The organism is Streptomyces sp. NPDC020747 (assembly GCF_044334695.1).
GTDB lineage: Bacteria > Actinomycetota > Actinomycetes > Streptomycetales > Streptomycetaceae > Streptomyces.
In genome coordinates, this window is sequence record NZ_JBIRTJ010000006.1 from 225817 (window position 1) to 283487 (window position 57671).

The window sequence follows — 57671 nt, forward strand, 5'->3', positions numbered from 1 at the left end:
TCAGCACCGCGATCGAGTAGGCAGCACCGGCGCAGGACAGCTGGGATCTGGTCTACGGGGCGATCGGTGTACCTGCAGAGGCGGTCAGGCGTACGCGCAGGCCGTAGCCGGTTGCCATGCAGAGGGCGAGGGCGAGTAGAGCTGGTCCCAAAGCGGTCGCGCCGACGTGCTGAACAAGCAGGCCCATTCCGGCAGGAAGAACAGCGGCACCGATCTGGGATGCGGCGATCTGAAAGCCGATGGTCCTGTCCGCTCTGTCCTGCCCGACACGTTCGGCCGTGGTGAGGGTCAGCAGAGGGAAGACCGGTGCTGCCGCGAGTCCAAGGACCAGCAGTCCGGCGAGGGCAAGGACCGCCGGGCCGGGCACAGCCGTCATGGCGGCGCCGCCGACGACTCCCGCGACGGAACAGGAGAGAACGCGTGCGGCACCGGCGCGTTCGGCAACTGGACCGAGGACGAGGCGGCCCAGGAACATGGCGGCCCAGAAGCCCGACACCACCATCCCAGCGGTCGCGGGCGAGAGTCCGCGCCCCGTGGTGAGGAAGACGTACGCCCACAGTCCGATGCTCGCTTCGAGACCGATGTGGAAGGCGAACACTGCCGCGCTCATCGCGACGACATACCGACGCGATCCGGCCGGTCGGCCGCAGCCGCGCGTCGGGGCTGTCGCGCGCGTACGGGCCTCTGCCGCTCCAGGTTCGTTCGGACGGTCGGCCCAGAGGCGCCCGGTTCGCAGGAACGCGCAGGCGAGCAGCAGTTGCACCGCGGCGATCACGACGTAGGCCCATCGCCACTGCGGGCTGAAACTCAGAGCGCCGGCGACTGCTACTGGCCCCAGGCCGGCGCCCAGCCCGTAGCAGGCGTGCATCCAGGTGATGTGACGGGCTCCGAACCGGCGTGCCGCGTAGGCGTTGAGACCGGAGTCGACCGCGCCCGATGCCAGTCCCAGGACGACGGTCGCCGCCACCACCCACCAAAAGGAGGGCGCGAGGCTGTAGCCGAGCAGAGCGACCACGGACAGGACCGTGCTTGCTGACAGCATCTGGCCGATGTGCATGCGGGTGAGAATGCGCCCGGTCATGGTGCTCGACAGCACCGTGGCGGCGATACCGAACGGCAGGAGCAGCCCCAGAGTTCCCAGGGGCTGATGGAAGTCGGCACTCATGGAGGGCCAGGCGATGCCGAGCACGCTGTCGGGCAGCGCCATGCTCACATAGGCCAGGCAGGCAAGAACAACAAGAGGCATGGAGAGGTAGCCCTTCGGGCCGCAGGCACGACTCACCCCACGCCCGGTTCGGGCCGATGAGCCGAGGGAAACGGGAATCAGGCGACATCCCCAGGGACGTCGCCGCGTCGTGCCGCAGAACCGAGCAGCACGCGACAACAGGTCACAGTCGAAACCACGTCAACGCGTGCGGTGTTGCCCGGGTACCCCATCTCCACCCATGCCCGAACCTCCAGCCACTGACCGTACTCCCGAGGTGCGAGCGGCGCTTCTGCATTTCCACCCGCCGAATCGTGCAGGGATGGAACACCGCCTCTTCACCGGTAGGCCCGTCACGGCAGCCGCCCCTCCCAGTTGAGCCGCCGGACCCGCAGCCGCACCGAGCCCGCCCTGCGGCGGCCTTCCTATTGCCTTCCTATTGCCTGCTATTGCCTTCTATTGCCTTGCAACGAGACGAGACGTATCGTTGCACATCATGGAACAGCTACTCACCGTCGCCCCCGACGTGCACCTCTGGACCGAGCAGCGCGGCGCCCCCGATGCCCCGCCCCTCCTCCTGATCATGGGCGCGGGCGCCTCCGGTCTCGGCTGGCCCGAGCCGCTGGTCGACGCCCTCGCCGCCCGCCACCGCGTGATCCGGTACGACCACCGCGACACAGGCCGCTCCACCTGGTCGTACGAGCAACGGCCGTACCGCATCACCGACTTGGCCGAGGACGCCGTCGCGGTGCTGGACGGCCTCGGCGTGGAGCGGGCCCATCTCGTGGGGCTGTCGCTCGGCGGCATGCTGACCCAACTGCTCATCGCGGACCACCCCGACCGCGTACTGAGCGCCACCCTGATCGGAACGGCTGCGCTCAGCACCACCCCCTACACCCGCCCCGACGGAACCGTCCTCCCGGCCGAGGAACTCCCCGGCATCTCCCCCGAGGTGCTGGAACTGTGGTCGCAACCCGTCGAGGACCACGGCCCGGAAGCCGAACTGGACCGGCGCGTGACGCACTGGCAAGCGCTCTCCGGGGATCAACTCCCCTTCGACGCGCCGCACTTCCGCGATCTCGAACGACGCATCATCGAGCACGCCGGCCGCCACACCACGTCACCCGCACACGCCCTCGCCGACGACTCCGGCATGCTGCGCACGGAGGCACTCGCGACGACCGAGGTGCCCGTACAGGTCATCCTCGCCCCGGCCGAACCCGTGTTCCCGCCGCCGCACGCACAGCACCTCACCCAGGCGATCCGAGGCGCCCACCTCACCGAGATCCCCGGCATGGGCCACGCCCTCCCGCCCCGGCTCCTCCCCATACTCACCAGGGCGATCCTCTCCCACACCCAGGGCGTCACGGCGCCTAATGTCTCGTGAGTTCCGGCCCGTTCCTCACAACCGCACCGAATCCGCTGGTCAGCGGCCTGCCCGGGGCCCACTTGGAGTCACGGCATGAGACTCGCAAGACAATAGCCACGCGTACGAGGCCCGGCCGACCGTTCGTCACGGCAGCCGGCCCTCCCAGTTGAGCCGCCGGACCCGTGCCCGCAGCACCTCCCCGACCGGAGCCTCGCCCACCGCCTCCGGCGGACAGTCCCACTCCCGGCCACCACCCACGGGCCGCAGCTGTACGTAGCCGCCCTCGCGCCCCATGACCTGCCCGACCCGACCGTCGCGCAGGTCGACCGCGTACTCCCGGCTCACGCGTCCCCACCCGCCGCCGCCCCGCGCAGCGCGTCGGCCAGCCGGACCGCCGTCCGTACGTTGCAACGCCCCAGCTCCACCAGGGCGTACGGTTCGCCGGTGGCCGCTGTCACCGGGTCGACGCCCAGCGACGGCAGCGCGACGCCCGCCGCCTCCAGGGCCGCCCGAAGGCACGCCACGGCCTCCGCCGTCGACCGCACCCGCTCACTCGACGTCATCTCCATCGCGCCCTGCCTCCACTCTGAGTGTTCACGTTCACCACACAGCGTGTCCGGTAGGGCTCTAACCTGGCCAGAGACGGCGCCCCAACAACCCAACCTGTGGGACAGGGAGTTGCGCATGGCCGGCCCGAAGGATCTTGACCCGTCCTCATCACCTCGCGCCCTGATCGGCGCCGAGTTGCGTCACGCCCGCGAGAGGAAGGGGCTCAGCCAGAGCGAGTTGGGCGAGCCCTTGTTCGTCAGCGGCTCGTTCATCGGCCAGTTGGAAGCGGGGACACGACGCCTCCACCTCGAATACGCCGCCCAGATAGACGAGATCCTCGACACGAACGGCTTCTTCGAGCGGAATTGCAAGGCACTCGCGAAGTCCAAGTACCCGGATCACTTCGCGGAAGCTGCGGAGGCAGAGGCGATCGCTACTGCGATCAGGGAGTACGCGACCCTGCTGATCCCCGGGTTGTTGCAGACCAGGGCCTACGCGGAAGCCGTATTCCGCGCCTACAAGCCGACGGCGCCGAAGGCCGAGATCGACCCCCTGGTGGCGGCACGCCTCGAACGCGCCCATCTCCTCGACGATCCAACAACCCCGTTGTTGTGGGCGATTCTCGACGAAGCCGTTCTACGACGAGAGGTCGGCGGCGCGGAGATGGCGGGGGCCCTCCGGCACGTGGCGGACCTGGCTCGCAGGCACCGGATCATCGTGCAGGTGCTGCCGTTTGGCGCAGGGGCACACGCGTCGATGACCGGCGCCCTGAAGCTCATGGAGTTCGAGGACGCCCCATCGCTCTCCTTCGTCGAGGGTCCGGACATGGGAAAGCTGCTGGACGACCCAGCCACGGTCGCCCGCCACACCCTGACGTTCGGCCTCCTTCAGGCAGCAGCTCATTCGCCTCAAGATTCGCTAGCCCTGCTGGAGTCAGTGGCGCAGGATTACGAACATGGAGCACAGCACCCTTGAGTACGACCTGAGTGCAGCCACGTGGCACAAGTCGAGCTACAGCGGCGGCGAGGGCGGCAACTGCCTGGAGGTCGGCCGCTGGCGCAAGTCGACGTACAGCGGTGGGAGCGGCGCCGACTGCCTGGAAGTGGCCCCCGGCCACCCCACCCACGTCCCCGTGCGCGACTCCAAGAACCCCCTCGGCCCGAAGCTCAAGTTCCGGGCCGAGGCATGGTCGGCGTTCGTCGAAGACCTCAAGCAGGACTAGGCAGCCCTCGCCCCGAAGCTCAAGCGCCGAGCTTCGAGCCCTGCTTCTGAGGATTGGGTGGTGGGTCTCAACCCACCCACCCTCCCTGCGAGTTGACTCGACGCGACCGACTTGCCACGGACAGTTACACGGGTCTAGCGTGCCCGGATAACGAACAGCCCCCGCTCGGCGCTTGCAGGCACCCGCGGGGGCTTGACCAACAAGATCGAATGCGAGTCGATCCCATGGCTGACGCCAAGCCTAGTCCTGCCTTCCTGCCCGCGCACGCGACCCCGCCGCACCCGATGGCCAACCCGGGTTACGGAAAACGCGAGGCCCCGGACCAACTCCCCCGTACGGCCCACGACTTCGCGCACCTTCCACCCCGCGAAGCCGCCGTCGCCGCGTACATCGACCGGCTCCCCGGCGGCGCCGACATCTCCGTAAAGACGCTGGCCAAGACACTCCCGTACGGCCAGTGCGCACTCCGCACGGTGCTCAACAACCTCCAGCGGGCAGGCCACTTGCGCCGGGGACGCGAACACCTGGCCGACTCGGGAAGCCCCCGCTGGATCACCCGAACGTGGTTCTCGCGAACGGCACGGGACGACGACTGGTGGGCGGCGTTCACGAGGGGCGACGTACCGAAGGAACCGCAGGAACCCCCTGCCGGGCAGGGCGGCCCCACCCGCTCCCGCGCGTACATCCTGCTCGCGGCCCTCGGCCGCACCGCGCCATCGCTGTCGCTCTCCAAGGCGGCCTGCGCGGAACTCGCCCCGCTGCTCACGGAGTGGTTCGCGAGGGGTGCGAGCGACGAACACGTACTCCAGGCCCTGACGGCGGGCCTCCCGGTCCCGGTCCACAGCCCGGCGGCCATCGTCCGAACCCGCCTCACCGCAAAGCTCCCACCGGAACCGGGGCCGACTCCGCCGCGACGCCCACCTCTCCGCGTACTGGAGTGCGCGAAGTGCGGCACACCGGGCCGCCCGGAGGCCCTGCCGGGAGGCGTCTGCGGGCCGTGCCGGGGCGAGGCCGGGCCACCTGGGCCATCCGTCCCGCTGACTTCCACCGCAGTCCACGCCCACGCCGCCGCAGCCCGCGCGGCGATGGCCTCCCGAGGTGAAAGGCCACGCGTATGACCGCTCCAACAGTCCGAAGGCACACAGCCGGGGCACGATGGAAGGGAGGAGGAAAACCATGACCCCTGGCACCACCGAACACCCGCAGATGTCCGTCGAGGACTTCGAAGAGCTTGCTCGCAAGGCGCCGAAGCGCGTGAAGCTCGAATTCCTCGGAGGGCGGCTGTCCAGCAAGTACCCACTCGACGTCGAGGACTTCGAGGAGCTGGAAAGCCGGGCACCCGAAACCGTGCGGCTTGAGTACATCGACGGAAAACTAAGGGTCAAGGCAATGCCGGACGGCAAGCACACGTCGATCTTTATGTGGCTGCTCCGCCAGTGCATGCAGCAACGCCCCGACCTGGACCTCGCGCCCGAGCGGGGCGTCAAGGCGGAGGCCTACCGCAAGGGTCGCGCACGCACGGACGGTTTCCTGGCGCCAGTGGACCACTTCAGGGACGACGGCGAGTGGTCCGAGACCGACGGCGCTCTCATGGCCGTCGAAATCACCTCCCACGACCGCGACACCGACCAGCGGGACCGCATCGACAAGCCCGTCGGCTACGCGGAGGCCGACATCCCCGTCTACCTCCTCATCGACCGCGACAACAACACCGTCACCGTGTTCAGCGAGCCGAAGGACGGCCGCTACCAGCAGGCCCCCTCCTACCCGTGGGGAGCCACCGTGGAGATCCCCGAGCCCGTCGGCATCACCCTGAAAACCGAGAAGCTGAAGGACTACGCGGACTGACGGCCCTGCAACGCCGAGGGCGGCGCCCCGCAAGAAGGGGTGCCGCCCTCGCCGTACGACAACGGTCGGTGGTGGGTCAGCTCAGCGAGCCCAGTGACGCCGCGTCGTACGCGCCCAGTTCGTCGGACCTGCCGTCGAGGACCTTGGCCGCCCACTGCGGGTCCTGGAGGAGGGCGCGGCCCACGGCGACCATGTCGAACTCGTCGCTCTCCAGTCGGTCCAGCAGGTCGTCGAGGCCCCTGGCCGGGGCGCCCTCGCCCTGGAGGCCCTTGAGGAAGTCGCCGTCGAGGCCGACCGAGCCGACGGTGATGACCGGCTTGCCCGTCAGCTTCTTCGTCCAGCCGGCCAGGTTCAGGTCCGAGCCGTCGAACTCCGGGAGCCAGTAGCGGCGGGTGGAGGCGTGGAAGGCGTCCACACCGGCCGCTGCGAGCGGGGTCAGCAGCGCCTCCAGCTCCTCCGGCGTCTCGGCGAGGCGTGCCTCGTACGCCTGCTGCTTCCACTGCGAGAAGCGGAAGAGGATCGGGAAGGTCGGCGAGACGGCGGCGCGCACGGCGGCCACGATCTCCGCGGCGAACTTCGTCCGCGCGACGAGGTCACCGCCGTACGCGTCCGTGCGACGGTTCGTGCCCGCCCACAGGAACTGGTCGATCAGGTAGCCGTGCGCGCCGTGCAGTTCGACCCCGTCGAAGCCGATGCGCTCGGCGGCGGCAGCGGCCTCCGCGAAGGCCTGGATGACGTCGTCCAGGTCCAGCTGGGTCATGGCCCTGCCGGTGACCTCGGCGCCCTCCGTGTGGATGCCGGACGGGCTGACGGACGGGGCGTCCGCGAACGGCGGCTCGCCGGCCCTGCGCACGCTCCCGATGTGCCACAGCTGCGGCACGATCTTCCCGCCCGCCGCGTGCACGGCCTCGGCGACCCTCGCCCACCCGGCCAGCTGCTCCTCACCGTGGAAACGCGGGATGTCGTCGCGCTGCCCGGCCGAGTCATGGCCCACGTACGTGCCCTCGGTGACGATCAGGCCGACCCCGGCGGCGGCACGGCGCGCGTAGTACGACGCCACGTCCTCCCCCGGAACACCGCCCGGCGAGAACTGCCGGGTCATCGGCGCCATCGCGATCCGGTTCGGAACGGTCAGGCCGTTGAGGGAGACGGGCCGGGAAAGGATCTCGGCCGCACGGGAGGCGGAGGGGGCGACAGTCACGTAGGGGCTCCTCGTGGGGTGGAGTGGTCGAGCGGTCGGTCGGGCGGACGATCTGCGGATCCATGTGCGTGTGCGCGCATCCCCATTGGTATGTGCACACGCATGAACCACTCCACACGACAACCGCCCCGGCCCTCAGCGCATTCCGTCACCACGCCGCACGCCCCTGTGACCCCGGACACGCCCGAGGGCGGCACCCCTGGAATGGGATGCCGCCCTCGTTCGCGTAATGCGAAGTACCGCGCGATGCGGAGTACTGCGTACTGCGAAGTACTGCCTGCTGCGATGAACCGCCGAGCCTTTCTGCTTACGCAGGGGCTCAGAAGTCCATGTCACCGCCCGGCATGCCGCCACCGGCGCCGGCGCCGGCGCCGGCCTTCTCCGGCTTGTCGGCGATGACGGCCTCGGTGGTGAGGAACAGCGCGGCGATGGACGCGGCGTTCTGCAGGGCAGAGCGCGTGACCTTCGCCGGGTCGATGATGCCTTCGGCGATCATGTCGACGTACTCACCGGTCGCGGCGTTGAGGCCGTGGCCGACGGGAAGGTTGCGCACCTTCTCGACGATGACGCCACCCTCCAGGCCGCCGTTGACGGCGATCTGCTTGAGCGGGGCCTCCAGGGCGAGCTTCACGGCGTTGGCGCCGGTCGCCTCGTCACCATCGAGGTCCAGCTTCTCGAAGACCGAGGAGGCCTGGAGCAGGGCCACGCCACCACCGGCGACGATGCCCTCCTCGACGGCCGCCTTCGCGTTGCGAACGGCGTCCTCGATGCGGTGCTTGCGCTCCTTGAGCTCGACCTCGGTGGCGGCACCGGCCTTGATGACGGCCACGCCGCCGGCCAGCTTCGCCAGGCGCTCCTGGAGCTTCTCGCGGTCGTAGTCCGAGTCCGAGTTCTCGATCTCGGCACGGATCTGGTTGACGCGACCGGCAACCTGGTCCGCCGAACCCGAGCCGTCCACGATCGTCGTCTCGTCCTTGGTGATGACGATCTTGCGAGCGCGGCCGAGCAGCTCCAGGCCGGTGTTCTCCAGCTTGAGGCCGACCTCCTCGGAGATGACCTCGCCGCCCGTGAGGATGGCGATGTCGTTCAGCATCGCCTTGCGGCGGTCACCGAAGCCCGGAGCCTTGACGGCGACGGACTTGAAGGTGCCACGGATCTTGTTGACGACCAGGGTCGACAGGGCCTCGCCCTCGACGTCCTCGGCGATGATCAGCAGCGGCTTGCCCGACTGCATGACCTTCTCCAGGAGCGGGAGCAGGTCCTTGACGTTGGCGATCTTCGAGTTGGCGATCAGGATGTAGGGGTCGTCGAGGACGGCCTCCATACGCTCCATGTCGGTCGCGAAGTACGCCGAGATGTAGCCCTTGTCGAAGCGCATGCCCTCGGTGAGCTCGAGCTCCAGACCGAAGGTCTGGGACTCCTCGACCGTGATGACGCCTTCCTTGCCGACCTTGTCCATCGCCTCGGCGATGAGCTCGCCGATCTGGGTGTCGGCGGCGGAGATGGAGGCCGTCGAAGCGATCTGCTCCTTGGTCTCGACATCCTTGGCCTGCTCAAGGAGGGCACCGGAGACGGCCTCGACGGCCTTCTCGATACCGCGCTTGAGAGCCATCGGGTTGGCGCCGGCGGCGACGTTGCGAAGGCCCTCGCGGACCAGCGCCTGCGCCAGAACGGTCGCGGTGGTCGTACCGTCACCGGCGACGTCGTCCGTCTTCTTGGCGACTTCCTTGACCAGCTCAGCGCCGATCTTCTCGTACGGGTCCTCGAGCTCGATCTCCTTGGCGATGGAAACACCATCGTTGGTGATCGTGGGGGCGCCCCACTTCTTCTCGAGGACGACGTTGCGACCCTTGGGACCAAGGGTGACCTTGACGGCGTCGGCGAGCTGGTTCATCCCGCGCTCGAGACCGCGCCGTGCCTCCTCGTCGAACGCGATGATCTTGGCCATGTGAAGTGGTCCTCCCGGACTGGGGTGGAATCTCCAGGACCGCGCCCGCGCCCGCGACGGACGGCCTGCCGACCTCGTGGTTCCTTGCCCCACCCGGCCTGCGGGCCTCACCGACCCGGTCCTCGTTATCACTCTCACCTTCAGAGTGCTAACGCCAATGATTAGCACTCGACCCATGCGAGTGCAAGCGGCTCAGGATGATCCGCAGGTGGGAGCAGGTGGGAAGAGAGCGCGCGTACGGCGCGCACGGGGTGCGGGCGTGCCGAAGGGCCCGCACCCCGGGGGGTACGAGCCCTTCGGAAGAAGAACGTCGCTGCAGTAAGTCGGCGCGTGCTTCAGCCGGTCGCCAGTCGGACCATGTCCGCCTGCGGCCCCTTCTGGCCTTGCGAGATCTCAAAATCGACCCGCTGACCCTCTTCCAGGGTGCGGTAGCCGTCCATCTGAATCGCGCTGTAGTGGACGAAAACATCCGCACCACCGTCGACCGCGATGAAGCCGTACCCCTTCTCCGCGTTGAACCATTTGACGGTGCCCTGAGCCATGCCTAACTCCCCTATTACTGGCCCTTGCACAGACCCGCACTTCGCGGATCCGGGTCAGACCTCACCCCCCAACGGTTGGGGGTGTGCGCCGGAACGCGTCGACCGCGGCTGAATGTATCCGTCCAACTGCCGTCTGCAACAGGTCAATCCGACGAGAATTCCGGGCACGACTGATCGGGAATATGTGAAGAATTCACGAAGATTCAGGGCAAGTCGGGCCCCGTGAATGCCATAAAAGGCTCAAAAAGGCGGGGCACTTTGGCTACTTCTTGTCGGGCTTCGGGCGGGATCTCAATGCGCCCGGCGTGCGGATCGAAGCAGGTTCCCCAACTGTACCGCGCTCAACCATACAGAATTGCCCCTTCCGCTTCTCTCACGGAGGGGGCAATTCGATGAACTCTCGGTGACGGCAGTTACCGAAGGTAATGATCAGCCTCCGGCACGGCCCCCGACGGTCAGCCGCCGGCGACGGCGGGAATGATCGACACCCCGGCCCCGTCCGGCGTCGCCGTCTCCAGCCCCTGCTCGAAACGCACGTCGTCGTCGTTCACGTACACGTTGACGAACCGCCGCAGCTGCCCCTGGTCGTCCAGGACCCGGGCGGCGATACCGGTGTGGTTCTTCTCCAGATCGGAGATGACCTCACCAAGAGTCGCCCCCTCGGCAGCGACCTCGGCCTTGCCGCCCGTGTAGGTGCGCAGGATGGTGGGGATACGTACGTTGACGCTCATGGGGTTGGACCTCCGGTCGGGTGCGAAGCGCCCCGTCAGGGGCGCGGGGAAGTGCGCGGTCTTTTAGGAGCGCGGCGAACTAACCGAGACCGGCCTCACGGAAGGAATCCAGGTTCGGACGAATGGTCGCGGTCAGCCCCGTGTCGGAAGCAACCGCGTCCAAGGTCTTCAGACCATCACCGGTGTTGAGCACGACAGTGGTCAGACTCGGATCCAGCAGACCGTTCTCGATCAGCTTCTTCGCCACTCCCACCGTCACACCACCGGCGGTCTCCGCAAAGATTCCCTCGGTACGCGCCAGCAACTTGATCGCGTCGACCACCTGCTCGTCGTTCACGTCCTCCACGGCCCCGCCCGTCCGCCGGGCGATATCGAGAACGTAAGGACCGTCCGCCGGATTTCCGATCGCGAGCGACTTCGCGATCGTGTTCGGCTTCTGCGGCCGTACGACGTCGTGCCCGGCCTTGTACGCCACGGACACCGGCGAGCAGCCCTCGGCCTGCGCACCGAAGATCTTGTACGGCTTGTCCTCGACGAGCCCGAGCTTGATCAGCTCCTGCAGCCCCTTGTCGATCTTCGTGAGCTGCGACCCGGAGGCGATGGGCACGACGAGCTGGTCCGGCAGCTGCCAGCCGAGCTGCTCGCAGATCTCGTACGCGAGGGTCTTGGAGCCCTCCGCGTAGTACGGCCGCAGGTTGACGTTGACGAAGCCCCAGCCCTCGCCGGCCGGGTCGCCGATCAGCTCGGAGCAGAAGCGGTTCACGTCGTCGTAGTTGCCCTCGATGCCGACGAGCTCGCCGCCGTAGACCGCGGCCATGACGACCTTGCCCTGCTCCAGGTCGTGCGGGATGAACACGCAGGACCGGAAGCCGGCGCGCGCGGCGGCGGCGCCCACCGCGCCGGCGAGGTTGCCGGTGGAGGAGCAGGAGAGAGTGGTGAAGTTGAACGCGCGGGCCGCTTCGATGGCCTGGGCGACGACCCGGTCCTTGAAGGAGTGCGTCGGGTTCCCGGAGTCGTCCTTCACGAAGAGCTTGCCGGCGTCGACACCCAGCTCGCGCGCGAGGTTGTCGGCCTGGACGAGCTTGGTCCAGCCGGGGTTGATGTTGGGCTTGTCCGCCACGTCCGCGGGGACGGGCAGCAGCGGCGCGTACCGCCAGATGTTCGCGGGGCCCGCTTCGATCCGCTTGCGGAGCTCCTCGGCGTCGTACGCCGAGAAGTCGTACGCGATCTCCAGCGGGCCGAAACACTCCTCGCAGGCGAAGACCGGACCGAGCGGGACGCGGTGGCCGCATTCGCGGCAGGAAAGCGCGGTGGCCGGACCCAGGTCGACGGTGTTCGCGGAGTTCGCGGTGGTGGAGTTCGTGGTGCTTGCAACTGTCTGCGCAGCCATGGAGGCGAGGCCCTTTCCTCATCTTCCTCACGACGCACTTCGCCGTGAGACGGATTTGGCACCTTCCCGAGCCGGGAGCCTCGCCGCGCTGATCGACGATGATCAGGACGAGACCGGCCGGAGGGTTGCCGGGGCTTCAACGGGCCGTATCCCTCTGCCCCTCTGGATGAGCGCTATTCGGTTGTGGTTTTGGTTGTACACGCAACGACCCCCGACATGCGATGGTCATCAGCGTTGTTCAAGACTGTAACCGAAGGCCTGGATGGTGGAGAGAGCCGTCCGAACCGCGAGATGACAGTGAGGCACTCCACTCCCCCACTCTCGACTCCGCTCGAGCGGGGGGACCCCCATCGCGCGTCGGACACACGCATCCCGAAGAACGCAAGGGAGAGCCGCACGTGCTGGAAGACGTCGAGCGCTGGCTGAGCACGCGCTCCTGGTCCGTCGAGGACCGCCCGCTCAAGCAACTCATCGCCGCGAAGCGTGCCACGGGCTCCACGGTGAGTGTCGTACTGCCCGCGCTCAACGAGGAGGAGACCGTCGGCGAGATCGTCGCGATCATCCGCCGTGAGCTGATGACCAGGAAGGTGCCGCTCGTCGACGAGATCGTGGTGATCGACTCGGGTTCGACGGACCGCACCTCCGAGGTCGCCGCCGAGGCGGGGGCCCGTGTCGTGCACCGGGACGAGATCCTGCCCCGTATCCCGGCCGTCCCCGGCAAGGGCGAGGTGCTGTGGCGCTCCCTGCTGGTCACCAGCGGGGACATCGTGGCCTTCGTCGACGCGGACCTGAAGGAGTTCTCGGCGGACTTCGTCTCCGGGATCGTCGGCCCGCTGCTGACCGAACCGGGCGTGGACCTCGTCAAGGCGATGTACGACCGCCCGCTGGGCACCGCCGCAGGTCAGGGGGGCCGGGTCACGGAACTCATGGCCCGCCCGCTCCTGAACATGCACTGGCCGCAGCTGGCCGGGTTCGTCCAGCCGCTGGGCGGGGAGTACGCGGCCCGCCGCTCCCTCCTCGAACAGCTCCCGTTCCCCGTCGGCTACGGCGTCGAGCTGGGCATGCTGGTCGACGCGCTGCACCTGGTGGGCCTGGACGCGCTGGCCCAGGTCGACGTCGGCGTCCGCAAACACCGCCACCAGGACGGGCAGGCCCTGGGCCGCATGTCCGCCGCGATCTACCGCACCGCCCAGCTCCGCCTGGCCCGCGGCCACATGATCCGCCCCTCCCTGACCCAGTTCGAACGCGGCGAGCACGGCTTCGAGCCGCGTACGTATTCGGTGGACATGGAGGAGAGGCCGCCGATGGCGGACATCGAGGAGTACGTGGAACGAAAGGCCGCGTAGCGCTCCACGGCCCGCAAACCCGACCCCGCGGCGGGTGGGAACGTTTGAGCGTTTACGGCGGGGGCTAGATTTCGAGTCATGGTCTCCACCCGTGGCACCCACAACATCCTGGTCGCCTCCAACCGCGGCCCGGTCTCGTACACCCAGGACGAGACCGGGGCGCTCACCGCCAAGCGCGGCGGAGGCGGCCTGGTCTCCGGGCTCTCCGCGATCGGCCCGGACGCGGGCGCCCTGTGGGTGTGCTCGGCCCTCGGCGACGGCGACCGCGAGGCCGTACGACGCGGGGTGGGCGAGGACGGCGTACGGATGCTGGACATCGACGCCGACACCCACGCCGCCGCGTACAACGACATCGCCAACTCCGTGCTGTGGTTCGTCAACCACCTGCTCTACCAGACACCGCTTGAGCCGGTCTTCGACAAGGAGTTCCGGCGCCAGTGGGCGGCGTTCGAGACGTACAACCACGCCTTCGCCGAGGCGCTGGCCGAGGAGGCCGCGGACGGCGCGGCCGTCCTCGTGCAGGACTACCACCTGGTCCTCGTCCCGCGGATGCTCCGCGAGCTCCGCCCGGACCTGCGGATCGGGCACTTCTCGCACACGCCGTGGGCTCCGCCGGAGTACTTCCGGCTGCTGCCGGACGACATCGCGGCGAAGGTGCTCGGCGGGATCCTCGGGGCGGACCGGGCCGCGTTCCTCACCCAGCGGTGGGCGGACGCGTTCACGGACTGCTGTCACGCCGTCCTGGGCCCCGGGATCCCCTCCGGTACGCGGATCGGGGTGCACGGTCTCGGGGCGGACGCGGACTTCCTGCGCGAGCGCTCGCACCGGCCGGACGTGGACGAGCGGCTGGCGGTACTGCGCGAGCAGATCGGCACGGACCCGGACGGCAGTGCCCGTAAGGCGATCGTGCGGGTGGACCGGACCGAGCTGTCCAAGAACATCGTGCGCGGGCTGCTGGCGTTCCGGGAGCTGCTGGAGGAGCGGCCGGAGTGGCGCGAGCGGGTGGTGCACGTGGCGTTCGCGTACCCGTCGCGGCAGGACCTGGCGGTCTACCGCGACTACACGGCAGAGGTGCAGCGGGTCGCGGACGAGATCAACTCCCGGTACGGGACGCCTGGTTGGACCCCGGTCCTGCTGAACCTCAAGGACGACTTCGCGCGTTCCCTGGCCTCCTACCGGCTGGCGGACGTGGCCCTCGTCAACCCCATCCGGGACGGCATGAACCTCGTCGCCAAGGAGGTGCCGGTCGTGTCGGACGACGGGTGCGTGCTGGTGCTCTCGCGGGAGGCCGGAGCGTACGAGGAGTTGGGCGAGGACGCGGTCGTGGTGAACCCGTACGACGTTTCGGGCACGGCCCGGGCGTTGCACGAGGCGTTGACGATGCCGGCGGGTGAACGGGCGGAGAGGACCAAGCGGTTGGCTGCCGCTGCGACGGCTCTGCCTCCGGCACAGTGGTTCCTGGACCAGCTTGAGGCGCTGCGGTCCGCGGACTAAAAGATTGCGCCGTTCCCCGCGCCCCTGACGGGCGCGGTTTCAGCCCAGCTCAGTTGCCAGGGAAGCCAGCAGGCGTACTACCCCCGCCGGGCCGTCCACCACCAGGTCCGCGCGGTCGGACAGTTCCGTCACCTCGTTGCTGCCGCTGCAGACGAGGAGGCCGGGGGTGCCGTCGGAGCGGAGTTTCTCCACGGCGGCGAAGGCGGGGAGGTCGCCCAGGTCGTCGCCGCAGTACATGACCGACTCGGCGCCGATGTCGCGTACGTACTCGCCGAGGGCGACGCCCTTGTCCATGCCGGCCGGGCGCAGTTCCAGCACCATTCTTCCCGGTTCGACGATCAGGCCGTGGCGGGTGGCGAGCTCGGTGAGGGGCTCACGGAGGGCCTCGAAGGCGGCCTGGGGGTCCTTGGCGCGGCGGGTGTGGACCGCGACCGCCCTGCCCTTCTCCTCGATCCACGTGCCCTGCCAGGCGCCGATGGAGTCGAGGAAGCCGGGGAGTTCGGCGCGGGCCTCGGCGACGCCGGGGTGGGGGGCGGGGGCCTGGACGGTGCCGGTGACGGCGTCCCAGCGTTCCGCCCCGTAGTGGCCGAGCACGACGAGGTGCTCCAGGCCCGGGACTCCGGCGAAGCCGCCGTGTCGTACGGCCACTCCGGCCGGCCTTCCGGTGACGACTGCGACGGAGGCGACCTTCGGGGCGAGTGCCGCGAGGGCGGGTACGGCGTCCGGGTGGGCGCGGGCCTGTTCGGGGTCCGGGACGATCGGGGCGAGGGTGCCGTCGAAGTCGAAGGCGAGGACTGCCTTGTCGGGCCTCGCGATGATGGCTTCGAGGCCGTCTCGGCCCGCCGGGGTCACGGGGGTCGGCATCGACGATGACTCGGGGTGACTGGCCATGCTGCGACCTTATCCGCGGGGGTGAAGTCTTTCGCCCCCGCCGCCCCTACCCATTCCCGTCACTTCCTCAGGGGCTCCGCCCCCGAACCCCCGTATCGCGCTGACGCGCTCGTCCTCAAACGCCGGACGGGCTGAAAATCAGCCCCTCCGGCGTTTGAGGAGCGGGGGTTCGGGGGCTGGCCCCCGAAAAGGGACGGGAATGGGTAGGGGCGGCGGGGGCGAGGAGAAAAGCCCTCAACCCTCCCTCTCTGCCCGGCGTACATCCCTCACCCGGCGCAGGCGGTTGATCGTCACCGGGTCGTGGGCCAGGGCTCGGGGCGCGTCCAGGAGGGCGTTCAGGAGTTGGTAGTAGCGGACGGGGGCCAGCCCCAGTTCCTCCCGTATCGCCCGCTCCTTGGCCCCCGGCGTGGACCACCCCCGCCGCTCCAGGGCGAGGACGGCAAGTTCCTGGGGGGTCAGCTCCCTGTCATCCATGCCCGGCACGGTAGCCGCTGCCACCGACAGGGCTATCCCGCGCTCTCCTCCGCGGCAGCGGCCCGCTGCAGCTGCCCCAGGATCGCCGCCGGACTGCCCTTCGGGCCGACCGCCTTGCCTATCTGCTGCTTGATGTCCGCGCTGACGGACGCCCAGGACGTCTTGGCCACGGGATACAGCTCGGCGTTGGGCAACTCGTCGAGGAAGCCGACAAGATCCGCGTCGGACTTGTCCGCGGACATGGCCTCGGACGCCGACGTGGTCACCGGCAGCAGGTTGTACTCGTGCGAGAACCTGAGCACGTTCTTCTCGCTGTAGACGTAGTCGAGGAAGTTCCCGACCTGTTCGGCGTGCCCGGGCTTCCTGAAGGCCATCATCCAGTCGGCGACGCCCATCGTGGCCTTGGACCGCCCGCTGATCCCGGGCATCGGCACCATGCCGAACTTCACGCCCTTCGCCGCGGCGGCCCGCATCAGCGTGGGGTGGCCGTTCAGCATGCCGACCTCGCCGCGGGTGAACGCGGCAAAGGCCTGCGCGCGGTTGAGATTCGCGGGCGCGACGGGTCCGGTGAGCCCCTTCTCGACCAGTTTCTCCTTGAGCCAGGTGACGGTCTCGACGTTCTGCTTGGAGTCGATGCCGTACGACCCGACCGTGTCGGTGTAGCCGTCGCCGCCGCTCAGCAGCCACATCATCGTCTCGGCCTGCGCCTCCTCGGGCCCGAGCGGCAGCGCGTACGGGTACTTCACGCCACGCGACTTGAGGACCTCGGCGTCGGACGCGAGCTGGTTCCAGGTCTGCGGCGGGGTGAGGCCCGCCTCGCTGAAGAGCTTCTTGTTGTAGAAGAGCAGGCGCGTCGAGGAGGCGAACGGCATGCCGTACTGCGTCCGGTCTATCTCGCCCGCCTCGGTGAGCCTGCCCACGAAGTCGGCCTGGGTGTTGATGGAGAGCAGGTCGTCGGCCCTGTAGAGCTGGCCCTTCGCGGCGTAGTCGGCGTACGCGCCGATCTGCGCCATGTCGGGTGCGTCACCGTCGGCGACCATCTTCTTGACCTTGGCGTCCACCTCGTTCCACGAGTAGACGCTCACCTCGACCCGGACCCCGGGGTTCTTCGCCTCGTAGGCCTTGGTCAGCTGGTCCCAGTACTTCTGGGAGCTGTTCGCCTCGGAGTCGCCGTAGTCCGCCGCGACCAGCCGCAGCGTGACGTCCCCGGATCCGGAGGAACCGCCGCAGCCGCCGAGGGCCGCCGTCATGCCCAGCGCGGACACCACCGCGATCAGACCTGTCACTCGCCGCTGCACCGCTGTCGCCCCAACCTTGTCGTCCCGCACGGCTGGTTCACACGTGCGATCTCAAACTTTCGATTCGCAATTTCGCTCTAAGGTCTACACCACGTGAGTGGACTAGACCTCTCACGGGTAAGAGGCGACACTGTACCCGTGAGACATGTCATCGCCCTAGACGTGGGCGGCACCGGGATGAAGGCCGCCCTCGTGGGAGCGGTCGACGCCACGTCCTCCGGGGGGACACCCCCCGTGCTGCACCGAGCCCGCCGCGCAACGGGCCGGGAGCACGGTCCGGACTCCGTCGTCGAGTCGATCCTCGCCTTCGCCGCGGACCTGCGCGCGCACGGCGAACGCCACTTCGGCGAGCCCGCGACGGCGGTCGGCGTCGCCGTGCCCGGCATCGTGGACGCCGACCGCGGCATCGCCGCGTACTCGGCCAACCTCGGCTGGCGTGACGTACCCCTGCGGGACCTGCTCAGCGAGCGGCTGGACGGGATCCCGGTCGCCCTCGGGCACGACGTGCGCACCGGCGGGCTCGCGGAGGGCCGGATCGGCGCGGGCCGGGGCGCGAACCGGTTCCTGTTCGTGCCGCTCGGCACCGGCATCGCGGGCGCGATCGGCATCGACGGCCGCGTGGAGGCGGGCGCGCACGGCTTCGCGGGCGAGATCGGCCACATCGTCGTACGCCCCGGCGGCATCCGCTGCCCGTGCGGTCAGCGCGGCTGTCTGGAGCGGTTCGCGTCCGCCGCGGCGGTCAGCGAGGCCTGGGCCGAGGCGTCCGGCGACCCGGAGGCGGACGCGGCGGACTGCGCGAAGGCCGTCGAGTCCGGGGACCCCGGGGCCCTGGTGGTCTGGCAGGAGGCCGTGGACGCGCTGGCCGACGGACTCGTCACCGCGCTCACCCTGCTGGACCCGCGCACCCTGATCATCGGTGGCGGTCTCGCCGAGGCCGGGGAAACCTTGTTCACACCGCTACGAGCCGCGGTCGAGCAACGCGTCACCTTCCAGAAACTCCCGTCCATCGTCCCCGCCGCACTGGGCGACACGGCCGGCTGCCTGGGCGCGGGCCTCCTGGCCTGGGACCTGCTGAGCACTCTTTCCCCTTCCAACCCCGCTTCGGAGGTAACCACCTGATGACCACTGAGCGCATCGCCCCTTCAGGGGCGCGGGGCAGTGACATTCGCGGCTCCGCCGCGCGGGCGCGACCAGCCCCGACCGACCCGCACGTAGTGGTCATCACCGGTGCCAATGTCGTACTCCCCACCGGAACGGTGCCCGGCGGCCGCGTGATCGTCGAGGGCACGCGTATCGCCGGGAGCGCTCCCGCGGGCGCCCCCACGGTGGACCTGCGCGACCACTGGGTGGTCCCCGGCTTCGTCGACATGCACAACCACGGCGGCGGCGGAGCCTCCTTCACCTCGGGCACGGTCGAGGAGATCCTCAAGGGCATCCACACCCACCGGCTGCACGGCACGACGACCCTCGTCGCCTCCACCGTCACCGACGACATGGACGGCCTGGCCCACCGCGCCGGACTCCTCTCCGAGCTGGCCGAGCAGGGCGACCTCGCGGGCATCCACTTCGAGGGCCCGTTCATCTCCCCGTGCCGCAAGGGCGCCCACTCCGAGGAACTGCTGCGCGACCCGGACCCGGCGGAGGTCCGCAAGCTGATCGACGCGGCCCGCGGCCGGGCCAGCATGGTCACGCTCGCCACCGAACTGCCGGGCGGCATCGACTCCGTACGCCTCCTCGCCGAGCACGGCGTCATCGCGGCGATCGGCCACACGGACGCCACGTACGAGCAGACGGTGGAGGCCATCGACGCGGGCGCGACCGTGGCGACGCACCTCTACAACGCGATGCCCACGCTCGGGCACCGCGCCCCCGGCCCGATCGCCGCCCTCCTTGAGGACGAGCGGGTCACGGTCGAGCTGATCAACGACGGTGTCCATCTGCATCCGGCATCTCTCCAGCTGGCGTTCCATCACGCGGGCGCCGGCCGAGTGGCGTTCATCACGGACGCGATGGACGCGGCGGGCTTCGGCGACGGCCGGTACATGCTCGGCCCGCTGGAGGTCGAGGTCAGCGAGGGTGTGGCGCGGCTCGTGGAGGGCGGTTCGATCGCGGGCTCCACGCTCACGCTGGACCGGGCCTTCAAGCGGGCGGTGACCGTGGACCGGCTGCCGATCGAGGACGTGGTCACCGCCATCGCGGCCAATCCGGCCAGGTCACTGGGCCTGTACGACCGGGTGGGCTCGCTGGAGCCGGGCAAGGACGCGGACCTGGTGGTGCTGGACGCCGACTTCGGGCTCAAGGGCGTGATGCGCCGGGGCGAATGGGTGGTGGATCCCCAACTGGGGTGATTCACACACCTGTTGCCGTACGGCGGTCGGCCCGCAGGACTGGGCCGACCGCCGTTCCCTTTGGCATGATCGGGCCTCCGGAACAACCGGCGAACGCGTTCCACGCGTCCACTTGACGAATCTCTTCGAGGGAGGCGGGCCCGGGTGATCCTCACGGTCACGCTGAACACCGCTCTCGACATCACCTATCGCGTACGGGGGCTGCGACCGCACACCTCGCACCGCGTCACCGAGGTGATCGAACGGCCGGGCGGAAAGGGCCTGAACGTGGCCCGGGTGCTGGCCGCCCTCGGTCACGAGGTGACCGTGACGGGCTTCACGGGCGGTGCGACCGGGCGGGCCGTCCAGGACCGGCTCACGCACACACCGGGGGTCGTGGACGCGCTGGTCCCGGTGGCGGGTGCGACCCGTCGCACGATCGCGGTGGCCGACACGGCGAGCGGTGACACGACTCAACTCAACGAGCCGGGCCCGTCGATCGCCCCGGCCGAGTGGTCCGCCTTCCAGGAGGCGTACGAGGAGCTGCTGCGCTCCGCCTCGGCGGTGGCCCTGTGCGGGAGTCTGCCGCCCGGGGTGCCGGTGGGGGCGTACGCCGGACTCGTGCGCACGGCGAGGTCGCTCGCGGTGCCGGTGCTGCTCGACACGAGCGGGGCACCGCTTCGGCGTGGGGTCGCCGCCCGGCCCGACATCGTCAAGCCGAACGCCGAGGAGCTGGCCGAGCTGACCGGTTCGCACGAGGCTTCGCAGGCGACGCGGGACGCGCGGCGTCGGGGCGCGCATGCGGTCGTCGCCTCGCTGGGTGCGGAGGGGCTGCTCGCGCGGACCCCGGACGGTGACTGGCGGGCCGCCCCGCCTCGCCGGGTCCACGGCAATCCGACGGGGGCCGGGGACTCCGCGGTCGCGGGCCTTCTGTCGGGGCTGGTGGAGCAGCTGCCGTGGCCGGAGCGGCTGGCCCGCGCGGTCGCCTTGTCCGCGGCGACCGTGCTGGCGCCGGTGGCGGGGGAGTTCGACCGGGCGGCGTACGAGGAGTTGCTGGGGCAGGTGTCCGTGAAAGGCGAGACCGCCGCGGCGTGAACGGTCAAAAAGCCAAGGACCGCGCCGTTCCCCGCGCCCCCGAAACCAGTCCCCGTGTCCCCCGGCGGGTCCGGGCTAGTCCTTGACCTGGCCCGCCTTCAGGCGCAGCTGGTCCAGGAGGACGTTGCAGTCGTCGCCCTGCTGGCAGGAGATGGAGATGGTGTTGGTGCCCTTGGTGAGGGTGGGCCAGGAGTAGGTCTCGGTCCAGCCCTTCTCCCACTCGTTGTCCTTGGCGCCCGTGAAGTTGCCGAGGTTCAGCTTGGTGCCGAACTCCTTGCCGTTCACGGTGAGCGTCATCTTGGCGTCCTTGCCGGCGACGCTGTACCGCGTGAAGACGGTGTACGTGCCTGCCTTGGGGATGCCGTCGACGGTCCAGGTGACCTCGGCGCCGACCTGGTTCATGCCCGTCACATAGGTGCCGCCGCTGGAACTGGCGCCCTCGACGTCCGAGGCCGTCGTCACGCCGGAGCCCAGCTTCAGGGCCTTCGCGTCGATCTCGGGCAGCTCGGCCGGGTCCGCGGACGGTTTCGACGCCTCCTTGCTCGGCTCGACGCTGTCGGCGGCGGACGGGGTCGAGCCCGACGCGTCGCCGCCCTTGTCGTCGTCGGGGTCGCCGCCGAGCATCGCGATACCGATGCCGATCACGACGGCCGCCAGGACGGCGACGGCACCGATCAGCAGACCCTTCGTGTTGGGACCGCGGCCCCTGCCGCCGCCACCGTGGCCGTGGTCGGGCTGCGGCTGGTACGTCGTCGGCTCGCCGCTGTCGAAGGCCTCGGGCGCCGAGTAGTTCGCGTTCGGCTGGCCGTACGTCCCCTGCTGCTGGGGCACCTGTCCGTACTGCGCGGTGGGGGCGGTCGGCGCGGCGGGCTGGCCGTACTGGCGCTCACCGACCGGCCGGACCCTGTTGACCGAGCCGGGGTAGCCGTAGCCACCTCCGCCGCTCGGCGGCTGGGCTCCGGCGGCCTGCCCGTCGGCGTACAGGTAGCCGAACGGGTCGTCGTCCTCGGGCGTGCTCGCGCCGTTGTTGCCGGGCGTCATCCCTAGGTCTCCTAGCGGGTGCGGTTCAGATGCGGTATTGGGGATCAAAAGGCGAGCCTACCCTCCCCCAATCTCGAATTCACTCGACCGGGGGGACCCCCATCCACTGCCCCAAACGGGTGACTCCGCTCGCATCACATCGCTGACCTGCGGGTCAGCCCGCACGCCTGTGCGCTTTGGGACGAGACCGTTTCTCTATGTACATCCGCTCGTCGGCCGACTGCAGGACTTCGTCCGCCGTCATGCCGCAGTGCGCCCACCCGATACCGAAGCTGGCACCGACCCGCACGGCCCGTCCGTCGACCCTGATGGGCTGGATGATCTCGCTGCGCAGGCGGACCGCGAGGTCCTGCGCGTCGGCGCGGCCGAGGCCGTCGGCGAGCACCACGAACTCGTCGCCGCCGAGCCGCGCGACCGTGTCCCCGTCACGCACCGCGCCGCCGAGCCGCCGGGCCACCTCGATGAGCACCGCGTCACCGGCGTTGTGCCCGAAGCGGTCGTTGATCGACTTGAAGCCGTCGAGGTCGCAGAAGAGGACGGCGAGCCCCTTCGTCCCGTCGTCCCGCTCGCCCTCGGGGGCGACGGTGTGCACGTGGTGGTCGAAGGCGTCGAACGCCTCGGGGCCCGGCCGGTAGTCGAAGCCGTGCCCGTTCGCGTCGTACACACCGGCCGCCGCGTGGTCGGCCGGCCCGTGCCCGTACGCCGCGTCGATCGTGTCGACCACGCCGGGCTCGATGGCCGCGGGGCGCGCGCACAGCCGGGCGCCGAGCCGGGAGCGCAGCTCGGCGGAGTTGGGCAGGCCGGTGAGCGAGTCGTGCGAGGCCCGGTGGGCGAGCTGCAGCTCGCGGCGCTTGCGGTCCTCGATGTCCTCGACGTGGGTGAGCAGGAACCGCGGCCCGTCGGCTGCGTCCGCGACCACGCTGTTGCGAAGCGACACCCACAGGTACGTACCGTCGCGGCGACAGAGTCTGAGTTCGGCACGCCCGCCCTCGGCGGAGGTCCGCAGCAAGGTGCCGATGTCCTCGGGGTGGACGAGGTCGGAGAAGGAGTAGCGGCGCATCGAGGAGGCGGGGCGGCCCAGGAGGCGGCACAGGGCGTCGTTCGTGCGCAGGATCCGGCCGTGCTGGTCGCCGCCCATCTCGGCGACGGCCATGCCGGACGGGGCGTACTCGAAGGCCTGCCGGAAGCTCTCTTCACTGGCGCGCAGCGCCTGTTGCTCCCGCTCCAGGCGGACGAGCGCGCGCTGCATGTTGGCCCGCAGCCGCGCGTTGCTGATGGCGATGGCGCCCTGGAACGCGTACATCTGCAGGGCCTCGCGGCCCCAGGCGCCGGGGTGCCGGCCGTTGCGCGGCCGGTCCACGGACAGGACGCCGATCAGCTCGCCGCAGGAGCCGCCGGGGACTCCCGGGGTGTACATGGGCGCGAAGAGGCGGTCGGCGGGGTGCCACTCGTCCTCGAAGCGCGGTGCGGGCCCGTCGGTGTACCACTGCGGGACGTCGTCCTCGTCGAGGACCCAGCCTTCCGTGTGCGGTATGAAGCGCAGATCGCCCCACGCCTCGCCCATGGTGAGCCGGCGCTCCCAGGAGTCACGGGAGCCGACGCGTCCGGTGATGAGCGCCTCGGCCGCGGAGTTCCCGGCGAGGGCGGCGACCACGAGGTCACCGTCGGGCTGTACGAGGTTGACGCAGGCGAGTTCGTAGCCGAGGCCGGTCACGACGCCGTCGGCGACGGTCTGCAGCGTGTCGGCCAGGCTGCGGGCCGTGTTCATGTCCGCCATGACGTGATGCAGCTGCCGCAGGGTCGCAAGACGGACGTACGGCTCCGACTCGGTCTCCATGCTCGCTCTCCCCGAGACGCTCGACAGCAACTCCAGAGTTATCCAGGCTTCTCGTCGGTACTCATCGCCTACTGATCGACTACTGGTCACTCACCGGCCTCTCACCGGCCGGTCCCACTGATCAACTACTGATCACCAACTGATCGCCTACTGCTCGCAGCGTCCCCGCCACTGAATCACAGCGCGCTGCCCACTCGGTACACAGGGTCAACAAAATATGGCACCTGTGACTCAAGTCACAGGTGAAGATGAACAATTGAGTAGAGTTTCTGTGTTTTCGCCGTGCGTTTACTGAACGCATTTTGGTGGGAGATGTGCGCGCCCCTGAATTAGGAGGCACAAGTCACACTCCTTCCCCGGTCGCAGGACCTAGGACCCGGCTCGGCCCTTGGCCCGATGCGCCGCACGGAGGCCGGAGAATAGCGTCTTCCCGTGCTGAACACTCCCTCTGCCGCTCCTCCCGTCCCGCCCGTGCATGCTGAGGGGGTGAGCAACGACGAGTTCCGCGCCGCCATGTCCCGGCTGGCCGCGGGTGTGGTCCTGGTGACCGCGCACGAGCCGCAGCCGGACCCGGAGGGCCCGAGCGGCGAGGACGTCGGCATGACGGCGACCTCCTTCATGTCCGTGTCCCTGGACCCGCCCCTCGTCATGGTCGGCCTGCGCGAGGGCTCCCGCATGGACGACCTGCTCGACGAACAGCCCCTGTGGGCCGTCTGCGTCCTCGCCGAGAGCCAGCGCCAGATCGCGGGCCGCTTCGCCATGAAGGGCCGTATCTCCGACCGTCTCCTCTTCGAGGACGTCCCGTGGGTACGCGGCGAGGCGTCCGGGGCCCCGCTGATCGGCGGCGCCCTCGCGACCCTGGAGTGCCGGACCGAACAGCGGGTGACCGCCGGGGACCACACCCTGGTCATCGGCCGGGTCCTGACATCCTCGGCACCGAACGTGGACGGCGGACCGCTTACGTACTTCCGGGGCCGGTACCGGGAGTTGGGGTAGCCCGGCCGTTGGGGTAGCCCGGCGGCCGGCGCAGCGGCGGTTGGTCGGGGCGCCCGGCGGTCGACCGCGGTCGTCAGCCGGCCGCCCAGGTTCTGGACCTCACCGGTGTCCGACCGGCCGAGCCCGAGCCAGGCCTCCTGAACGGCGTCGTCGGCCTCGGCAAGCGAACCGAACATGCGGTGGGCGACGACCCACCGTTCCCGTGGCCGTTCCTTTTGCCTTCCGTCCCTCCGTCCGGCCTTTCCTTCAGCCTTTTCTTCCGGCGTCAGGAATTCGTCCCCGCTCATGCGCCGCATCTCCTCCGCCACAGCTGTTCCGCGCTCTCCGCGGCCCGTCGACGAGTTGACGGAACACGGAGGGCGGATGTGACAGAGAACGCGGGTACGCGGATTTCAGCACGCGGCCCCTCAGGTCCAGTACGCGAGCCGACCCTCAGGTCCAGTCGCGACCGGAGCGCCCGCGCTTCCTGTCTCCGCGCTGCTTCTTCTCACGCAGCCGGCGCTCGTTGATCCCGCGGGGGATCCGGGTGGCGCGGCGGGCCCTCGGCGGCGGGGCGGTGGCCTCGGCGAGCAGCGAGGCGAGCCGGACGGCCGCGGTCTCGCGGTTGCGCCACTGGGAGCGGTGCTCGGAGGAGCGCACGCTGACGACGCCGTCGACGAGCCGCCCGGCCAGCTTGGCCAGGGCCCGCTCCTTCCACACCGGCGGCAGCGCCTCCGTCTTCGCCAGGTCGAAGCGCAGCTCGACCTGGGAGTCGGAGGTGTTGACATGCTGCCCGCCCGGCCCGGAGGACCGCGAGAAACGCCACATGAGCTCGGCCTCGGGCAGCGAGACGGAGCCACGAATGACGTAAGGAGCGGACATGCCCCCATGGTCCCTTGTCTGTCCGGTCCACGTCACCCGTTTTTCGGCGTGCCGCCACGCCCCTCCGGGAGACTAGGTAAAGAAAGTAAAGAGGGGCGGAACCCTGGGGACCCCCTTCGGCGTTCATAGGGGTGCCGGTAGCTTCGTCCCGTACGAAGCCCGACGCGCAGGACCGCAGGACAGCACAACCGCAGGACCGCACGACCCGTACGTACGTCAAACGAGGGAAGGACTCCCAACAATGGCTGTAAGCCTGTCCAAGGGTGGCAACGTCTCGCTCACCAAGGAGGCTCCGGGCCTGACCGCCGTCACCGTGGGCCTCGGCTGGGACGTCCGCAGCACCACGGGTACCGACTTCGACCTGGACGCCTCGGCCATCGCGGTCAACCCCGAGGGCAAGGTCTACTCGGACGCCCACTTCGTCTTCTTCAACAACAAGCAGACCCCGGACCAGACGATCGTCCACACCGGCGACAACCGGACGGGCGAGGGCGCGGGCGACGACGAGGCGATCAACGTCAACCTGGCCGGCCTCCCGGCCGACGTCGACAAGATCGTCTTCCCGGTCTCGATCTACGACGCGGAGACCCGCTCGCAGAACTTCGGCCAGGTCCGCAACGCGTACATCCGCATCGTCAACCAGGCCGGCGGCACCGAGCTCGCCCGCTACGACCTCTCGGAGGACGCGGCCACCGAGACGGCCATGGTCTTCGGCGAGCTGTACCGCAACGGCGCGGAGTGGAAGTTCCGCGCGGTCGGCCAGGGCTACGCGTCCGGCCTGACGGGCATCGCCCAGGACTTCGGCGTCAACGTCTGACACCCAGGCCCCGCCTGAACGGCAACGGAGGAGCCCCCGATCCGGCACACCCGGACCGGGGGCTCCTCGTCACTGCCCCACCACTCCGGCTGGGCACGACAGATCCGGGTACGCGCGACTGGGCGAGCAGGTGACCAGCTATCGGGCTTCTGGGCGATCTCGTCGCGCAAGCTGCGACTCCACGGTCACGAGTCGTGCCGTGAGCTCCCTGCAGAGGCCCTCGAGTTGTGCTACTCGGTGAGCGAGTTCAACGGCTGGTTCCAGCCCACCCCCGTCTGTGCCAGGGTCCAGGATGAATGTCTCCAAGTACCCAGGGCACTCGTTCTCGATCTTCGACGGAATCCAGGTCGAGGTCGAGACGTTCTCAGCCGGTCTCAACATCACGGACAAGGACGAGGTGGCCGTCTACGAGAAGGCGTTCGGTCTGCTTGAACACTCGGCGGTGTACGGGCAGGAAGCTCGGGGCCTGATCGAGGCGGAGTTGAGCGCGATCTCCTGAGGGGCTTCCATCGCTCTGCCTTCAGGGCCCGTCAACCTCCACACCACCGCAGCCGCCATCCATCTCGAAGCGGTGGTCCGCCACGACCGCGTACTCGTCTCCGTGTACGACGACGATCCGGGCGCCGGCCGTCCCCACCCGAAAGTCGTGAACCACCAGTCCGAGAACGGCCGCGGCTTACTGCTCCTCGCCGGGCCGGCCCACGACTGGGGAGTGACCTGGACCGACGGCTACCGCACCACCGGCAAACGCGTCTGGTTCGAGCTGCGGAGCGACACCGGCCGCTAACCTGCCGCGAGTGATCATCGAACCCCTCGTCCTCACGCCGGACCACGACCTCCCCGGCCCCCTCCTGACCGAACTGACCGCGCTCTACGCGTCGAACCACGAGTTCTACGCGCTCAGCGGCGACTTCCCGGACCCGCACGACATCCGACCGGAACAGGTGGCGGCGGCGCTGGCCGACGAACTGACGAACCCGGACGTGGACGTCTTACTGGCCCGCAGCGCGGGACAGCTCATCGCCGTCGCGATCACCCTCGCCCACCATCCCGACCCGGCCGACCCGGACCCCTGGATCGGTCTGCTGCTGGTGGACGCGGAACAGCAGGGCAAGGGGTACGGCCGGCGGCTGGCGGCCCACATCGAGGGACGGTTCCGCGAGGCGGGCCGGGACGCCCTGCGCCTGGCCGCCCTCGACAACAACCCCGGGGCCCTCACCTTCTGGACGACCATCGGCTACGAGGTCATCGGCCACCGCAAGGACCGCCAACTGGGCCGCCCCTGCGCGGTACTGCGCAAGATCCTCCGCTAGAGCCTCGCGCCGCCACCTCCCCGACTCCCTCGAACGATGTAGCCGAAGCTCGTCCACGCGGCCGACGACCCGTTGACCTCGGCGTTCCTACGATGAGACGTGTCCAGTCCGGTCCTGTGTCCTGTGTCCAGGCAACCGGTGCGTCGGAGCGTCTCCGGGAAGCGAGTTCATCAGTGAGTCCTGCCTCCAAGAACCTGGCCGAAGGGGCCGCGACCCTCCTCGCCGGCCTGGCCCTGAAAGTGTTCGCCGACGGCGTGGAGATCTCGTTCGTCTCTCTCGGCAAGGCCGGGGTGGTCATGATGGTCATCGGCGCGGGCCAGACACTCTTCGGCCTGTTCCAGGCGACACGGACGAGCAGCGCAAGGGGCTGACCCGGCCTCAGGGCCTGTCCGGCTTGCCGTCCCCGTAGAGCCAGTCCGCCCAGATCCGGGAGAAGTCCTTGCCCGGCGCCTTCTTCTCCACGTACGCCGTGAAGTCGTCGGTGTCCGCGTTGCCGTGACGACGGGTGGCGGCCCAGCCCTGGACGATGTCGAAGAAGGTGTCGTCGCCGACGGTCTGGCGGATCTTGTGGAGCACCATCCCGCCCCGCTCGTACACGGGACTGTCGGAGATACGAGCCGCACTCGGCGGCTTCGCGGGCGGAAAGGCCCAGACGGCGTCGCTGTCTTCCTTGGTGTCGAAGTAGTCGCCCTCATACAGGGCATCGAAGACGTCCTGGGCCGAGTCACCGCCGTGGTCCTCCGCCCACAACCACTCGGCATAGGTGGCGAAGCCCTCGTTCAGCCACATGTCCCGCCAGGTCTTCGGGGTGACGGAGTTCCCGTACCACTGGTGGGCCAGCTCGTGGACGAGCAGCTCGACACTCGGGGCACCGGGAAACACGGGCCGGTTCTGCGTCTCCAGCGCGTACCCCGCGTCCTCCTCCCGCTCGACGATCGCCCCCACCGACGAGAAGGGATACGCCCCGAAATTCAGCTCGGCCCACTCCACGACCTCGGGAATACGACCGAGCACCTCACGGCTCGCCTTCGCCTCGCTGGGATCCACGGCCACGTACGCCGGCAGCCCGTGCGGCCCCTTCGACCGCCGCACCTCGTACTTCCCCACCGCGACCGTCGCCACGTACGAAGCCATCGGCTCCCCCACGTGCCAGGCGAACGAAGTCCACCCCCGCCTCGTCACCTCACTCCGCAACTCCCCGTTGGACACGGCCTTCAGCCCCTCGGGCACGGTGACCTTGATGTCGTACGTGGCCTTGTCGCTCGGATGGTGGTTGCCGGGAAACCAGGCCATGGACCCGGTCGGCTCCCCCAGCCCGAGGGCCCCGTCCGCCGTCCGCAGCCAGCCCTCCTCCGAACCGTCCGGATCGGTGATCGTCTCCGGCGAACCGGAGTAACGGACAACCGTGGTGAACACGGCCCCCGCATCAAGATCATCACGAGGCCGGACGACCAGCTCCTGCCCCCCACTGCGGTTGAAGCGCGCGGTCTTCCCCGCCACCTCCACCGACTCGACCTTCATCCCCTTGAGATCGAGATCGAACGCACTCAGATCCTGCTCCGCCCGAGCCGTGATCTCCGCCGTCCCCGTCAGCCGACGCGCCCCCGGCTCGTAGTCGAGGGTCAGTCCGTAGTGCGTGACGTCGTACCCCCCGTTCCCGGCCTTCGGAAAGTACGGGTCCCGCACCCCGGGCGCACCCGCACTCCCCTTCACCCCTCCGTCGCAGCCGACGAGGGCGAGCACGAGCAGAACGGCGACGGTCGCTGGACCAACGGGCACAGATCGGGGCACGACGGTGATCCTAAGACGACGTGACACCATCACCCACGTGCTCGACATCGGCTACGCCCTCTCCGCCCGCTTCCCGGACCCCCCGCAGACCGACTACCGCCGCGCGGACGTCCACGCCCTCCGCCACGACCTCTTCTGCGGGGACGTGTATCTCGCCGACACGAAGGCGGACCGCGAGCTGTCCACAGGCTGGGGATGGGTGCCCGTACTCGACTTCGCGTGGGCCCTGTGCGACATCGTCGAGCAACTCGACAAGGACCCCCTCGGCAGCCGCGCCGCCCGCCCCCAGCGCGCCGAACTCGACTTCACCGAGTCCACCGACCGCATGCTCTTCGAGCGCCGCTTCGGCTGGGTCGACATCGAGTCCGACTGGATGCCCGGTGACGAGCCCCCGCTGACCTTCTCCCACGCCGAACTCCGCCGCGAGGCCCGCGACTTCCTCCACGACCTCGTGGCCGACCTCACCGACCTCCACGAAGCGCTCCGCGAGAATCCGGCGGTCTGGGGTCTGGAGGCTCGCTTTCCCAGGTTGCCCTAGCCAGGGTTACCGCCCTGGGGGCTGCGCCCCCAGACCCCCCCATCGGCCTGAACGGCCTCGTCCTCAAACGCCGGACGGGCTGAATGTGCTCGGCCACACCCGAAAAGTGCCCGCCCCCACACCCAAGGCCGCCGGACAGACCCACAACGCAAGCCCTCCCCACGCACCCCGGAGACGAGCACGGAGACGGGTAAACACCCGCAGCCGCAGCCGTAGCCCCAGCCGAATGAACGCGGGAGCAAGCCATACCGCAGCCGCCGGACGCAACGCGGGCGCGGGCCGTGCCGGTACGTCGAAAGCCCGCCGCGTAGGGCTCCTCCCGTAGCCGGGACCCTAGGAACCGCAGCCGTACACCCGGAAGCGGCGGGCTCGACGTACCGGCACGGCCCGCGCCCGACCCCACCACCGCCAGGTCGCGCACCGGCAGGTCGCACATCGGCAGGTCGCGCTCAAACCTCCACCCCCACCACCCGAACCCCCATCTCCGCCGCGAACACCCCCGCCAGCTCCATCAACTGACCCGGACTGATCACGGCCCCCGCCAACCGGTCGACCCCCCGCGCGAACTCCACCTCGGCCGCCCGCCGCAGATCGACGTCCACGAGCGTCGCCCCACTGAGGTCCGCCCCCTTCAGCACGCAGTCCACGAACTCCACCCGCTCCAGCCGAGCACCCCCGAAGTCCGGCTCGACGAGCACACACCCCTCGAACACGACATCCCTGAGCCGGGCCTCCCGCAGATTCAGATAGTCGATCTTCCCCCCGCGCACGACGACCCGCTCCAGCACGGCCCCGTGCCACTGGACCCCACCCAGCCGGGCGTCGACAACCTCCACGTCCCGGAAGGTCGAAGCCCCAAGATCCGTACCCACACCCCGGATCCCGGTCAGCACGGAGTCCAGCACCCGCACGCCACGCAGCCGCGTCTCGTCCACCGCGCACCCCGTCAGGGCGCAGTCCATGAACCGCGCACCCCCACCGTCCTGCCCCACGAAGTCGACGTCACTGAACCGCAGCCCGTCATAGTCCCCGTCAGGCTCCAGCCCTCCACCCTCATACGACTCAAGCGGCGGCAACCGCACCTCGGGCCGCCGAGCAGCCTTGACCCCCGCCTTCGCCACGTTCCTCACCATCCCCCCATCCTGCACCCACCCACTGACAATCCACCTGACCAGCCAAAACACCCCCGATGTCACATTCCGAAGCCTCCGAAGAGTCATAGAGGAGAGCAAACGCGCCCAACGAACCCCAGGCCCCGGACCAGAGGAGACCCAAGCCCATGCACCGCCCCACACACCGCCCCACGCATCGCATCGCGCACCGCATCACCGTCGTCGGCGGCGGCTTCGCCGGCCTCACCGCGGCCATCACCGCCGCGGAAGCAGGCGCCAAGGTCACCGTGTACGAAGCCCACCACACCCTCGGCGGCCGAGCCCGCACCGCCGAGGGGCCGTACAAAACGAACGAGGGCCCCCACGCCCTCTACAAGGGCGGCCCCCACTGGACCTGGCTCGGCCAACGCGACCTGATCGGCGAACTCGCCCCGCTCCCACCCCTGGAGGCCGCCCGCCTCCGCCTCCGCCACAAGGGCGCCCTCCGCCGCACCCCACCGTTCGCGATGCTCAAACTCCTCCGCCGTACGGCCGAACAGGCCCCCGTGGACCAGGATTTCAAAACCTGGGCCACGAAAATCGCAGGCGAGGAAGGCGCGACCGCGGCGGCCCACTACTCCGCGGTCGCCCTCTTCCACCACGACCCGGGCGCGCTCTCCGCCGCGTTCGTACAGGAACGCCTGCGCCGCGCGACGAAGCTGCCCCCCGAGGCGAACTACCCGCGCGGCGGCTGGGCGAGCGTGATCGACAGGATGGCGGCCCGCGCCTGGAACCTCGGCGTACGTGTGGAAACGCTGGCCCGCGTCAACGAACTCCCCACCGAGCACGGCCCGGTCGTCGTCGCCACCTCCCTCGACGCCGCCCGCACCCTGCTCAAGGACAGCTCCCTGACCTGGACGAGCGGCCGAACAGCACTGATCGACCTGGCGATCCGTACCCGCAGGGGTGACGCGTTCGCCGTCTCCGACCTCGACGCTCCGGGCTGGATCGAGCGGTTCACGGCCCAGGACCGCACGCTCGCCCCGGCGGGCGAACAGCTCCTCCAGGGCCAGATCCCGATCGCACCGCACGAGTCCCGCGCGGACGGCGTCGCCCGCGCCGAGGAACTCCTCGACCTGGCCTTCCCGGCCTGGCGCGACCGAGTGACGTACCGCCGCGAGGCGCTCGCGAACGGCCGCACCGGCGCGGTGGACCTGCCCGGTACGAGCTGGCGCGACCGCCCCCGCATCGACCGGGGCAACGGCGTGTACCTGGCGGGCGACCAGGTCGCGGCACCGGGTGTGCTCTCCGAGGTGTCGTTCAACAGCGCGCTGGAAGCGGTGTCGCTGGCGCTGGGCACCCGAACGAGGTCGGCCCTTGACCTGAAGCACGCTTGAGGTTGGAAGCTGGTGAGACCACCCGCCCCACCCGAGGAGCCCCATGCGAGCCATCCGCCTCCACACCTTCGGCCCGGCCGAGAACCTCACGTACGAGCGAACGGACGACCCCCGCCCCGCCCCCGGCCAGGTGCGTGTCCAGGTCGCCGCCGCGGGCGTACACCTCCTGGACACGGCGATCCGGGCGGGCATCAAGGGCCCGCTCCCGGAGCTGCCCGCGCTTCCCACGATCCCCGGCCGCGAGGTCGCAGGCACGGTCGAGTCCCTCGGCGAGGGCGTCGCCGCACTCTGGCTGGGCAAGCGCGTGGTGGCCCACCTGGGCTTCAACCCGGGCGGCTACGCCGAACTGGCCGTCACGGACGTGGACCGGCTCCACGAGATCCCGACGAACCTGGACTTCGCAGCGGCGGTGGCGATGATCGGCACGGGCCGTACGACGATGGGGATCCTCCAGTTCGCCGACCTGACCCCCGACTCCGTGGCCGTCGTCCCCGCCGCGGCGGGCGGCATCGGCACCCTCCTCGTGCAGTACGCGAAGCACGTCGGCGCCACCGTGATCGGCCTGGCGGGAGGCCCCGAGAAGGTGGCACGGGTCGAGAAGAACGGCGCGGACCTGGCCGTCGACTACAAGGACCCGAACTGGCCGGACCAGGTGAGGCGGTTCCTCGGCGACCGCCCGGCCACGATCGTCCTGGACGGCGTGGGCGGCGACACGGCCCGCGAGTCGGTCGCGCTCCTGACCACCCCCACCACCCCGCGCACCCCCAACGCCAGACACCTGGTCTTCGGCTGGTCGGGCGCGGGCCTCCACGACGGCACCCCGTACCTCGTCGAGGGCCTGTCGGAATCGGTCCTCGGCCCAGTGATGATGCAGAGAACCGGCGGCCCCAACCCCATCCGCACCCTGGAACTCCGCGCCCTCGCCGAGGCCGCCGAGGGCCGTCTCACCTCGGCCGTCCAGCGCTTCCCGCTCTCCCGGGCGGCAGCCGCACACCGGGCCCTGGAAACCCGGGACACCATCGGCAAGGTGGTCCTGGAACCGTGAGCCCACGTGACGCCCCCGCTCAACGCCCGAGCAACACCCGCGCGATGGCGACCTGCTCCGCGTCCAGCCCCTCCCCCTCCTCCACCTGCCACAGCGAGTTCTGCAGCACCCGCCCGAGCGTCCAGGCCCGGGCCCTCTCCCGGTCCAGGCCCAGCGTCTCCGTCAGCAGGTCGAAGCGGGGCGTCAGCCGCCCCTCCTCGTAACGGTTCCAGAGCGCGGGCAGCAGCTCGAAACCCGGGTCGCCCGCCAGCGGTTTCGGGTCGATGACGAGCCACGGTTCGCGGTCGGCCGCGAGGACGTTCTCGAAGTGCAGGTCCCAGTGCAGCAGCCGGTCCCCGGGCTCGCCCGCGACCTCGCGCACGGCCGCCGCGCAGTCCTCCAGCAGCCGTCGGTCACCCTCGGCCCCGCCCTCGTCCGCGAGGGACTTGAGGACGGCCGGCAACCGCTCGAACATGCTCGCGACGACGCCGTCCAGCGTCCGCAGCCCTTCCGGCGCCGGCACAGCCGTCAGCCGCGCCAGCAGCTCCGCGAGGATCGTGGTGGCCTTCATCACGTCCGCCACACCGGCCAACGGCCGTCCCTCGTCGAGCCGTTCGAGCAGCAGCGTGCCCGTCCGCGCGTCCTCGTCCAGCAACCGTACGACGCCGTCGCCGCCCCAGGTCCGTAGCGCGAGGCCCTCGCCCACGGTCTCTTCGTCCACGTCCTGGAGCTTCAGCGCGGCCCGCGTGCCGTCCGCTCGCACCACCGGCAGGACGACCGAGACCCGCCCGCTCATGGGCGTCCCCTCCTGCCGCAGCCCCCACCGCTCCAGGAACTCCTCGCCCCGCTCCAGCAGCCGCGCGTACCGAACCATGACCATCACCTCACGTAACCATGGAATCCGAAGGAGACACCCGCCACCCGGAGAAGCTAACGTCCCGCGCATGAGCAGCACGGAGAACGCGGACCGCGCGACCGACACGGCCCGCGCGGCGCACGCGCCCCGCACCGCCGACGGGCCCCGCACCGTAGTCAACGGCGGCATATCGTTCTGGTACGCGCAGGACGGACTCCCCTCGCCCCGTGAGCCCCTCCCCGGGGACGCGAGTGCCGATGTGGTGATCGTGGGCGGTGGCTACACGGGCCTGTGGACCGCCTACTACCTGAAGAAGGCAGCGCCCTTCCTGCGGATCACGGTCCTGGAGCAGCGGTTCTGCGGCTACGGGGCGTCCGGCCGCAACGGAGGCTGGCTCTACAACGGCATCGCGGGCCGCGACCGGTACGCGCGCCTGCACGGCCACGAGGCCGCCGTACGCCTCCAGGAGGCCATGAACGCCACGGTCGCCGAGGTCGTGAAGGTCACCGAGGAAGAGCACATCGACGCGGACGTCCACCGGGGCGGCGTACTCGAAGTCGCCTACACCCCGGCCCAGTTGACCCGCCTCAAGGCCTTCCACGAGACGGAACTCTCGTACGGGGAGAAGGACCGCGAGCTGTACGGCGCGCACGAGACCGCCGAGCGGATCCGGGTCGCGGACGCGGTGGGCTCGACCTGGACCCCGCACGGCGCCCGGCTGCACCCCGTCAAGCTGCTCAAGGGCCTGGCCGCGGCCGTCGAGGCGCTCGGCGTCACGATCCACGAGTCGACGCCCGTCACCGAGATCAGACCCAAGCACGCCGTCACGCCGTACGGCACGGTCCGCGCCCCCTATGTCCTGCGCTGCACGGAGGGCTTCACGGCCTCCCTGAAGGGCCAGAAGCGCACCTGGCTCCCCATGAACTCCTCGATGATCGCCACCGAGCCGCTGACCGCCGAGCAGTGGGAGTCCGTCGGCTGGGAGGGCCGCGAGACCCTCGGCGACATGGCGCACGCGTACATGTACGCCCAGCGCACGGCCGACGACCGCATCGCGCTGGGTGGCCGCGGAGTCCCGTACCGCTTCGGTTCGCGCACGGACAACGACGGCCGTACGCAGGCGTCGACGGTCCGTGCCCTGCGGGAGATCCTCGTCCGGCTCTTCCCCCAGCTCTCGTCCGTCGCCGTGGCCCACGCCTGGTCGGGCGTCCTCGGTGTGCCGCGCGACTGGTGTGCCACGGTCACCCTCGACCGCTCCACGGGCCTCGGCTGGGCCGGCGGCTATGTGGGCTCCGGCGTCGCCACCGCCAACCTCGCCGCACGCACCCTCCGGGACCTGATCCAGCAGGATTCCGGCCAATCCGGGGCGACCGGCCTGACCACCCTCCCCTGGGTCGAACACAAGGTCCGCAAGTGGGAACCGGAGCCTTTCCGCTGGCTCGGGGTACACGGCATGTACGCGACGTATCGAGCCGCCGACCGCCGCGAACTCACCACCCATGCCGCACAGTCGTCCCGGATCGCGCGTATCGCCGACCGGGTCGCGGGCCGCTGATCCGCCGTACAGACAGGGGAACCCCATGAGCACCGCAGTCATGGACACCGTCCGTTACTCCTCCGACGGCCAGCTCCTCGACATCCATCGCGCCGCCGCCCCGGACGCCCCGACAGTTCTGCTCTGGCACGGGCGCGGCCCGGCCGAGCGGGACGTCCTGGGCGCCCTGGCCGCGGAGGTGGCCCGCCTCGGCGCCACCGTCATAGTCCCCGACTGGCACCCGGACGCCCCCGACGGCGGACGCCCCCAGCTCGCAGCGTCCCTCCGCTTCACCTGGGACTTCGTACGGGACCCGGCGGAGGTCGTCCTCGTCGGCTGGTCGCTCGGCGGCCGGGCCGCGATGGCAACGGCCCTGCGCCCGGACCCGCCGGAGGGCTGGCGCCCGGCCGCCGTGGTCGGCATCGCCGCCCGCTACAACCAGCCCGAGCCGCTGCTCGGCCTGCCCTCCCCGATGGCCGTCTGTGCCTCCGCCCCGCCGCTGCCCATCCACCTCGTGCACGGCACGGCGGACCGGGTCTGCGACTTCGCCAACGCCCACGAGTTCCAGGCCGCCCTGGCCGCCTGCGGCCGTCCGGCGCCGCTCACCGTGCTCACGACGGACCACTCGGGCGCGGTCATGGCCGAGTACGCCTCCGAACTGGGCCGCTGCCGCCCCGCGCACTCCGGAAGCGCCCACCGCGAGGGCCTGCGCACGGCCCGTGTCATCGCGGAGGCGGCGGGCCTGCCCACGCGGGAGGACCGGGTCAGCGGGTGACCGCGGCCGTGGCCGGCCGCTCCTCGCCACGTGCCTGGGCCACGATCTCCCCGACCAGCGCCTCGGTGTCCATGATCATGCCCGCCGGGCCCGAGGGATTGACGTAGAGGGAGTACCCGGCGGGCAGCTCCTCGACGAGTTCGGGGACCGGGACGAGCCGGGCCGCGTAGTTTCCGACGGCGCGGGAGTACAGGGGCGAGGTGAAGACGGGGATCACCGGTTCGCCGTCGGCCGACCGCACGGCCGCCCAGCCGCCGTCGGGTGCCGTGAACACGGCGACCTCGGCGGCGGCCAGCGTGCGCAGGACGTCCACGGCGGGCCCGTACCCCGTCACGGCGAGCTGGATGGCGGACTCGACCGGGTCGGTGGGTACGGGCCAGCCGAGGGCCTCCGGGGAGGGGCGGTACGCCTCGTTGTCCTCCCAGCCCACGATCCGGCCCGTGGGGCCCACCCGCCAGCGACCGGGGATCGCCCACTCCGGCGGCGCACCCCCGTTCTCACGGTCTCCCTCGTCCTCACCCGCGCCTTCGCCCTCGCCCTCGCCCGACCAGGCCGGATCGGGCACGCTCACCCACTGGCCGGACAGGTGCCGGGCGGCCTCGACGACCTCCGGGGGCGGTTCGGGCAGGTCCGAGGAGTCCGTCAGATCCGGCAGATCCTGTAGATCCTGTAGATCCTGTAGATCCAGCTGGTCCGGCTGGTCCGGGGCGTGCTCGTCGTCGTGCTCGGTCATCGACTTCTCATGGCCTTCCGGTGTGGGGGTTTCGCGGGTCGGACTCCGGGTTCTCCGGGTGCGGCGTCGAGATCACGGGAACAGGGGCGCCCGGAACCGCGGGAGCGGTGGAGGCGGTCGGGAGGGCCTTGGGCTCGAACTCCTCCCAGTACATCCACGTCGGCCCTGTCGTCCCGCTCATGACGATGACCCACTCGTCCAGGGCGGGATCGAAGAGCAGCCGAGTCGATTCGGTGGCTTGGAAGACGGTCCTGGCCGCGCCGTACCGGTCGGCGACGGCATGGCCGATCGCGCGCCGCCCCACACCGTCATGGGACCCGATCAGGCCGATGGGAGTCGTCAGCCCGACCTCGGCCAGTACCGGGTCGAGGCCCAGCAGGACGCCGACCTCTTCGGGCAGTACGTCCTTGAAGTCGGCGTGCGGCAGGTGCATGTCGGCCAGCCCGTCGTGGGTGTCGACCATCACGAGGACGGGGGTGTCGTGCTCTTTCGGTTTCTTCGCGTCGGCGGGGTTCGCCGGAGTGGCCGGGTCGGCCGGATTCCACGCGGGGCGACGGGACGTGCCCGCCGCGATCGAGCCGTCGGCCGACTCCAGATACGTGTCCGTGACGATCCCGTGGTCGCCGACCGGCCGCCGACTCCAGTTGCGCGCCTGTACGGCCCCGGTGTCGCGCGAGATGACCAGCGTCTGCCTGCTCAGCGCACCGTGGCGGACGAGGTGGTACGCGCCCAGGTCGGTCGGATCGCGCGGGTCGAGCCCGTTGACGGCCGCGCCGACCGCCAGCCGGAGCAGCTCCGAGCCCTGTGCCAGGTCCACCGCCGGCCTCGGGGGATCGGCGGGGTCCGGTGGGTCCAGGTGGAGGGCCACCTCCTCCACCTGCCTCAGCTCGTCGCCGGACCAGGCCCCGAGCGCTTCGCGCGCCTGGACCGTCCCCCAGAACAGCTTGGAGTGGTCCGGGTCGGGCAGCGGCCGGAGATCCGTACCGATCAGGGTCCGTGCGGCCAGCCCGTCGAGATCCTCGTCCTTGAGCAGGGCGACCGCCCGGTCCACGGAGGGCAGGGGGACGAAATCACGCAGCGGCCTCGGCGTACCGTCCGCCTTCGACGCTCCGGCGGCCTCCGCCGCGAACAGTGACGCCTTGATGTCGGCGGGCTCGACGGGTGCCTCCGGCGGCTTGGCGGCGCCCGTCCGTTCGAGGTGGGCCCGGGTGACACGGTCCAGCAGCCGCAGGCTGAACGGCCCGCCGAGCCGGTCCAGTTCGGGATCGGCCTGACGCATCCGCTCCAGCACGGCGATCCCGCGCAGCAGCCGCCGGTACTCGCCCGAGGGATCGTCCTTGTCCGTCTCGACCGGGTCACCGAGCGTCCAGCGCAGCGCGCGGACCAGCAGGAAGGTGGTGTCGAGCACGCCCTCCGGGGCTGCGCCGGGGCCGGTGTGCAGTCCGGCCAGGCGTGCCCGTACGCCGAGCTCCGCACGGTCCGGGTGCGGCCACAGCTCCCGCCAGGCCCCCTTCACGCCTCGCACGTCGGTGGCGATCGCCTGCTGGAACACGCCCTTCGAGTACTCCCGCAGGTAGTGCAGCCGGTTGGGGGCGAAGGCGGGCTGCCCGCTTCCGTTGACGACGCCCTGCGCCATGGAGAGCATCCGGAGCGGATCGAAGACGAAGAGTGAGGCGCCCTGGTGCGGATCGATCTGACGGTCCGCGAGCCCGTCGGCCCAGCAGGACCCCAGAACGACCGCGGGTCTACGGCCGGCCTTCAGCGCCTGCGCGCGGAGCCCGCGGAAACTCGGACGCCGCTCGATGAACCCGCCCAGCCCCACGCCGCGCACCCGCAGCCTCTTTCCGCCGGCACGCTTGAGCTCGGCACGCCCCGGCAGCCCGTGCACATGGAAGTAGTACGCCGGCCTGCCGGCCCACAGGACCGGTTCCGCGTCGCCGATCTGCTCGTGGGTGACGGGATCGAGGTGGACGCCGGTCAGCATCTCCGGCAGGTGCCGCTGGTAGCGCTCCCGCTCGGCCAGGTCGCCGTCCGTCATGGAGGTGCGGCCGATCGGCCGGTGCCTGTGGACCAGGGTGACGGTGTCGATGTCCCGGTCCCGTACGGGCACACCGTCCGCCATGGTCACGATGTCGGCCGTCCACGCCTCCGCCTGCCGCTCACCATCGGGATCGTCCGGTCCGAGGTCCTCCGGCAGGCTGAGGACCCAGTCGCCGAGCCGGTGCTCCGGGCGGCGGTCGACCACCTCGATGACGAACTCCCGCGCGGCGGGATCGAGGTCGGCGGCGGGCAGGAGCAGGGCTCCGGCGGTGTGTGCCCAGACCCCCTTGCCGGTCCTCCGCGCGACCTTGCGGGGCAGGTCCAGACCCTGGGTACCGGCGCGCGGCTCCATCAGCAGGACGGGTATCTCGGCGCCCAGCGCGGCCAACTCCTCGTCCATGGCCAGCAGTTCGGCGAACTCGTCCAGGCCGACCCGCAGGTCGGTGGCGTTCGCCCACGGCACCATCACATGGTCATGACCGCCGTCGGCCACGACGACGTACGGCTCCGGCCGCCCCGGCCCGTGCCACGGGGACGGCTTCGGCCTGGGTTTCGGATCGGGCTTCGGCTCGGGCTTCTCGTTCGGCGCTTCCCCGGTCTGTCCGGCGGGCGTCTCGACGTAGGTCTCCGTCACGACGCCCGCGACCGGCTCACGCGTCAGGTTCCGGCCCCGGGTACGGCCGTCGGGGCCGACGATACGGCTCGCGGGACCGAGCACACCGCTCCGCTTCAGGTGGTACGCGCGCAACGCCGGCAGACTCCCGGCGTGCCCGGCCCTCATCGCGTCCGCCGTCAGCTCGTACAGCTCACGCAGCCTGGCCTCGTCGACATCGTCGTCCTCGTCCAGGTGAAGGGTCCGCCAGGCCAGCAGCTCGGGATCGAAGTCGTCGCCCAACAGGTTGTGCAGGTGCGCCACGGCAGCGGCGTAGGACGGCAGCCCCACCTCGACGGTCGCCTGCTGCCGCCCGGTCCGGCTCCGGGTGCCGCTGTCCCGGCCGCGGCTGTCCACGACGATGCCGAAACCGCCGAGCAGGTCCTCCGCGCCCAGGCGCTCCAGGGCCTTTTCGAGGTGGTCGCGGAAGACGGCCTCGACGGCCTGAGCACGCTCAAGTCCGGTACGCCGGGCGGTCGTCGACCTCCGCAGACCGAGACTGCCGTTGCCGAAGCCGGTGACGCGCACGGTGACGGCCCTCTCGGGCGTCTGGATCCCGGCACGCGAACTCAGATACCCGGCCCATGCCACCTGCCGGGCCAGCTCCCCGAGTTGCGCCTTCGCCGCCTCGTCCGGCGCCTTGCCCTCCGGCTCGAAGCGGATCACCGTCGGGACGGACGGCAGCGGGGAGTTCGTGGGATCGGGGTACGGCTCGGCGTCGGGCGCATCACCGGCGGTGTCGCCGCCGTGGACGCTCTGGATGACCATGGAATCGTCGTCGTCATCAAGGCTCTGGATGACCATGAAGTCGTCGTCGGCAGCGCTCGGGACGGGCTGCCGGCCGGTGGCGGCAGGAGCCGCGCCGGAGGCCGGAGGAACCGGCCCGGGACCAACCGGTGCCGGAGTCACGGCAGTTGGGGAAGTCGCGGCAGTCGCGACCGGGAGGCTTTTAGTCCGGATCCGGGTCCAGTCCATCCACTGTGGCCCCTGTTTGCCGCTCATGACGACGCGGCTCGCGCCCAGCTTGTCGTCCCACTCCAGCCGGGACGGGTACTGGGGCAGGTACGTGTTCCGGGCCGTACCCGACCGGTCCGCGATGCTCATGGTCAGCGCGAACCGTGCCGTGCCCTGGTGGGATCCGACCAGGACGACGGGTGTGGCCGGTGCGGTCCTCTCCAATGCCGGGTCGCGCCTGAGCACGGCGGCGACCTCGTCGTGCGGGGGCCGGTAGAAGGTGCCGTTCGCCAAGTGCATGTCGACACGCCCGTTGGTGCTGTCGCCCACCAGGAAGAAGGGGGCTACGGCCTCCTCCGGATCCGCTGTGGCCGGCTTCCAGGGGGCGTCCCGGGGCGTGCCGCCACCCGCGACCGAACCGTCCGGCGACACCAGGTAGCTGTCCGGGGCGATGTCGCCTGTGTAGGGCTGACTGGTCCAGTCGCGCCCGTACACCACGCCGTCGTACGACTCGATCAGTGTCGTGGAGTGCAGCGCACCCTTCCGTACAAGGTGGTAGGCACCGAGATCGGCCGGATCGCGAGGGTCGAACCCGGAAGCCGCCGCGCCGGCCGCCAGCCAGAGCAGCGCCGGCCCCCGCGCCAGGTCCACCGGCGGCCGCGGAGTCCCGGCGGGGTCCGGAGGGTCCAGATGAAGGGCCTTCTCCTCCAGGGCACCGAGGTCGTCGGCCGCCAACTCCCCCAGCGCCTCAAGGGCCTTGACCGTCCCCCAGAAGAGGTGGTGGTCCGTGACCTCCCTGCCCCAGCGCGTCTCGCCGAGCGCCCCTTCGACCAGCGTGTCGAGATCCTTGTCCGCGAGCAGGGCCACCGCCCGGTCCACCGAGGGCAGAGGGAGGAAGTCACGCAGCGGCCTCGGCGTACCGTCCGCCCGTACCGCCCCAGCCGTCTCCGCCGCGAACAGCAACGCCTTGATGTCGGCGGGCTCGACGGGGGCCTCGGGCGACTTGGCGGCGCCCGTCCGTTCGAGGTGGGCCCGGGTGAGACGGTCCAGCAGCTCCAGGGTGAACGGCCCGCCGAGCCGGTCCAGTTCGGGATCGGCCTGACGCATCCGCTCCAGCGCACCGATCCCGCGCAGCAGCCGCCGGTACTCGCCCGAGGGGTCGTCCTTGTCCGTCTCGATCCGCACACCGAACGTCCAGCGCAGCGCACGCACCAGCCGGAAGGCGCGCTCCGCGACCGGCGCCGGGATGTCGTCGTCGCCGGTGGTCAGTCCGGCCCAGCGCACCCGTTCCTCGAGTGCCGCGTAGCCCACATCGGGCCACAGCTCCCGCCAGGCTCCCTTCAGGCCCCGGGCGGAGGCGTAGATCCCGTGCTGGAACGTACCGTCCGGAAGGGGGTGGAGGAAGTGCACCCGGTTGGGGGCGAAGGCCGCCTGGCCGCTCGCGTTGACAGCCTCCTGCGCCATCGACAAGTCGGAGAGCGGGTCGAAGACGAAGGGTGAGTCGCTGCCCATGCCCGGTTTGATGTCAGGGCCCGACGCGAGCGTGTCGGCCCAGCAGGTCGGGAGGACGATCGCGAGTTCCCGGCCGGTCTCCCGCGCCTGGCGGCGGAGCTTGCGGAAACTCGGACGCCGCTCGATGAACCCGCCCAGCTCGGACCCGTGCGTTTTCAGGTGCCGTCCGTCGACGTGCTCCAGTGAGGCAAGGAGCGGTGTGCCGTGCACGTGGGTGTAGTACGTCAGCCGGCCGGCCCACGGCACCGGTTCCGCGTCGCCGAGCTGCTCGTCGGCGACCGGGTCGGCGTGGATGCTGGTCAGCATCTCCGCCAGATACTGGTGGTGGCGCTCCCGCACGGCCAGGTCCGAGTCCGTCATGGAGACGCGTCCGATCGACCGGTGCTCATGGACGAGAGTGGTGTTCTTGATCTCCGCGTCGGGCACCTCCATGCCGTTCAGCAGGGCCACCACGCCGGCCGATCGCTGTTCCACACCCTCCTCGTCGAACTCGGCCGGGTCGAGATCGTCCGGCAGGCTGACGATCCAGTCGCCGAGCCGTTTCTGCGGGCGGAGGTCGGCCACCCCGATGGTGAACGGCACGGGGGAGGGCTGTGCGGCGAGGCCCGGGTCCGGCTCCTCCGGGACGGAGTCGGCAACGGAGACGAACCCCGACTCGGCATCGGACTCGGACTCGGGAACGGAAACAAACCCCGATTCGGCATCGGACCCGGCATCGGACTCGTCCTCCGCGCCGGACACAGGACCGACCGCGCCGCTGTGCGCCCAGGTCTCCCTGCCCACCTTGCGAGCGATCCTCCGGGGCAGTTCCAGCCCCTGGTCACCGGCGTGCGGCACCACCAGCAGGACGGGCACATCGGCGCCGAGCGCCGCCAACTCCTCGTCCATCGCCAGCAGTTCGGCGAACTCGTGCAACCCGACCCGCAGTTCGGTGCCGTTCGCCCACGGCACCATCACATGGTCATGACCGCCGTCGGCCACGACGACGTACGGCTCCGGCCGCCCCGGCCGATGCCACGGCGTCGGCCTCGGGTCCCCCACGGCTCGTCCCTTGAGCGTCCGGACGTACGTCGTCGTCGCGATGTCCGCGACCGGCTCGCGCCTCAGGTCGAGGCCCCGCACCCGGCCGTCCGTCCCGACGATCCGGTTCGCAGGGCCCGGCACACCGCTCCGCTTCAGGTGGTACGCGCCCAGCGCGTCCAGACTTCCCGCGTGCCCGGCCCTCATCGCGTCCGCCGTCAGCTCGTACAGCTCACGCAGCCTGGCCTCGTCCACCTCTGCGGACCCGTCGAGGTGGAGGATCCGCCTGGCCGACGCCTTCATGCCGAAGGAGCCGCTCAGCAGGTGCAGCCGTCGGACGGCCGGAGCGTACGCCGGAAGTCCGACGTCGACCGTCGCCTGCTGCCGCGCCGCCTTCCCGTGGACACCTCGGTCCCGGCCCCGGCTGTCCACGACGATGCCGAAACCGCCGAGCAGGTCCTCCGCCCCGAGCTCCACGAGCGCCCTGCGAAGGTGGTCGCGGAGGACGGTCTCGACACCCTGGGCACGCTCAAGTCCCGTACGTCGGGCGGTCGTCGACCTCCGCAGGCCCCAACTGCCGTTACCGAACCCGGTGACGCGCACGGTGACGGCCCTCTCGGGCGTCTGTATCCCGGCACGCGAACTCAGATACCCCGCCCATGCCACCTGCCGGGCCAGCTCCGCCAACTGCTCCTCCGCATGGTCCGGCGTCCTGCCCTTCGGGTCGAAGCGGATCACCGTCGAGGGAGAGGGCAACGGGGAGTTCCTGGGATCGGGATAGACCTCGTGGGGGGACGAGGAGTCGGAGTCGGGCCAGTCACTGGCGAGGTCGGTGCCGGTGGTGGAGCCGGTGCCGTCGCCGTCGTCCGTCTCGTGGGCGCTCTCCGGGGCGGGTGTGCCGGTGGGGTCCAGCGGGAGCACGGAGGTCGAGTCGTCCTGGACGGGCCGCGCCGAGGAGGTGAGTGTCCTCCCGGTGGGCGGCTGTGGTCCGTCCCCCTCCCGGGGCGGCAGTCCGAGGCCGTTCCGGAGTCGGTCGGCGATGTCCACGGCCGTACCGGCGTCCGGCCCGTGCGTCGCCAAGTGCTCGGCGACCTGCCGTACCGCGTCCCGGAACTCGCCGCCCGCGTGGCGTGAGTCGGCGAGCACGGGGTGCGGCTCCGGCGGCAGGACCAGGGCCACGGCACTCGACCACGCCTCCGCCGGGTCCGTGGCCGGGGGAACGCCGGACGCGCTCGCCGAGGCCGCCGCGAAGTCCTCGTACGCCGTCCGCCAGGTACGGCGCGCGGCCCGCGCCGCGACGGCGTCGAGCGCCTCGTCCCAGGGGCCGGGCCGGGTCATCAACAGCCGTACGTGGTCCAGTGGTTCGAGGCCGCTGTCCCGCGCCTGAAGTGTGCCGTTCAGGACCAACTGGAGAGCCGGCCCCTCGCCGAGCCCGACGCCCGCCGCGCGCAGGTCCGCCTCGGTGAGTGTCTCGTCGGGGCCGAGCCGTGGCGGGTCGTCGGGCAGATCCCCGGCCGTGACCAGCCCGGCGGCCAACAGCCGTTGACCGGGGTCACGGCCGACGCGCGGGATCACCGCGTCGGCGGCCGTGTCCGCGGTGGGGGCGACCGCGGGGGCATCGGCGGCAAGGGGGGCCGCCTGGTCCTCCGGGACTTCGGGGGCGTGGACTTCCGGCTCGGCCCGGACTTCCGGCTCGGCTTCGACCTCCAGCCCGGCTTCGAGCCCCGGCCCGGCTTCGACCTCCGGCGCGGCTTCGACCTCCGGCGCGACAAGGTCGGCGGGCTCAGTGGGCTCGGCGGGCTCGGTGGGCTCGGCGGGCTCGGCGGGAGGGGGCGGCGGAGCGGTCTTCTTCCTGGTCTGGTTGGTCGCGGCTGTCTTGACCGGGTCGGGGACGACCCGCACGCCCAGCCGGTCGGTGAACCGCTTCGCCACGTTGGCCAGCCAGCCGGCCGCCTGCTCGGCGTTCATGTCCGGCCGGACCTTCTGGCTCATGTAGCGGCCCGACTTGTCGTTCACCGTCCAGGCGTTCAGGGTCTCGTTCCAGCGGAACTCACCCGACACCCGGCCGAGCCCCGGCGTCAGCCGGCCGCTCGTACCGTCGAACCGGGCCGCGATCCCGGTGTGCCCGAGCCCGTCCAACTGCTCCCGCAACCCCTCGGCCGTCAGCCCGGGGTTCTTCTCCCGCATGCCGGCCAGCAGGGCGGCGAACTGCTCCGGCTCCATGAGGTCGGACGGCTGCTCGCTGCCCAGGATCACCGAGCCGTCCGCGAGGACCGAATACAGCCAGACTCCGTCCCGGTTCCTGGTCAGCACCTCGGGCTTGGCCTCGCTCAGCGGAACCCACAAGGGGTTCAGCCGGACGTCTCCCGTGGCGTCCCGCTCCCCGTCCTTGACCCTCTTGGGAGCGATGGCCGAACCGGTGTCCCTGTCCAGGTCGACGGGCTCGGCGTCACTGCCGTCGTAGTGGTTGTTGCCCCGGTAGTAGACCTCGATCCGGCGGGCCGCCGCCTCCGGGCCGAGGGAGGGAAGCGAGGTGATGCCCGGTCCGTCACCGCTCGGGACGAGGACGTCCACCCGCAGCTCGAAGGCGTGCGCCAGGAGCGGTACAAGGATCTCGCCCTCCGCCGTGTCCCAGCGGTCGGCCCAGTGCTCGACGGTGTCCCGCAGCACGGCGTGCTCGTCGGGCCGGAGAGGTGCGTCGCTGACCCGGTACGCGTCCTTGAGCAGCGTGAGCAGGCCGGCCTTCGCCAGCGAACCCACGGGCGGCAGCAGGCCGTTCGCGTCGAGGTGGTCGTAGAGGTCCCGGCCTTCGGCGGCCCTGGCGATCTCCCGTACGTCCTCCTCCGTGGTCCCGGGTTCGGGACGCGCGATGCGGGCCGCGACGTAGCGGGCGCGCACATCGGCGTCCCCGAGCGCCGCCGACGTGACGGTGTCGACTCCGTGATGGGCGAGCAGGGCGAGCAGCTGATCGCGGTCGAGGTCGTCGAACCGGCGGTCCAGGTGGCTCGGCGTCTGGTGCCCCCGGAACTGCTTGAGCGTCGCGCTGTCGAGCCCTTCACCGCTCCTCTCCACACGCGCCAGGAACTCCAGTACGTGGGACCGCATGGCCCGGGTGACGACGGGTGACGGGTCGGCGGGGGGCGACTGCCAGGAACGGGCGAGCGTGTCCCCAAAGTGCACGCCGCCCTCCTGCACCGCCCTCTCGGCGTTGAGCCACTCGGTACGGCGGGCCATGTCCCTGTGCACCGCCGCCGGTTCCGTGAGCCAGGCGTGGGCGTCGGGATGCGCGGACTCCAGGCCGGCGAGGCGGTCGCGGATGTGCCGGGGGGCGCTCGCCATGAACGAGGAGATGACGCACTCCCCGTTGAGCGGCGAGGGCACCCGCCGGCCCCGCGCGGGCGCATGGGGCGTGGGGGCACCAGTACGACTGCCGGAGCCGGAGCCACTGCCTGAGCTGTCAACTCCCCTGTCCGGCGCCTCGATTTCCTTGGTGCCCCCGCCCACATCCGTACCCGTATCCGCACCCGTGTCCGTGTCGTCCGGTCCCGGCTTCACCGGAAGCGCGAGCCTGAACCGCGGGGCCGCCCTGCCGGACAGGTTGAGGACCAGGTGCGGGGGCGGGGGGCTCGCGGAGACGTCCAGTCGCGACTGGAGGACCTGGGTGTTCCCGCCGGCCGCGGAGGCCGCGCCGAAGACGTGGAAGCTCCCGTCGTCCAGGACGACCGTGACCTGGATGCCGAACGTCCTGGCGGCCAGCTCCGGCAGCAGGTCGGCCGCGGAGTGGTTCCACCCGGTCTCCTCGGCCGCGTCGCCGGACCGCGTGAGCTGCGCGGTCGCCAGCAGTTTCCGTACGTCCTCGGTCAGTTCCACGGCCGGTGAGAGCACCTGCAGCGCGTCGAACTCCTTGCGCGCCGGGGTGTCCTCCCCCAGGTCGAGTCCCGCGTCGACGAGTTCGGGCCGTTCGATCTCGGACCGCTCGAAGGTGTCGTCCCCGTCCACGGTGACGAAGGGGGTCAGCCCGCTCTCGCTCGGATCGGTCAGCCGCGCCGCCAGCGCCCCGCGCAACTGCGCGACCAGCCGCTTGCGTCGTTCGGCCGCCTCCGGCGACTCCGTGGCCGCGTCGATGCCCTGCTCCGAGAGCAGCGCGTCCGCCAGTTGCTCGGGCACGTCGATGCCCTGCCCCGTGAGCAGATCGCTCCGGCCGGCCTCCAACAGCCCCTTCGCCAGCCCCAGGAGGAACGTGTCACCGTCCCTGGGCACGTCGTGCAGGGTGTACTCCAGCGGGGCCGGAGGGGCGCCCGAACCGGCGGCCGGGGCGACGAGACGCTCCTGCGCGCCCTCGCCGGTCCGCGTGTAGCGGGGCGGGGCCGCCTTGGCCGCCGTCCTCACCGGCGGCGGCTCGTACGTCACCGGCGGCGGCTCGGTACGGCCCGCGAGCGTCAGCGTGCCCGCCTCGGTGGCCGCCAGTCGGTGCCAGCGGGTGAGCTGGTCGGTGGCGCGGCGCACCCGGTGGTACTCGGCCGCCAGGGTGTTCGCCCTGTCGAGCAGCGTCCGCAGTTCCCCGGGCAGCCCCGCCAGAGCGGCTTCGAGCCGTTCCGACGTGGCCTTGGCCTTCGCCAGTTCACCCGTCGCCTTGTCTGCCTCCCGCCGGGCCTGGTCGAGCAGCCGGGCGGCCTCCACCCGGCCATCGGTCCCGGGCGCGGCGGTCCCCTCGGCCGCACCCGTCATCGTGCTCGGATCGGTCGGCACGACCGGCACGACCGCCGCCCGCCGCGCCGCCTCGTTCGCCGCCTCGATCTCCGCCCGGGCCGTTTCGAGCGCCCGCTCGGCGTCGGCCGACTCGGCTCGCGCGTCGGCGCGTTCGGCCACCAGGACGGGATGCGTGCGGCGCTTCTTCCAGTACGCCCGGTCCGCCGCGACCCAGTCCCCGCTGACCTGCTTGACCGCGTCCCAGGCCTTGCCGACCCGCTCTGGGAAGTTCGTGTCGGTGATCAGCATCAGCTCGCGGGCGATGTCCTCGCGGACCCACTGGATGACGTACGCCTCGGACGTCATCGCCTGCGGGCCCGACCGGGCCCTGCTGGAGAAGGTGCCGCCGCGCAGCCGCTCGGCGGCCTTGGAGTCCCGGACGCTCCGGTGCACGTCGCCGGTGCTGAGCCAGCTGGTGGGGACGGCGAACAGGAACGAACGCCCGGTCTTCGGCTTGAGGTTGCGCGAGGTCAGATGGTCGTCGCCGACCGGCATCCCGTCGCCGTCGAGGTCGTTGGGGCCGGGCATGAAGAAGCCGACCTGGTTGAGGCCCGCGCCGTCGGGAGAGTCGTACAGGAAGCCCGCGCCGAGGTTCCCGGCCTGGGTGTGCTCACTGGCCGACGACGTGTTCGTGTTCTCGGCGTACCGCCGGAGCACCTCCAGCTTCTTGCCGTCGGCGACCGTCAGCAGCAGTGCGCCGGAGAAGTCGGGCGTGGAACGCAGCGACAGCTGTCCGGTGTCGGTGCCCAGGAAGGACTTCTCGGTCAGCCCCGCCAGCTCGTAGCCGTCGGACTCCGTGGTGCGGGGGTAGAACGACGTGACCGCCATGTTGCTGGTGCCGTCCTCCAGCGCCTGCGCGGAGCCGGTGCCCAGCCGGGTCAGCCCGCGCTGCCTGGTCCTCCTGAGGAGTTCGGTCAGGGTGGCGGCGTCGGGACCGTCCTCGGTCTCCAGGGCGGCGAGCGAGAATCCGGCGTCGTACGCCCTGGTGAGGAGCAGTTCGTTCGCGGCCCGGATGTTCTCCAGGCCGACGATCCCGCGGGGGTGGATGCCGTTCTCGGGGAAGGTGAACGGCCGCTCGACGCCGTCGCCGTACCGGACGAGCAGTTCCCGCCCGGCCCTGGGCGGCGGAAGAGGCGCCGGCCGGGGTGCCCCGGCCAGGGCGGGATCGGCCCGCGGGTCCGGTGGGAGCAGCGGATCGTCGGACTCGGACGCGTCGGAACCGGACGCCTCGGCACCGGGCTCGTCGGCGGGCTCGTCGGCGGCCGACGGTGTCGGTTCCATCAGGCTGAGCGGGATGTGCTCGTCCAGCGCGCCGACATCGTGTTCCTCGGAGATCCTCAGCTTCCCCCGGAACCGGTCGAAGGCCGTGGCCTTCTCCTTCTCCTTCCCCTGCTCGGAGGGCTCCGGGATGGCCGGGGCACCCGTGTCGGGGCTGTCGTCCGCCTCCAGGGTGATCCGCATCCGGTACGGGGTGGTGATCTGCGCGTGCGGTTCGGTGGACGCCGCCCGGTAGATGGTGCCGGTGGTGGTCGAATGGCTCGACGCGACCGTCTTCCGGTGGGAGCCGCCCTCGGCGTACGTGGGTCCCGCGCCCACGACATGCGCGTTCCCGGTGTGCACCAACTGGCTGGTGAGGATGCCCACTTCGGCCCCGGAGGAGGATTCCGAGTTCTCCTGGACGGTCTCGATGGCACGCCGGTTCTCCTCCAGCTCGGCGCTGTGGTCGAGCCCCTGGAACTTCGGCGTCCCGGGGATCAGTTCGACCCTGACCCGGACCAACCGGTCGCCGATCCGCACGGCGTCCCAGCCGAAGCGTCCGACGGTGACCGTCGTCGAGGGGCCGGTGGACGTCATCTCCCCCTTCAGGGCGCGGGTGGCGCGGGCGGTCACCAGCTGCCGGATCCGCTCCCGGCTCGCCTCGTCGAGGCCCAGTTTCCGGATCTCGTTCTCGAACGCGAGCAGCGCGTCGGTCGGGTCCAGCGCGTTCACCGCGTACGTGCCGAAGCCGGCGCCGCTCAGCCACAGCTGGGGCGACCAGACATGGCCGTCGTAGCGGGGGACGTCGCCCAGGCCGTCGTCGAGCAGTTTCAGCTGGTGCGCGCTCTTCTCCGGCAGATGCCCGAGCAGGCCGCCGGGGGTCGTGACCTCCGTCCCGGCCGCTCCCGCGAGCCGCCGCGGCACGAGCGAACCGGCCGCCGCGGCCCGCCCGGTGCGGCCCTCGCCCAGCCGGCTCGTCGTCAGCGCGAACCAGTGCCGCATGTCACCGGAGACCTCCACCTGGTGGGTGAAGCCCTTGCGGTTCATGTCCGCGACGACGGTCCGTACGACGTTGCGGCTCCGCGCCCCGGCCAGTGAGACGGGGTTGGCGGCGACTCCGTACGTGCCCATGAGCCCGTGTCCGGGGTTCTGGGCGGCGGAGTAGGCCACCTGACCGCCGAAGACGAAGCTGGTGGCCCTGCTGAGCTTGCCGCCCGCCTGCCGGGTACCGCCGAGCACCATCTCGGTGTCCATGGACATCGACGGGGTGAGGGCGGTCAGGCCCTCCACCGTCGTCGCGTAGCGGAAGATCGCCCACAGCTCGCCGAAGGCCCCCTTGGCCAGGATGCCGCTGCCCGCCAGGCCGAGCGGCCCGGAACTCTGGTCGAAGCTCGCCGTCTGGTACTGCGGCGTGAAGGTGCGGACGATGGCCTCGCGGGCGGGGGCGCCCTCCTTCACCAGTTGCCAGGCGCCTGCCGACGCCTCTTCCAGGACCTGGTCGACCGCCGTGGCCAGGATGGCCGAGGGCACCACGGTCACGATCACGAACGGATGCCGCCGGAACTCCCTGAACCGGTCCGTCCCCCGTCCGGCGAGCCGCCCCGCGGGCTGCCCTCCCTCGCCGCCGCCGGGCAGGACGAGGTCGCCCTTCGCCAGCGCGAGGGCCCGCTCGGTGGTCATGGTCACGGGAGCCGGCTCGGGGGCGGTGTAGGGATTGAACGCCCCGTCCGCGTGCGGGTCCGCGGCGGGGGTGTGCTGGACGGGGATGCCGATCAGCACCTTCCCGGTCACCGGGCCGCCGCCCTGCGGGAAGGTCCGCGGTCCTCGCGTCGTGTGGCCGAAGATCACGTTGGTCGGCTCGTCCAGGACCAGCAGTCCGGGCAGCCCCAGGCCCAGGCCGCGGATCAGGCCGCGTGGCCGCCAGTAGCCGCTCAGCCTCGCGCTGAGGGCGAGGTCGAACCGGTACAGGTGCGTGGGCATGTTGCTCACGGACATCGGCTCGTTGGTGACGGTCGAGCCGAAGGCGGTCTCCGCCTCCCACTGCCATCCCTTGCGCCCGCCGAGCGTGAGCCCGAGCGTGTTCCTGGGCAGCCCCGCGACGTCGACGCTGTTGTCACGGCCCGAGATCGTGCCCTCCAAGCCCAGGTCCGCGCCGTTCTTCGCGCTCGCCTGGCCGTCCAGGCGCTCGATGCCCTGGGCGCTGAAGCGCATCCCCTCGTCGATGTCCTTGCCCATGTACTGCCGTCCGGTCAGCGTCCCGTCCACCCAGAGGTGGTAGTAGGTCTGGCCGATGCTGTCCGGATCGGTGAGCCTGATGCCCACGCCGATCCTGACCAGGGGATCCAGGGTGGCGACGGCGCTCTGCTGGGCGAGCATGCCGAGGATCTGCAAGGTGTTCTGGAGTGCCGTGTGGTACTTCGCGGGATCGGACCACTGGGGCGGTACGGGCAGCTTGCGTGCCTCGTCGAGCACCCTGTCCTTGTCCCGCCGCAGCATGCCGGTGAGGGCCGCGCGCCAGCCCTTCGGCAGGTCGGGGGGCAGGAGCTGGTCGAGCGGCGCCACCAGTCCCCTGCGCCGCTGGGCGAGTTCCTCCACCAGTCTGTCCGCGAACGCGTCGAACAGCGTGCGGCCGACGCCGTCCTCCTCGGTGACCCGGGTGCGCATGCCGTCGTCGAAGGTGAACTCCTTCACCCGGTGCATGCCCAGGGTCCGCGGGTTGTTCTCGGCCAGATAGGCCGGGACGTGCGGCGGTTCGCCGCTCCGCAGGATCTGCGCGGTTCCGTCGTCCCATCCGGCCAGCCGCCGCGCCTCGGAGCTGGTCATCCGGTCCAGGCTCCAGGTGAGGAACCGCTTGGGCGGGCCCGTGTCACCGGCCCGCCGCACCCGAACCGACTTCACGACCAGGTACAGGGCGGTCGCCGGCCCCTTCACCTGTCCCGCCGACTTGACCGTTCCGGAGCCACCGAGACCGGCCGACCAGGTCCTGGAGTGCCCGTACTGGCCGCTCGGGCCGAGCTGGAGCCGCAGGTCGAACGGCACGAAGGGCAGGTCGAGGAAGTTGTACGCGGGTCCGGCCGCGGCCTGCAGCAGCAGACTCCTGCCCTGCGCGCGGCTCCGCTCGCTGCGGACCGTCGAGGTGTTGATGTCCCGCATCTCCGCCTGGTCCGTCTCCCCGACTAGCACGGCGGCGAGCGGTATCAGCTCCTCCACCACGAAGACGCCCAGCGGTGACTTCCTGGCGTCGTCGGCGTACAGGGGCGGGGTGGTGACCCGGCCGAGCGCCATGACGCCGGCGTGCCGCTGGAAGCTGTCGCCGGAGAAGAACGTGTCGAGCTCGTCGTAGGCGGAGCTGCCGGGCAGGGCCCCTACGCGCAGGGCCGCCCAGTCCCGGACAGCCGCCACGGGACCGAATCCCTCGCTACGGACGAAGCGGTACTGGGAGTTCCGGTCCAGCTCGATCGACCTCGGGATCCGGCCCGGCTTCGGGATCGTCAGCACGCTGTCGGGCAGGCGCACCAGCAGTCCGTTGCGGACGCCGAAGGTGAAGAGCGCGATGTCGGCGTGCTTGGCCTTGGCCGCCTTGCCCTTGTTCCTGCCCTTGCCCTTGCCGTTGCCGTTGCTCGTCTTGGTTCCCGTGCGCGTTCCGGTGCCAGTGCCCGTCCCGGTGACTGTGCCGGTGCCTGTGTCGATGACGGCTTCGGTGACGCGGAGCTCGTAGGAGAGGTCGGTCAGATAGGTCCGTGAGTCGTCGAGCGTCCGGGTCTCCATCTGGTTCATGCGCTGGTTCGTCAGCACGTAGCCGACCTTGTTGATGAAGCCGAACCGGACGGCGAGACGGCCGAAACCGCTGAGCACCGCGGTGCCCGCGGGGCCGATCGGCGCGGTGAGACCGTACTGGGAGTTGGCCTGCATGTTCTTGGTCAGACCGAAGGACGCGGCGCCCCGGTGCATGCTGTCGATCTTCGAGGTGTGGCCGAAACCGTCGTCGAACGGCACCCAGTCGGGGTGGTGGCGCGTCCTGACGTACAGGACCCGGGTCCGTCCGTTCGCGTTGACGTACGGGAACGGGCGTCCCTTGCCGTCGCCCGGCGACTTCGGCTTCTCCCGGAGCGTCCGTTCGACGTCGGCCAGCAGGGTGTCTCCCTTGGCGGGCCGGGTGTCGGGCCTGCTGCCCAGTTCCTTCTCGATCGCCCGCAGCACCTGGTCGATGCCGCGCACGACGACCGTGCTCTGCCCGAAGGTGCTGGGGCCGGCGAGGAGTTCCTCGACCTGGTCCTCGGTGAGGCTGTCCGGCAGCAGCGACGGGAGGTCGTCGACATAGGCGGGCATGCGTCTGCCGTCCGCGAACGGGGCACGGGCACCGCTCGTCCGCGGCGGCGGGGGGAGGTCGGGGTCCAGGCGGGGTGAGCGATCGGGGTCGGGATCGGGATCCGGGTCGAGGTCAGGATCGGGATCGATGTCCGGTGCGGACGACTCGCCCTCGGGCGACGTCACCACGACTGCCGGAACTCCGCTCGACGCCCGGGCCGGGGCGTCGAGGTCCGGCAGTGGGGCGTCCAGACCCGACACCTCACCGCCGAAGTCCGGCATCGGGTCGTCCAGACCGGACACCTCTCCACCGAGGTCCGGCATGGCGGCGTCCAGGCCCGACACCTCTCCACCGAGGTCCGGCATCGGGTCGTCGAGGCCGGCGACCGGAGCGTCGAGCGCGAGGGGGCTCGTGGACGGGGCGAAGCGTGACCGGGCGGGCGCGGAAGTGGACGGCGCGGAAGTGGAGGTGGAGGTGGAGGTGGGCGGCGTGGCAAGGTCCGTGGACCCGTCCGGACCCGCGAGGGTGACTCCGGTGACGCCGCTGTCGCCCGCCGCCGACGCGACGCCGGGTACGAGCAGGTCGCGCGGCCTCAGGACCGCCCAGTCGTCGGCCGCCGGGCCTCCCGGCACGGTGGGGATCGCGGAGAGGACGTACCGGCCCGTCTGATCGTTTCGAACCACCCCCACGTCACCCCGTGAAGCCCATACGCCCCGACCGGTCGCCCTGCTGACGGCGGCCCGCGGATCGGTGTCCGCGGCCGGGCCGCCGACCGGTCCCGCGGCCCCCGCCGGTCCCGCGGACGCCGGTCCGGAAGTCTGCTCCGGTCCGGAAGGTGCCGTCGTCAGCGTCCTCGATGCGGCGAGGACGATGTCGACGTTCAGTTCGCGGTCGGACAGCGCCGGGTCGCGGGAGAGGAGTTCGGCGACCTCGTCGTACGGCACCCGGCCGCTGAAGCCCCCGGGCAGGGTCATCAGCAAGTGGTCCGGACCGCTCCCCGCCCGGACCACGTACCGCGACGGCCGGTCGGGATCGCGCCATGCCGCGTCCTCGGTGCCCGTCGGGCGGTGGCCGCCGCCGTCCTGCGGGGTGGCGACGACGACGCGGGCCGTGTCGCCGACCGTGATGTCCGGCTCGGGCCGCACCCAGTCGCGGCCCGTCGGCACACCGGCCGCGTCGCGTATCCGGGTCTCCGGGGCGAAGGCTCCCAGCAGTTCGAGGTGGAAGGCGGCCAGCTCGGTCGGGCTGTCCAGGTCGCGGCCGACGGCCGCCGCCCGGGCGGCCAGCCGGAGCAGTTCGGGACGCCGGGCCGGGTCCGGCCGGTCCAGGTGGAGCACCTTGGCGGTGAGGGCGTCCAGGTCCGGGGTCCGGCTCTCCCATTCGAGGGCCTTCGCCGTCGCCCAGAACAGCCGTGACCGCTCGGCCTCCCCGACGGCCGCCGGACCGCCGTCCAGGCTCAGGATCTCGGCGGCCTCGGCATCCAGGTCGGCGAGAGCGCCCAGCCGCTCGGCGGTGGCGACGACATGCGGCAGGCCGAGGAAGTCGGTGAGGGTCGTACCGAGCCGCCGGGCCGCCTCGGCGGCTCTGAGCAGCAGCTCGCGGTGGGCGGGCCCGACCACGCCGGTCGCGGCCCCGGGGTCCACACCGACGGCCCGCTCGAACAGGTCCATGGTGAACGGCCCGAAGCCGCGCAGCCGCTCGTCGGCGTCGCGCATGGTCTCCAGCGCGCCGATACCGCTCAGCAGCTCCCGATACCCGGCGTCGTCCTCCACGGCCGCCCCGAAGGCCAGGCGCAGCGCGCGCACCAGCCGCAGCGCCCGGTCACGGGTCGCCTCCGGAACGGGCCCGGGGCCCTGGTGCAGTCCGGCGTCGCGGGCGAGGTCGTCGAGCGCGTCACCGCTGGGCTCCGGCCGGTGCTCGACCCATCTGCCGCGCCGTCCGTGCACATCGCTGCGAAGGGTGTGGACCCATTTCCGTCCCTTGCGCGTCCGGCCGATCCCGACGGACCGGGTGCCGCCGTACACCACACGTCCGGTCTCGTTCGCCACGTGCTGGGCGTCGCTGACGGTCGCCAGCGGATCGGGCACGAAGGGATCACGGACGTCCCCGCGGACCCGGACCACTCCCTCCGGCGTGGCCAGCCAGCACGACTCCATCACCACGGCGTGCTTCTCGGGGCGTTGCGCGAGGCTCGGACGCCGCTTGAGCAGGCGACCGGTCTGCGGGCCCCGGGTGACCTCGACCCCGTCGCCCTCCAGCGGCAGATGGATCTCGTCGGGCCACGCGTGCGTGGCGAAGAGGTAGAAGGGCTTTCCCGCGAACGGAACGGGCTCGTCGTCCCTGGTCCAGACGTCGGTGGCCGGGTTCCGGTGCCAGAGTTCCGTCGCCTCCGCCGCGTGCCTCCAGTGCTCCACCATCATCGGGGCCTCGGCGTCGCGGAACACGCCTCTGCCGATCGGTCCGCTGTCGGCGACGACGGTGTACGTCAGCAGCCTGCGCTCCCAGTCCGGGGCGCCCTCGGTCTCGGCGGGGCCGAGCACCTGACCAGGGGTGCTGCGGATCCAGTCGGAGCGCACCAGCCCCGGACCGGACGGCAGGGAGATCGTGTACGGGAGGGACGGGTCCAGGCGCGGGTGCACCTTCAGCGAAGCGGTGGCCGACCAGAGGTCCCGGCCGATCCGGTCCGCCGTCCGGCGCGGCAGCTCCAGGCCCCGGGCACCGGCGCCGGGGATCAGCAGCACCACGGGGACGTCCGGCGGGAGCCCGGCCAACTCCGGGTCGAGGGCCAGCAGTTCGGCGAACACGTCGATCGGCACCTGACGCGGTGCCCCGTCGTGGCCACGCACCACGACATGGTCGTGGGCGCCGTCCGCCATCACCACATACGGCTCGGGACCGCCGGGCCGGTGCCAGGGGGCCGTACCCTCCAGGACCGTCGTCAGGTTCACGTCCGGGATCGCGACACCCGTCCAGTTGCGGCCCCGGACGACGCCGCCGGGCGTGGTGACGGCGCGGCGGCGGGACAGTACGCCCCGAAGCCCGAGATGGAACGCGGCCAGGGTGTCGACGCTGCCCGCCGACTCCACCGCCTCGTCCATCGCCACCCGGAACAGCTCGCCGCGCTGGGCCCCGGTCACCGGATCGAGGGTGTCCAGGCCGAGCACCCGGCGGGTCAGGGCATCCAGGTCGAGGGGGCCGTCCCGCAGCCGGGGGTCGGCCTGACGCAGCCGGTCGAGCCGCTCGACGGCGTCGCGGAGGGCGGGGTAGGCGCGCTTCGACCCGATGTCTGCGCCGAAGACGCCCTCCAGCAACGCGTGGTGGAGCTCCTCGGTGGTGGGGGACGGCTCGGGCGAGCCCGCCATGGACTCGTCGGCGGACACGGCGTCGCCGTCGTCGCCGTCCTCCCAGTCCATGATCATGTCGATCGAGTCGGGGGAACCGGGCGGAGCCGGGGAGTCGAGCGGCAGCTCGGCCGGCGCCGGGGCGCTGAGGGTGACCTCGTCGAGAACGGCGGGCGGCAGCTCCCGGGAATCGGCGGCGCCGGAATCCGACGGCGTGCTGCTGAAAGCACCGGCGGCCGACGCGGTGTCCTCGCCGGAGTTCACACGGGAGTCCAGGCCGGAGTTCACGCCGGAGTCCACGTCG

At 71.0% G+C, this 57671-nt stretch carries 40 protein-coding genes, 1 pseudogene and 1 riboswitch (1 of these 42 running past the window's edge); of the genes and pseudogenes, 21 read left to right on the forward strand and 20 right to left on the reverse strand.

Features of this window, described 5'->3' with window-relative positions; translation table 11 throughout:
* Positions 1 to 52 precede the first annotated feature (52 nt).
* A complete protein-coding gene (locus tag ACH4YP_RS18465) occupies positions 53 to 1246 on the reverse strand; it encodes an MFS transporter (protein ID WP_398491187.1) in 1194 nt (397 codons plus the stop codon).
* 454 nt (positions 1247 to 1700) lie between these two features.
* Between ACH4YP_RS18465 and ACH4YP_RS18470 the strand changes: the two genes are divergently transcribed.
* The gene (locus ACH4YP_RS18470) at positions 1701 to 2591 is read left to right on the forward strand and encodes an alpha/beta fold hydrolase (protein ID WP_398491188.1); all 891 of its coding nucleotides are present in this window, start codon (positions 1701 to 1703) and stop codon (positions 2589 to 2591) included.
* A 126-nt stretch (positions 2592 to 2717) separates the two neighbouring features.
* Here ACH4YP_RS18470 and ACH4YP_RS18475 read toward each other — a convergent pair whose 3' ends face one another.
* A complete protein-coding gene (locus ACH4YP_RS18475) occupies positions 2718 to 2918 on the reverse strand; it encodes a hypothetical protein (protein ID WP_055616380.1) in 201 nt (66 codons plus the stop codon).
* A complete protein-coding gene (locus tag ACH4YP_RS18480) occupies positions 2915 to 3142 on the reverse strand; it encodes a hypothetical protein (protein ID WP_398491190.1) in 228 nt (75 codons plus the stop codon). The genes ACH4YP_RS18475 and ACH4YP_RS18480 overlap by 4 nt, the downstream gene beginning before the upstream one ends.
* Before the next feature lie 115 nt (positions 3143 to 3257).
* On the opposite strand from ACH4YP_RS18480, the gene ACH4YP_RS18485 reads away from it, so the two are divergent.
* The 4 genes from ACH4YP_RS18485 (at position 3258) to ACH4YP_RS18500 (ending at position 6192) form a co-directional block, all read left to right on the forward strand.
* Positions 3258 to 4097 (forward strand): Scr1 family TA system antitoxin-like transcriptional regulator, encoded by an 840-nt coding sequence (locus ACH4YP_RS18485; protein WP_398491192.1) that lies wholly within the window; start codon positions 3258 to 3260, stop codon positions 4095 to 4097.
* Positions 4078 to 4344, forward strand: coding sequence for a DUF397 domain-containing protein (locus ACH4YP_RS18490; protein WP_398491194.1), 267 nt, complete (start codon positions 4078 to 4080; stop codon positions 4342 to 4344). The genes ACH4YP_RS18485 and ACH4YP_RS18490 overlap by 20 nt, the downstream gene beginning before the upstream one ends.
* A gap of 224 nt (positions 4345 to 4568) precedes the next feature.
* Positions 4569 to 5462, forward strand: coding sequence for a hypothetical protein (locus tag ACH4YP_RS18495; protein WP_398491196.1), 894 nt, complete (start codon positions 4569 to 4571; stop codon positions 5460 to 5462).
* A 58-nt stretch (positions 5463 to 5520) separates the two neighbouring features.
* The gene (locus ACH4YP_RS18500; protein ID WP_361058352.1) at positions 5521 to 6192 is read left to right on the forward strand and encodes a Uma2 family endonuclease; all 672 of its coding nucleotides are present in this window, start codon (positions 5521 to 5523) and stop codon (positions 6190 to 6192) included.
* 76 nt (positions 6193 to 6268) lie between these two features.
* On the opposite strand, the gene ACH4YP_RS18505 is transcribed toward ACH4YP_RS18500, so the two are convergent.
* From ACH4YP_RS18505 to thrC, 5 genes are all read right to left on the reverse strand, one after another.
* Positions 6269 to 7393: an NADH:flavin oxidoreductase gene (locus tag ACH4YP_RS18505; protein ID WP_361058354.1), complete on the reverse strand. Its 1125-nt coding sequence runs from the start codon at positions 7391 to 7393 to the stop codon at positions 6269 to 6271.
* A 319-nt stretch (positions 7394 to 7712) separates the two neighbouring features.
* Positions 7713 to 9341, reverse strand: a complete 1629-nt coding sequence (gene groL, locus ACH4YP_RS18510) for a chaperonin GroEL (protein ID WP_361058356.1) — start codon at positions 9339 to 9341, stop codon at positions 7713 to 7715.
* A gap of 335 nt (positions 9342 to 9676) precedes the next feature.
* Positions 9677 to 9883 (reverse strand): cold-shock protein, encoded by a 207-nt coding sequence (locus tag ACH4YP_RS18515; RefSeq protein ID WP_007493268.1) that lies wholly within the window; start codon positions 9881 to 9883, stop codon positions 9677 to 9679.
* 455 nt (positions 9884 to 10338) lie between these two features.
* On the reverse strand, positions 10339 to 10614 hold the full coding sequence (locus ACH4YP_RS18520) for a ubiquitin-like small modifier protein 1 (RefSeq protein ID WP_143639624.1): 276 nt from the start codon (positions 10612 to 10614) through the stop codon (positions 10339 to 10341).
* Positions 10615 to 10693: 79 nt separating this feature from the next.
* Entirely contained in the window at positions 10694 to 12004 is a 1311-nt protein-coding gene (gene thrC / locus ACH4YP_RS18525) for a threonine synthase (RefSeq protein WP_361058358.1), read from the reverse strand.
* Positions 12005 to 12019: 15 nt separating this feature from the next.
* Positions 12020 to 12177, reverse strand: a riboswitch (SAM riboswitch).
* Between the two features lie 225 nt (positions 12178 to 12402).
* Here thrC and ACH4YP_RS18530 point away from each other — a divergent pair.
* On the forward strand, positions 12403 to 13350 hold the full coding sequence (locus ACH4YP_RS18530) for a glucosyl-3-phosphoglycerate synthase (protein ID WP_361058360.1): 948 nt from the start codon (positions 12403 to 12405) through the stop codon (positions 13348 to 13350).
* 78 nt (positions 13351 to 13428) lie between these two features.
* Positions 13429 to 14844, forward strand: a complete 1416-nt coding sequence (locus ACH4YP_RS18535; RefSeq protein WP_361058362.1) for a trehalose-6-phosphate synthase — start codon at positions 13429 to 13431, stop codon at positions 14842 to 14844.
* Positions 14845 to 14883: 39 nt separating this feature from the next.
* On the opposite strand, the gene otsB is transcribed toward ACH4YP_RS18535, so the two are convergent.
* The 3 genes from otsB to ACH4YP_RS18550 form a co-directional block, all read right to left on the reverse strand.
* Positions 14884 to 15735 carry a trehalose-phosphatase gene (gene otsB / locus ACH4YP_RS18540; protein WP_361058363.1) on the reverse strand — a complete coding sequence of 284 codons (852 nt, stop codon included), beginning with the start codon at positions 15733 to 15735 and terminating at the stop codon, positions 14884 to 14886.
* A gap of 234 nt (positions 15736 to 15969) precedes the next feature.
* Positions 15970 to 16209 (reverse strand): DUF3263 domain-containing protein, encoded by a 240-nt coding sequence (locus ACH4YP_RS18545; RefSeq protein ID WP_361071257.1) that lies wholly within the window; start codon positions 16207 to 16209, stop codon positions 15970 to 15972.
* A 32-nt stretch (positions 16210 to 16241) separates the two neighbouring features.
* Positions 16242 to 17459 carry an extracellular solute-binding protein gene (locus ACH4YP_RS18550; RefSeq protein WP_361071297.1) on the reverse strand — a complete coding sequence of 406 codons (1218 nt, stop codon included), beginning with the start codon at positions 17457 to 17459 and terminating at the stop codon, positions 16242 to 16244.
* Positions 17460 to 17645: 186 nt separating this feature from the next.
* Here ACH4YP_RS18550 and ACH4YP_RS18555 point away from each other — a divergent pair, with 186 nt between their 5' ends.
* From ACH4YP_RS18555 to ACH4YP_RS18565, 3 genes are all read left to right on the forward strand, one after another.
* A complete protein-coding gene (locus ACH4YP_RS18555; RefSeq protein WP_361071259.1) occupies positions 17646 to 18626 on the forward strand; it encodes an ROK family protein in 981 nt (326 codons plus the stop codon).
* On the forward strand, positions 18626 to 19855 hold the full coding sequence (nagA, locus tag ACH4YP_RS18560; protein ID WP_398491201.1) for an N-acetylglucosamine-6-phosphate deacetylase: 1230 nt from the start codon (positions 18626 to 18628) through the stop codon (positions 19853 to 19855). The genes ACH4YP_RS18555 and nagA overlap by 1 nt, the downstream gene beginning before the upstream one ends.
* Before the next feature lie 144 nt (positions 19856 to 19999).
* A complete protein-coding gene (locus tag ACH4YP_RS18565; RefSeq protein ID WP_361071265.1) occupies positions 20000 to 20929 on the forward strand; it encodes a 1-phosphofructokinase family hexose kinase in 930 nt (309 codons plus the stop codon).
* A 75-nt stretch (positions 20930 to 21004) separates the two neighbouring features.
* Here the strand turns inward: ACH4YP_RS18565 and ACH4YP_RS18570 are convergent, their stop codons facing one another.
* Complete coding sequence (locus ACH4YP_RS18570) at positions 21005 to 21970, reverse strand: carbohydrate-binding protein (protein ID WP_361071268.1); 966 nt, start codon at positions 21968 to 21970, stop codon at positions 21005 to 21007.
* A gap of 154 nt (positions 21971 to 22124) precedes the next feature.
* Positions 22125 to 23807, reverse strand: coding sequence for a diguanylate cyclase CdgB (gene cdgB / locus ACH4YP_RS18575; protein WP_398491203.1), 1683 nt, complete (start codon positions 23805 to 23807; stop codon positions 22125 to 22127).
* A 432-nt stretch (positions 23808 to 24239) separates the two neighbouring features.
* Here cdgB and ACH4YP_RS18580 point away from each other — a divergent pair, with 432 nt between their 5' ends.
* Positions 24240 to 24803: a flavin reductase family protein gene (locus tag ACH4YP_RS18580; protein WP_361071273.1), complete on the forward strand. Its 564-nt coding sequence runs from the start codon at positions 24240 to 24242 to the stop codon at positions 24801 to 24803.
* 56 nt (positions 24804 to 24859) lie between these two features.
* On the opposite strand, the pseudogene ACH4YP_RS18585 reads toward ACH4YP_RS18580, so the two are convergent.
* Together ACH4YP_RS18585 and arfB are read right to left on the reverse strand one after the other, a co-directional pair.
* Positions 24860 to 24979 (reverse strand): annotated as a pseudogene (locus ACH4YP_RS18585) (RNA polymerase subunit sigma-70); the annotation flags it as partial.
* 256 nt (positions 24980 to 25235) lie between these two features.
* Positions 25236 to 25664: an alternative ribosome rescue aminoacyl-tRNA hydrolase ArfB gene (gene arfB, locus ACH4YP_RS18590; RefSeq protein ID WP_361071276.1), complete on the reverse strand. Its 429-nt coding sequence runs from the start codon at positions 25662 to 25664 to the stop codon at positions 25236 to 25238.
* A 241-nt stretch (positions 25665 to 25905) separates the two neighbouring features.
* Between arfB and ACH4YP_RS18595 the strand changes: the two genes are divergently transcribed.
* From ACH4YP_RS18595 to ACH4YP_RS18615, 5 genes are all read left to right on the forward strand, one after another.
* Positions 25906 to 26481 carry a TerD family protein gene (locus ACH4YP_RS18595; RefSeq protein ID WP_307522669.1) on the forward strand — a complete coding sequence of 192 codons (576 nt, stop codon included), beginning with the start codon at positions 25906 to 25908 and terminating at the stop codon, positions 26479 to 26481.
* Between the two features lie 292 nt (positions 26482 to 26773).
* Positions 26774 to 26980 carry a hypothetical protein gene (locus tag ACH4YP_RS18600; protein ID WP_361071279.1) on the forward strand — a complete coding sequence of 69 codons (207 nt, stop codon included), beginning with the start codon at positions 26774 to 26776 and terminating at the stop codon, positions 26978 to 26980.
* 72 nt (positions 26981 to 27052) lie between these two features.
* Positions 27053 to 27268 carry a hypothetical protein gene (locus ACH4YP_RS18605; RefSeq protein ID WP_398491206.1) on the forward strand — a complete coding sequence of 72 codons (216 nt, stop codon included), beginning with the start codon at positions 27053 to 27055 and terminating at the stop codon, positions 27266 to 27268.
* Positions 27269 to 27278: 10 nt separating this feature from the next.
* Positions 27279 to 27794: a GNAT family N-acetyltransferase gene (locus ACH4YP_RS18610; RefSeq protein ID WP_398491208.1), complete on the forward strand. Its 516-nt coding sequence runs from the start codon at positions 27279 to 27281 to the stop codon at positions 27792 to 27794.
* Positions 27795 to 27967: 173 nt separating this feature from the next.
* Complete coding sequence (locus tag ACH4YP_RS18615) at positions 27968 to 28165, forward strand: DUF5708 family protein (protein WP_361071288.1); 198 nt, start codon at positions 27968 to 27970, stop codon at positions 28163 to 28165.
* A 7-nt stretch (positions 28166 to 28172) separates the two neighbouring features.
* On the opposite strand, the gene ACH4YP_RS18620 is transcribed toward ACH4YP_RS18615, so the two are convergent.
* On the reverse strand, positions 28173 to 29585 hold the full coding sequence (locus tag ACH4YP_RS18620; protein WP_398491210.1) for a M1 family metallopeptidase: 1413 nt from the start codon (positions 29583 to 29585) through the stop codon (positions 28173 to 28175).
* Positions 29586 to 29622: 37 nt separating this feature from the next.
* Here ACH4YP_RS18620 and ACH4YP_RS18625 point away from each other — a divergent pair, with 37 nt between their 5' ends.
* Entirely contained in the window at positions 29623 to 30123 is a 501-nt protein-coding gene (locus tag ACH4YP_RS18625; protein WP_361071294.1) for a hypothetical protein, read from the forward strand.
* A 449-nt stretch (positions 30124 to 30572) separates the two neighbouring features.
* Here ACH4YP_RS18625 and ACH4YP_RS18630 read toward each other — a convergent pair whose 3' ends face one another.
* The gene (locus ACH4YP_RS18630) at positions 30573 to 31256 is read right to left on the reverse strand and encodes a pentapeptide repeat-containing protein (RefSeq protein ID WP_361063540.1); all 684 of its coding nucleotides are present in this window, start codon (positions 31254 to 31256) and stop codon (positions 30573 to 30575) included.
* A gap of 146 nt (positions 31257 to 31402) precedes the next feature.
* Here ACH4YP_RS18630 and ACH4YP_RS18635 point away from each other — a divergent pair, with 146 nt between their 5' ends.
* Positions 31403 to 32611, forward strand: a complete 1209-nt coding sequence (locus tag ACH4YP_RS18635) for an NAD(P)-binding protein (RefSeq protein WP_398491213.1) — start codon at positions 31403 to 31405, stop codon at positions 32609 to 32611.
* A gap of 43 nt (positions 32612 to 32654) precedes the next feature.
* Entirely contained in the window at positions 32655 to 33656 is a 1002-nt protein-coding gene (locus ACH4YP_RS18640) for a zinc-binding dehydrogenase (RefSeq protein ID WP_398491215.1), read from the forward strand.
* Between the two features lie 19 nt (positions 33657 to 33675).
* Here ACH4YP_RS18640 and ACH4YP_RS18645 read toward each other — a convergent pair whose 3' ends face one another.
* Positions 33676 to 34509 carry an aminoglycoside phosphotransferase family protein gene (locus tag ACH4YP_RS18645; protein WP_361063549.1) on the reverse strand — a complete coding sequence of 278 codons (834 nt, stop codon included), beginning with the start codon at positions 34507 to 34509 and terminating at the stop codon, positions 33676 to 33678.
* 70 nt (positions 34510 to 34579) lie between these two features.
* On the opposite strand from ACH4YP_RS18645, the gene ACH4YP_RS18650 reads away from it, so the two are divergent.
* Both ACH4YP_RS18650 and ACH4YP_RS18655 read left to right on the forward strand, forming a co-directional pair.
* Positions 34580 to 36046 carry an FAD-dependent oxidoreductase gene (locus ACH4YP_RS18650; protein ID WP_361063552.1) on the forward strand — a complete coding sequence of 489 codons (1467 nt, stop codon included), beginning with the start codon at positions 34580 to 34582 and terminating at the stop codon, positions 36044 to 36046.
* A 25-nt stretch (positions 36047 to 36071) separates the two neighbouring features.
* On the forward strand, positions 36072 to 36800 hold the full coding sequence (locus ACH4YP_RS18655; protein WP_361063555.1) for an alpha/beta hydrolase: 729 nt from the start codon (positions 36072 to 36074) through the stop codon (positions 36798 to 36800).
* Here the strand turns inward: ACH4YP_RS18655 and ACH4YP_RS18660 are convergent.
* Both ACH4YP_RS18660 and ACH4YP_RS18665 read right to left on the reverse strand, forming a co-directional pair.
* Positions 36790 to 37533: a type VII secretion system-associated protein gene (locus tag ACH4YP_RS18660; RefSeq protein WP_398491218.1), complete on the reverse strand. Its 744-nt coding sequence runs from the start codon at positions 37531 to 37533 to the stop codon at positions 36790 to 36792. The genes ACH4YP_RS18655 and ACH4YP_RS18660 overlap by 11 nt on opposite strands.
* A 7-nt stretch (positions 37534 to 37540) precedes the next feature.
* Positions 37541 to 57671, reverse strand: the 3' portion of a protein-coding gene (locus ACH4YP_RS18665) for a lonely Cys domain-containing protein (RefSeq protein WP_398491220.1). It continues 14144 nt past the right edge of the window; only the last 20131 of its 34275 coding nucleotides appear in the window; the start codon falls outside the window, past its right edge — the gene reads right to left on this strand; its stop codon occupies positions 37541 to 37543.

Bases quoted from the DNA above. Each gene is read 5' to 3' on its own strand.
- ACH4YP_RS18465 (WP_398491187.1), bottom strand. From the start codon at position 1,246: ATGCCTCTTGTTGTTCTTGCCTGCCTGGCCTATGTGAGCATGGCGCTG.
- ACH4YP_RS18470 (WP_398491188.1), top strand. From the start codon at position 1,701: ATGGAACAGCTACTCACCGTCGCCCCCGACGTGCACCTCTGGACCGAG.
- ACH4YP_RS18480 (WP_398491190.1), bottom strand. From the start codon at position 3,142: ATGGAGATGACGTCGAGTGAGCGGGTGCGGTCGACGGCGGAGGCCGTG.
- ACH4YP_RS18485 (WP_398491192.1), top strand. From the start codon at position 3,258: ATGGCCGGCCCGAAGGATCTTGACCCGTCCTCATCACCTCGCGCCCTG.
- ACH4YP_RS18490 (WP_398491194.1), top strand. From the start codon at position 4,078: ATGGAGCACAGCACCCTTGAGTACGACCTGAGTGCAGCCACGTGGCAC.
- ACH4YP_RS18495 (WP_398491196.1), top strand. From the start codon at position 4,569: ATGGCTGACGCCAAGCCTAGTCCTGCCTTCCTGCCCGCGCACGCGACC.
- ACH4YP_RS18500 (WP_361058352.1), top strand. From the start codon at position 5,521: ATGACCCCTGGCACCACCGAACACCCGCAGATGTCCGTCGAGGACTTC.
- groL (WP_361058356.1), bottom strand. From the start codon at position 9,341: ATGGCCAAGATCATCGCGTTCGACGAGGAGGCACGGCGCGGTCTCGAG.
- ACH4YP_RS18515 (WP_007493268.1), bottom strand. From the start codon at position 9,883: ATGGCTCAGGGCACCGTCAAATGGTTCAACGCGGAGAAGGGGTACGGC.
- ACH4YP_RS18520 (WP_143639624.1), bottom strand. From the start codon at position 10,614: ATGAGCGTCAACGTACGTATCCCCACCATCCTGCGCACCTACACGGGC.
- thrC (WP_361058358.1), bottom strand. From the start codon at position 12,004: ATGGCTGCGCAGACAGTTGCAAGCACCACGAACTCCACCACCGCGAAC.
- ACH4YP_RS18535 (WP_361058362.1), top strand. From the start codon at position 13,429: ATGGTCTCCACCCGTGGCACCCACAACATCCTGGTCGCCTCCAACCGC.
- otsB (WP_361058363.1), bottom strand. From the start codon at position 15,735: ATGGCCAGTCACCCCGAGTCATCGTCGATGCCGACCCCCGTGACCCCG.
- ACH4YP_RS18545 (WP_361071257.1), bottom strand. From the start codon at position 16,209: ATGGATGACAGGGAGCTGACCCCCCAGGAACTTGCCGTCCTCGCCCTG.
- ACH4YP_RS18550 (WP_361071297.1), bottom strand. From the start codon at position 17,459: ATGACGGCGGCCCTCGGCGGCTGCGGCGGTTCCTCCGGATCCGGGGAC.
- nagA (WP_398491201.1), top strand. From the start codon at position 18,626: ATGACCACTGAGCGCATCGCCCCTTCAGGGGCGCGGGGCAGTGACATT.
- ACH4YP_RS18570 (WP_361071268.1), bottom strand. From the start codon at position 21,970: ATGACGCCCGGCAACAACGGCGCGAGCACGCCCGAGGACGACGACCCG.
- cdgB (WP_398491203.1), bottom strand. From the start codon at position 23,807: ATGGAGACCGAGTCGGAGCCGTACGTCCGTCTTGCGACCCTGCGGCAG.
- arfB (WP_361071276.1), bottom strand. From the start codon at position 25,664: ATGTCCGCTCCTTACGTCATTCGTGGCTCCGTCTCGCTGCCCGAGGCC.
- ACH4YP_RS18595 (WP_307522669.1), top strand. From the start codon at position 25,906: ATGGCTGTAAGCCTGTCCAAGGGTGGCAACGTCTCGCTCACCAAGGAG.
- ACH4YP_RS18600 (WP_361071279.1), top strand. From the start codon at position 26,774: ATGAATGTCTCCAAGTACCCAGGGCACTCGTTCTCGATCTTCGACGGA.
- ACH4YP_RS18630 (WP_361063540.1), bottom strand. From the start codon at position 31,256: ATGGTGAGGAACGTGGCGAAGGCGGGGGTCAAGGCTGCTCGGCGGCCC.
- ACH4YP_RS18635 (WP_398491213.1), top strand. From the start codon at position 31,403: ATGCACCGCCCCACACACCGCCCCACGCATCGCATCGCGCACCGCATC.
- ACH4YP_RS18640 (WP_398491215.1), top strand. From the start codon at position 32,655: ATGCGAGCCATCCGCCTCCACACCTTCGGCCCGGCCGAGAACCTCACG.
- ACH4YP_RS18645 (WP_361063549.1), bottom strand. From the start codon at position 34,509: ATGGTTCGGTACGCGCGGCTGCTGGAGCGGGGCGAGGAGTTCCTGGAG.
- ACH4YP_RS18650 (WP_361063552.1), top strand. From the start codon at position 34,580: ATGAGCAGCACGGAGAACGCGGACCGCGCGACCGACACGGCCCGCGCG.
- ACH4YP_RS18655 (WP_361063555.1), top strand. From the start codon at position 36,072: ATGAGCACCGCAGTCATGGACACCGTCCGTTACTCCTCCGACGGCCAG.
- ACH4YP_RS18660 (WP_398491218.1), bottom strand. From the start codon at position 37,533: ATGACCGAGCACGACGACGAGCACGCCCCGGACCAGCCGGACCAGCTG.